This window comes from candidate division WOR-3 bacterium (genome assembly GCA_039802005.1).
GTDB lineage: Bacteria > Hydrothermota > Tepidihabitantia > SM23-42 > JAOAFX01 > JAOAFX01.
In genome coordinates this window covers 1-45,619 of the sequence record JBDRVV010000023.1, presented here as the reverse complement: position 1 = coordinate 45,619, position 45,619 = coordinate 1, and the positions used below count along the sequence as shown (strand labels likewise).

General features: G+C 37.9%; 39 protein-coding genes. 18 read left to right on the top strand and 21 right to left on the bottom strand.

Annotation, left to right across the window (positions count from 1 at the left end; genetic code table 11):
- The 6 genes from ABIL69_08345 to ABIL69_08320 form a co-directional block, all read right to left on the bottom strand.
- Positions 1 to 1,068: DUF401 family protein (locus tag ABIL69_08345; GenBank protein ID MEO0123993.1), on the bottom strand; the 1,068-nt coding region annotated here is incomplete at its 3' end.
- Positions 1,065 to 2,165, bottom strand: a complete 1,101-nt coding sequence (thrC, locus tag ABIL69_08340) for a threonine synthase (GenBank protein ID MEO0123992.1) — start codon at positions 2,163 to 2,165, stop codon at positions 1,065 to 1,067. The genes thrC and ABIL69_08345, both read right to left, overlap by 4 nt.
- Positions 2,166 to 2,263: 98 nt before the next feature.
- Complete coding sequence (locus ABIL69_08335; GenBank protein MEO0123991.1) at positions 2,264 to 3,511, bottom strand: MFS transporter; 1,248 nt, start codon at positions 3,509 to 3,511, stop codon at positions 2,264 to 2,266.
- Positions 3,508 to 4,380 carry a radical SAM protein gene (locus tag ABIL69_08330; GenBank protein MEO0123990.1) on the bottom strand — a complete coding sequence of 291 codons (873 nt, stop codon included), beginning with the start codon at positions 4,378 to 4,380 and terminating at the stop codon, positions 3,508 to 3,510. Before ABIL69_08330 ends, ABIL69_08335 begins: the two co-directional genes overlap by 4 nt.
- A 56-nt stretch (positions 4,381 to 4,436) precedes the next feature.
- Entirely contained in the window at positions 4,437 to 5,519 is a 1,083-nt protein-coding gene (gene hypD / locus ABIL69_08325; protein ID MEO0123989.1) for a hydrogenase formation protein HypD, read from the bottom strand.
- 33 nt (positions 5,520 to 5,552) lie between these two features.
- Positions 5,553 to 6,719 carry a sensor domain-containing diguanylate cyclase gene (locus ABIL69_08320; GenBank protein ID MEO0123988.1) on the bottom strand — a complete coding sequence of 389 codons (1,167 nt, stop codon included), beginning with the start codon at positions 6,717 to 6,719 and terminating at the stop codon, positions 5,553 to 5,555.
- Between the two features lie 121 nt (positions 6,720 to 6,840).
- On the opposite strand from ABIL69_08320, the gene ABIL69_08315 reads away from it, so the two are divergent.
- Genes ABIL69_08315 through ABIL69_08305 form a run of 3 tightly spaced genes read left to right on the top strand, consistent with a single transcriptional unit; the run spans position 6,841 to position 8,796 of the window.
- Positions 6,841 to 7,830 carry a radical SAM protein gene (locus ABIL69_08315; protein MEO0123987.1) on the top strand — a complete coding sequence of 330 codons (990 nt, stop codon included), beginning with the start codon at positions 6,841 to 6,843 and terminating at the stop codon, positions 7,828 to 7,830.
- A 9-nt stretch (positions 7,831 to 7,839) separates the two neighbouring features.
- Positions 7,840 to 8,316 (top strand): hypothetical protein, encoded by a 477-nt coding sequence (locus tag ABIL69_08310; protein MEO0123986.1) that lies wholly within the window; start codon positions 7,840 to 7,842, stop codon positions 8,314 to 8,316.
- A gap of 30 nt (positions 8,317 to 8,346) precedes the next feature.
- Entirely contained in the window at positions 8,347 to 8,796 is a 450-nt protein-coding gene (locus ABIL69_08305) for a 4Fe-4S dicluster domain-containing protein (protein MEO0123985.1), read from the top strand.
- On the opposite strand, the gene ltaE is transcribed toward ABIL69_08305, so the two are convergent.
- Genes ltaE through ABIL69_08275 form a run of 6 tightly spaced genes read right to left on the bottom strand, consistent with a single transcriptional unit; the run spans position 8,782 to position 14,589 of the window.
- Positions 8,782 to 9,834 carry a low-specificity L-threonine aldolase gene (ltaE, locus tag ABIL69_08300; protein ID MEO0123984.1) on the bottom strand — a complete coding sequence of 351 codons (1,053 nt, stop codon included), beginning with the start codon at positions 9,832 to 9,834 and terminating at the stop codon, positions 8,782 to 8,784. The genes ABIL69_08305 and ltaE overlap by 15 nt on opposite strands.
- Before the next feature lie 8 nt (positions 9,835 to 9,842).
- The gene (locus ABIL69_08295) at positions 9,843 to 11,249 is read right to left on the bottom strand and encodes an amidophosphoribosyltransferase (protein MEO0123983.1); all 1,407 of its coding nucleotides are present in this window, start codon (positions 11,247 to 11,249) and stop codon (positions 9,843 to 9,845) included.
- 44 nt (positions 11,250 to 11,293) lie between these two features.
- Positions 11,294 to 12,079, bottom strand: a complete 786-nt coding sequence (locus tag ABIL69_08290) for a nitrilase-related carbon-nitrogen hydrolase (protein MEO0123982.1) — start codon at positions 12,077 to 12,079, stop codon at positions 11,294 to 11,296.
- Positions 12,076 to 12,501, bottom strand: a complete 426-nt coding sequence (locus tag ABIL69_08285; GenBank protein MEO0123981.1) for a chemotaxis protein CheW — start codon at positions 12,499 to 12,501, stop codon at positions 12,076 to 12,078. The genes ABIL69_08290 and ABIL69_08285 overlap by 4 nt, the downstream gene beginning before the upstream one ends.
- Complete coding sequence (locus tag ABIL69_08280; protein ID MEO0123980.1) at positions 12,498 to 14,063, bottom strand: methyl-accepting chemotaxis protein; 1,566 nt, start codon at positions 14,061 to 14,063, stop codon at positions 12,498 to 12,500. The genes ABIL69_08285 and ABIL69_08280 overlap by 4 nt, the downstream gene beginning before the upstream one ends.
- Complete coding sequence (locus tag ABIL69_08275; GenBank protein ID MEO0123979.1) at positions 14,050 to 14,589, bottom strand: chemotaxis protein CheW; 540 nt, start codon at positions 14,587 to 14,589, stop codon at positions 14,050 to 14,052. Before ABIL69_08275 ends, ABIL69_08280 begins: the two co-directional genes overlap by 14 nt.
- Positions 14,590 to 14,749: 160 nt before the next feature.
- Here ABIL69_08275 and ABIL69_08270 point away from each other — a divergent pair, with 160 nt between their 5' ends.
- Both ABIL69_08270 and ABIL69_08265 read left to right on the top strand, forming a co-directional pair.
- The gene (locus ABIL69_08270; protein ID MEO0123978.1) at positions 14,750 to 16,765 is read left to right on the top strand and encodes an HD domain-containing phosphohydrolase; all 2,016 of its coding nucleotides are present in this window, start codon (positions 14,750 to 14,752) and stop codon (positions 16,763 to 16,765) included.
- A gap of 3 nt (positions 16,766 to 16,768) precedes the next feature.
- Positions 16,769 to 17,626 carry a hypothetical protein gene (locus ABIL69_08265; GenBank protein ID MEO0123977.1) on the top strand — a complete coding sequence of 286 codons (858 nt, stop codon included), beginning with the start codon at positions 16,769 to 16,771 and terminating at the stop codon, positions 17,624 to 17,626.
- On the opposite strand, the gene thpR is transcribed toward ABIL69_08265, so the two are convergent.
- Genes thpR through ABIL69_08250 form a run of 3 tightly spaced genes read right to left on the bottom strand, consistent with a single transcriptional unit; the run spans position 17,618 to position 20,103 of the window.
- On the bottom strand, positions 17,618 to 18,160 hold the full coding sequence (thpR, locus tag ABIL69_08260) for an RNA 2',3'-cyclic phosphodiesterase (GenBank protein MEO0123976.1): 543 nt from the start codon (positions 18,158 to 18,160) through the stop codon (positions 17,618 to 17,620). The two genes, ABIL69_08265 and thpR, sit on opposite strands and share 9 nt — an antisense overlap.
- The gene (locus ABIL69_08255) at positions 18,157 to 18,636 is read right to left on the bottom strand and encodes a CinA family protein (GenBank protein MEO0123975.1); all 480 of its coding nucleotides are present in this window, start codon (positions 18,634 to 18,636) and stop codon (positions 18,157 to 18,159) included. The genes thpR and ABIL69_08255 overlap by 4 nt, the downstream gene beginning before the upstream one ends.
- Before the next feature lie 27 nt (positions 18,637 to 18,663).
- Positions 18,664 to 20,103 (bottom strand): hypothetical protein, encoded by a 1,440-nt coding sequence (locus ABIL69_08250; GenBank protein MEO0123974.1) that lies wholly within the window; start codon positions 20,101 to 20,103, stop codon positions 18,664 to 18,666.
- Positions 20,104 to 20,554: 451 nt separating this feature from the next.
- On the opposite strand from ABIL69_08250, the gene ABIL69_08245 reads away from it, so the two are divergent.
- Positions 20,555 to 21,826, top strand: coding sequence for a hypothetical protein (locus tag ABIL69_08245; protein MEO0123973.1), 1,272 nt, complete (start codon positions 20,555 to 20,557; stop codon positions 21,824 to 21,826).
- Here the strand turns inward: ABIL69_08245 and ABIL69_08240 are convergent.
- Positions 21,810 to 22,193 (bottom strand): isocitrate/isopropylmalate family dehydrogenase, encoded by a 384-nt coding sequence (locus ABIL69_08240; protein ID MEO0123972.1) that lies wholly within the window; start codon positions 22,191 to 22,193, stop codon positions 21,810 to 21,812. The two genes, ABIL69_08245 and ABIL69_08240, sit on opposite strands and share 17 nt — an antisense overlap.
- 183 nt (positions 22,194 to 22,376) lie before the next feature.
- Positions 22,377 to 22,655, bottom strand: a complete 279-nt coding sequence (locus tag ABIL69_08235; protein MEO0123971.1) for a hypothetical protein — start codon at positions 22,653 to 22,655, stop codon at positions 22,377 to 22,379.
- 399 nt (positions 22,656 to 23,054) lie between these two features.
- Here ABIL69_08235 and ABIL69_08230 point away from each other — a divergent pair, with 399 nt between their 5' ends.
- The 7 genes from ABIL69_08230 (at position 23,055) to proC (ending at position 31,227) form a co-directional block, all read left to right on the top strand.
- A complete protein-coding gene (locus tag ABIL69_08230) occupies positions 23,055 to 24,305 on the top strand; it encodes an adenylosuccinate synthase (GenBank protein MEO0123970.1) in 1,251 nt (416 codons plus the stop codon).
- 75 nt (positions 24,306 to 24,380) lie between these two features.
- On the top strand, positions 24,381 to 24,824 hold the full coding sequence (locus ABIL69_08225; protein ID MEO0123969.1) for an Hsp20/alpha crystallin family protein: 444 nt from the start codon (positions 24,381 to 24,383) through the stop codon (positions 24,822 to 24,824).
- A gap of 93 nt (positions 24,825 to 24,917) precedes the next feature.
- Positions 24,918 to 25,400, top strand: a complete 483-nt coding sequence (gene argR / locus ABIL69_08220) for an arginine repressor (protein MEO0123968.1) — start codon at positions 24,918 to 24,920, stop codon at positions 25,398 to 25,400.
- A 490-nt stretch (positions 25,401 to 25,890) separates the two neighbouring features.
- Positions 25,891 to 27,129 (top strand): argininosuccinate synthase, encoded by a 1,239-nt coding sequence (locus tag ABIL69_08215; protein ID MEO0123967.1) that lies wholly within the window; start codon positions 25,891 to 25,893, stop codon positions 27,127 to 27,129.
- 9 nt (positions 27,130 to 27,138) lie between these two features.
- Positions 27,139 to 28,509, top strand: a complete 1,371-nt coding sequence (locus tag ABIL69_08210; protein ID MEO0123966.1) for an acetyl ornithine aminotransferase family protein — start codon at positions 27,139 to 27,141, stop codon at positions 28,507 to 28,509.
- On the top strand, positions 28,487 to 29,905 hold the full coding sequence (gene argH / locus ABIL69_08205) for an argininosuccinate lyase (GenBank protein ID MEO0123965.1): 1,419 nt from the start codon (positions 28,487 to 28,489) through the stop codon (positions 29,903 to 29,905). Before ABIL69_08210 ends, argH begins: the two co-directional genes overlap by 23 nt.
- Positions 29,906 to 30,414: 509 nt before the next feature.
- Positions 30,415 to 31,227, top strand: coding sequence for a pyrroline-5-carboxylate reductase (gene proC / locus ABIL69_08200; protein MEO0123964.1), 813 nt, complete (start codon positions 30,415 to 30,417; stop codon positions 31,225 to 31,227).
- Between the two features lies 1 nt (position 31,228).
- Here proC and ABIL69_08195 read toward each other — a convergent pair whose 3' ends face one another.
- Positions 31,229 to 32,467, bottom strand: a complete 1,239-nt coding sequence (locus tag ABIL69_08195) for a hypothetical protein (GenBank protein ID MEO0123963.1) — start codon at positions 32,465 to 32,467, stop codon at positions 31,229 to 31,231.
- Between the two features lie 259 nt (positions 32,468 to 32,726).
- On the opposite strand from ABIL69_08195, the gene ABIL69_08190 reads away from it, so the two are divergent.
- The 5 genes from ABIL69_08190 (at position 32,727) to ABIL69_08170 (ending at position 41,858) form a co-directional block, all read left to right on the top strand.
- Positions 32,727 to 35,156 carry a C25 family cysteine peptidase gene (locus ABIL69_08190; GenBank protein MEO0123962.1) on the top strand — a complete coding sequence of 810 codons (2,430 nt, stop codon included), beginning with the start codon at positions 32,727 to 32,729 and terminating at the stop codon, positions 35,154 to 35,156.
- Positions 35,157 to 35,200: 44 nt separating this feature from the next.
- The gene (locus ABIL69_08185) at positions 35,201 to 36,610 is read left to right on the top strand and encodes a T9SS type A sorting domain-containing protein (GenBank protein ID MEO0123961.1); all 1,410 of its coding nucleotides are present in this window, start codon (positions 35,201 to 35,203) and stop codon (positions 36,608 to 36,610) included.
- A gap of 199 nt (positions 36,611 to 36,809) precedes the next feature.
- Positions 36,810 to 37,979, top strand: coding sequence for a right-handed parallel beta-helix repeat-containing protein (locus ABIL69_08180; GenBank protein MEO0123960.1), 1,170 nt, complete (start codon positions 36,810 to 36,812; stop codon positions 37,977 to 37,979).
- A gap of 1 nt (position 37,980) precedes the next feature.
- Positions 37,981 to 39,792 (top strand): ABC transporter ATP-binding protein, encoded by a 1,812-nt coding sequence (locus tag ABIL69_08175; protein MEO0123959.1) that lies wholly within the window; start codon positions 37,981 to 37,983, stop codon positions 39,790 to 39,792.
- Entirely contained in the window at positions 39,789 to 41,858 is a 2,070-nt protein-coding gene (locus tag ABIL69_08170; GenBank protein MEO0123958.1) for an ABC transporter ATP-binding protein, read from the top strand. The genes ABIL69_08175 and ABIL69_08170 overlap by 4 nt, the downstream gene beginning before the upstream one ends.
- 231 nt (positions 41,859 to 42,089) lie before the next feature.
- On the opposite strand, the gene ABIL69_08165 is transcribed toward ABIL69_08170, so the two are convergent.
- The 3 genes from ABIL69_08165 to ABIL69_08155 form a co-directional block, all read right to left on the bottom strand.
- Positions 42,090 to 43,133 carry a hypothetical protein gene (locus ABIL69_08165; protein ID MEO0123957.1) on the bottom strand — a complete coding sequence of 348 codons (1,044 nt, stop codon included), beginning with the start codon at positions 43,131 to 43,133 and terminating at the stop codon, positions 42,090 to 42,092.
- 315 nt (positions 43,134 to 43,448) lie between these two features.
- Positions 43,449 to 45,239: an ABC transporter ATP-binding protein gene (locus ABIL69_08160; GenBank protein MEO0123956.1), complete on the bottom strand. Its 1,791-nt coding sequence runs from the start codon at positions 45,237 to 45,239 to the stop codon at positions 43,449 to 43,451.
- A partial coding sequence (locus tag ABIL69_08155; protein ID MEO0123955.1) for a hypothetical protein occupies positions 45,214 to 45,619 on the bottom strand: 406 nt, incomplete at its 5' end. The genes ABIL69_08160 and ABIL69_08155, both read right to left, overlap by 26 nt.

Genomic DNA, 45,619 nt, shown 5'->3' with positions numbered 1-45,619 from the left:
CAAACAGGGATGGACCGGAGATATGACATAGCCAAAAAATATACTGGTATAAATTAAAGCAAAGTTTAATAGGGTAATATGATTGGTGAGCAAGAATATCGGAAATACAATTGAAGAAGGCAAAAGGACCCTGCCCGTGGCAACACCTAAAATAAATCCTGCAATGATACATAATAAAAGCGGTGGGAATGGAATTCGGGCAATCACTTTGTCAATACCCGATACCTTAAAGACATTCAGGAAATAAAAAAGCCCCAGAATAATAAAAGAAAACCGGTATGGTTTCATTTTTAAAAATACCTGTTTCAAATCAACTTTTGTCGGACTGAAGAACATAGCGAGTCCGAATCCGGTCATCACACCAATCAATGTTCCAATTTCTTTCAAAGAAAAAATCTTGAAGCTCCGGAAGACAAAATCTAAAAGTGGCGCAACAAGGATTATGATCAAGGGTATTAAAAGATTTCTCAATGAGAATTCTTCGGTATAAGAGATTTCACCCTTGACTTTATTCAAAAAAAATATCTGTCCAAGTATTGTTGCAATGATCAGAGTGGGGAAGAGGTATAGAATTGCATTGTAGATATTTAATCCTGCGATCTTGGTTGTGGCAATCAAATCCGAACTCAAAGGATAGATCAAAATCAAAAGGTGCCGGTACCAGATATTTATCGCTACCTTCAAATCATCATTTACACCCTCGCCGCTCTTTTCCATTATTGGCGCAGAGAATAACGCACCACCGGGCATGGGCAATAATCCCATTATTGCTGGCGCAACCGCCATAATCCCTTTTTTACCAATTCTTAAATTTTTCACGATATTATCCATCTGTCCGGTCTCACGCATCAATCCGCCAATCATTGGTATAAAAAATACTACAAATGCTAAAAGGATTACTGGAATGTCCGAGACTGTATTTATAAATATTTTCACAATATTTATAAGCGGGATTGTGAATAATCCAAGAATAACCGTGCCGCAGAAAAGGGCTAATGGGAGATTTTTTTGTCCTATGATTACTATGAAAATAAAGGCAAGTATAAAACCAATGATAATTAGGGTCATAATTTATGGGATTTTAAGCCGGTGCCGGTGAAGGTTGATACAATCAATTCTTTTTTCTTTGCAATCTTCAAATATTTTTTTACTCCAGCAACTGTGGTTGCTGAGGTTGGCTCAATATAAATTCCACATTTATAGATCTCATTAATTGCCTGTTTGATTTCTTTCTCACTAACAGTAAGAATTATCCCTTTTGATTCTTTTATTGCGGAGATAATCTGTGCTGCCCGAGGCGGTCTCCCAACGCTTATCCCTTCAGCAATTGTAGGTTTGATTGTCAATTCGGGAATTCGGTTTGTTTTATTTTTGAACATCCAGTAGATTGGCGCACAATTCTGTGTCTGAATGCCAATGAGTCTGGGCATCTTTTTTATAATTTTTTGTTTACGTAGTTCTTTAAATCCGATATAGGCACCTAATAGGAGTGTGCCGTTACCAATGGGCAAGACGACCGCATCCGGCGCCTGCCAGTTTAATTGCTCCACAACCTCATAGGCAAAAGTCTTTGTACCATGGACAAAATATGGGTTATAATAATGGCTGGCATAATATATCTTCTCCGCAAGTTTCAGGGCAACCCGTGCGGTTTCATCTCTGTCGCCCTGGACAATATACAACTTCGCACCATACGCCTTTATCTGGTTTAATTTTTCTTCGCTTGTATTTTCGGGCACAAGAACCAGACATTCAATTCCGGCTTTTGCACAATATGCGCTTACCGCACTTCCGGCATTACCTGAAGAATCAATCAGGACTTTTTTTATACCCAATTCTTTGATTTTACTCACCAGGACTGATGCCCCGCGGTCCTTGAAAGAACCGGTTGGAAACAAGAAGTCCATCTTAAACAGGACTTCATTTTTTCCTATCGGGATTTCAATGAGCGGTGTAAATCCTTCATTAAAACTTATAATATTTTTATCTTCTTTTAATGGAATAATTTCACGATATCGCCATATACCTGGTGGTCTTTTTTTTAGTTTATTAAATGCTAATCGGGAATTTATTTTTATATCAATAATCCCACCACAAGTACATTGCCATAGTGGTTCGTTGTCAGGGAATTTTTTCCCGCAGGTCTGGCATAGCAAATAGATCATAAGTAGTATTATATTCGGAAAGAATGTAAAGTCAATTGCTGCTTAAATTTTTATAATATTATGATTTTTGTCTTTGATGAGATTATTTTAATATATCGCTATTTCAATTTCCATAGTGGACGACCGAAAGAGTAAATCAAAATTGCGTACACCATAGTAACTGTTGAAGCAATTAATATAGCAATCCTTTCGCCTGCTAATTGTGCTACGGTTCCAATCCAGAGTGCACCGAAAGGCATTAATCCAAAGAATACAAAGGTATAGATACCCATAACCCTTCCCCGCATTTCTTCATTAACCTGTAATTGGACGAGAGAGTTACATAGGTTCATTATCAAAATCTGTGACATACCTGCACCAAACAAAAATATTAGCGCCAGAGTAAAGTTATTCGTGGAAGAAAAAAGAATGATAAAAACCGGATAGAAAAAAGTGCCAATGGTTAAAAGTTTTCCCTTAAAATGAAAGATACCGAGTGAGGCGATGAATAGCGCAGAAGTCAATGCACCAATTCCGCGGGCTGTCTGAAGAAATCCATTTGTTCGGGCATCGCCATTCAGTATCTTTACTGCCCAGGCTGGAAGTAATGTAGTAAATGTTGCACCAAACAAGGCGATAATAGCAATAGTAAGAATTAAAAGCCTTATTCTCGGATGACTAAATGTATATTTTATTCCTTGCTTTAAGTCTAATAAAGGAGAATTAGTACTCCTTATTGGATTGTGGTCTTTTAGTTTCATTGATAAAAGTGCACCGATGACAGCAATGAATGTCAAACCATTTATTGTAAAACACCAAGCGGGTCCTAATGCTGCATATATTACACCACCAACTGCAGGACCAATCGCAATTGCAGTATTAAACATTGCCGAGTTCAACGCTATGGCGTTTGTCATTGCATCGGGTTCAACGAGTTCGCGTACAAATGCCTGACGCGCCGGTGCATCAAACGCATTGGCAGTTCCCATACCTAATGCCAGTAAAATGATATGCCAGGGCTGAACGATTTTCAAAAATGTCAGGGTTGCTAAGATAAATGCGAATGTCATCATTGTGCTTTGTGTAATGAGCATTATTTTTCTTCTTGGAATGCGGTCGGCAATTACGCCAGCATAGAGCATAAAAAGCCAGGTTGGCAAGCCAGCAGCAAATCCGATGTAGCCCAGGTATGCGGGGGAATGGGTTAGTTCGTAAATGAAAAATCCCTGGGCAGTTGTTTGCATCCAGGTTCCAAATAATGATACTAACTGCCCAAAGAACCAGAGTTTATAATTAGGATACTGAAGTGCCAGAAATGTCTTTTGCAAGAAAAAATTTTTCTCCGGGCTAGCACCAGAATTATTCATAAGTATATCTCTTTCCCTCTTTCAAAAGGGGAATCTTTAATTATCTCCATATACTCCTTTGGTGTTATTCTACGATTTAGTTCTAAATATTCATTGGCACGAAATGCTGGATAGTACTGATCCATAATATTAACGAAAGAGTTTTTTGATATTTCATTTGCTATGAACTCAAGACATTTCTTTGAATCGGCAATACCATTGGGTAGAACGAGATGTCTTATTAGAAGTCCCCTTTTTGCAATACCATTTTCAATGACTAAATCTCCTACCTGTCTGTGCATTTCTTTCAACGCTTTTCTTACTACATCCCAGTAATCAGGCACTTTTGAATATTTTTCACCTTTTTCGTTATCCCCATATTTTATATCAGGCATATAAATATCTATTATCCCTTCCAGCATTTTTAGTGTTTCAATAGACTCATAACCACCGCAATTGTAAACTATTGGAATTTTCAATTTATTTTGCTGGGCTAATGATAGTGCTTCTACAATTTGCGGCACCCAGGGTGTTGGTGTAACGAGATTTATATTATGACAACCAAGTGCCTGGAGTTCAATCATCATTTCAGCAAGCCTTTCAATGGAAATTTCCCTGCCTATCCCATGCTGACTTATATCATAATTCTGACAATATACACAATGAAGATTGCAATGGGCAAAAAATATCGTCCCTGAACCGAATCTGCCCACAAGACAATATTCTTCTCCAAAATGTTGATGATAGGAAGATACCTTCGGTTTAAAACCAGCCTTGCAATTACCCAGTTCGCCGGCAAGTCTATTCACCTTGCATTCCCTGGGACAGAGCCGGCAGGGATTTAACATTTTATAAAAGTCCTCAATTAATTCTTTTGTAATCGTCTTCATATAGATATTCAGGTATCATGATTTTTATCAGGACAAGTATTTGAACTTTTAGGTATTTAGGCATCCTGATCTTCATCAGGACAAGTTTTTGGATTTTTAGGTATTTGAAAATCTTTGTATTTGTAATATGCAGCACAAGAACCTTCTGAGGAAACCATACAGGCGCCGACCGGATTACCTGGTGTGCATTTTTTACCAAATAAGGGGCATTCTAAGGGTATCTTTACACCAAGCAAGATTTTACCACATATGCACCCTGCTGGTTCTTTTGACTTTGAAACTTTTATATCAAATCTTTTTGTTGCATCAAATCGCTCAAATTCCTTTTTTAATGTTAAACCTGATTTTGGAATTTTCCCAATACCGCGCCAGGTGGAATCAACCGGTCTAAAGACTTTTTCAAGTATTCGTAGAGCATTAGGATTTCCTTCAGGTTTCACAACTCTTTTGTACTCGATATCTATCCTTGCCTCTTTTTTCATTATCTGCTCAACAAGTTTTTTTATTCCTATTAAAATATCAATCGGCTCAAAGCCAGTTATACATCCTGGAATATGATATTTTTCTGCGATAAATTCATAGGGTCTTGAACCGATGATAGTTGACACATGCCCGGGTAATATAAAACCATTGACCTTTATTTGTGGTGAGCAAGCAATAAACTCAAGGGCAGGTGGGATTAACTTGAATGCAGGAATAATATAAAAATTTTTTATGTTTCTTTCATTGGCTTCGAGGATTGTTGCGGCAATAGTTGGAGATGTGGTCTCAAATCCGACACCAATGAATACAACATTCCTGTTGGGATTTTCTTGAGCAATGGTTAGTGAGTCCCTTGCTGAATAAACAATTATAGGATGATACATTTCAAGGCTTTGCTTTGTTCCAGGAACACGGACCATATCTCCAAAAGTAGTGATTATTATATCTTTTCTTTTTGCAAGTTCAATCGTCCAATCAATCACTTCCTGTGGTGTTACACAAACCGGACACCCTGGCCCAGATAGGAGTCTTAAATTTTCGGGCAACAATTTTTTTATACCTGCTTTTGCAATGGCCATTGTATGCGTGCCACAAACTTCCATAAGAGAAACTGGTGTGTTTAGTTTCTTTTTTATTTCCGTTACTATATCTTCCATAGATTTTTCACATAATTGGAATTGTTAATGGATTTAGATTTTTTCAACTTTGTGGTAGAACATCATAACCCGGCTGCGACCCGCACTCTTTGCTTCATAGAGCGCCTTGTCTGCATTCTTTATCAAATCAGACGGTGTCAAACCATCATCAGGATATGTTGCAATACCTGCGGAAAATGCAATTTTTTTCTCTCCCTGTGAAAAATCATACATTCGGAAATTACTTAATAGAGTAGCAACCATCTTTGCTGCTTCTTCTTTTTTTGTTTCAGGAAACATCACAATAAATTCGTCTCCACCATATCTTGCAACAAGGTCGGTATCGCGGAAATATTTGCTGAAGATATTAGCAAGGCGGATTAAAAGTTGATCTCCAGCCTGATGCCCGAATGTATCATTAAAATACTTAAAATTATCAAGGTCAATGATTGCAACTGAAAGATTGTGCTGGAATCTCTTTGCACGATTCAATTCCTCAGCAAGTTTATCTCTGAAAAATCCAATGTTATATAATTTTGTTAGTGGGTCGATTGATGCAAGGTCGCGCATAATTGCCATACTTAAGGTATTCTGGAGGGCAGTTGATGCAATTCTTACGACCACGCCGACCACATTCTTTTCTCTTTCATCAAGAGGCTGTTCGCGGTTGAATGCAATTACACCAAATAGTCTGTTTTGATAGACAAGTGGGTAGCATATATCGGGGACATAGAAAGGATAAGGTTCTTTAATCCTCAAAACTTCGGATTCATTTGGACTTAACGGTATTCTTTTTTCTGCAGTCACACCCACTCGGCCTTCACCAACATCATAGACGAGTTTGGGAATCCAATTCTCATGTAAACCATGATGGGCAACCGGGTTTAGCCTTTTTTCTTTTTCGTCAAGGAAAAATAGTGCAATCTTTGGGGCATTCAGGTAGTTGTTTAAAAAACCAACGGTTTCTCGTGCAATTTCAATGGGTTCTAATCTTGATGTCAGCCTTATAATTGAAGAGAAAAGAATATTATCCTGAGAAATAATTTCACGCAATTCATTTCTCAGTCCGATATTTTCTTGTTTCTGTCGGTCCAGTTCATCAGTGAGAATTGCAATCTGGGATAAAACTTCGTTTTTTTTCTGCATTCTCTGGAAAATAACTATAATGAATATGACCAAACCGGCAATCAACAGAACAGCACCAGTGATTATGTATTGCATGTCATTTGCCTCATATAATTATACTTAAGATTAAAAAAAAATCAATATAGAAATATAATTTATTTATGATATTACCGGGTTTATTTTATTGACTAAGTTATAATTTTAGATAAAATAGTAAATGCAAAATTTTGGGTTCCAATGGCATATAACTAACTATTGTAATCTTCGCTGTTATCATTGCTATCAGGACGACTTCTCGCGCGATGAAGACCTTAAAATTAATGAAAATAAGAAAATTCTATTAAAGATAACAGAAAGACTAAAAGGTGGGAAGATAACGATAAATATAACCGGTGGTGAGCCGCTTCTATATAAGGATATCTTTAAACTTCTTGATACGATTAATGAAATTGATAATATAAAGACCTTCAATATAATTACCAACGGGTTGTTATTGAATAAAGATAATATCGAAAGACTAAATTGTATGAAAAAATTAAGAGAGATAAAAATTTCGCTTGAAGGAGGCGACCCGGAATCCAATGATAAAATAAGGGGCAAAGGGGTATTTGACAGGGTTATTATGAATGTTGAAAGTCTCCATCGTATCTCAAACAAAGAAATCATTTTAATGTTTACCCTGGGAAGTTACAATTATCGGAATTTAAATAGAATGCTTCAACTCGCAAAGAGTTTAAAGGTTAATGGCGTAATTGTTGAAAGATTTGTTCCTTGGGGTAAAGGATTGCTATTAAAAGCTCAATATTTGAAAAGAGATGAATGGTTCGTTGTGATAGATGATATAATAAGATTTGTCAATCTTGACTACAGTCCAAAAGAACTAATTCAATACAAGGCGTTTCACATAATCCTAAAGAACCCCAGCGAATTAAAGGGTGCTTTGTGTAATCTTGGTGAAGAATCAATGGCATTGATGCCAAATGGAGATGTATTTCCCTGTAGAAGATTTCCCACAAAAATTGGTAATTTATTGCAGGATGATTTTGGCGAAATATTGTTGAGATTGAAAATTCTCAAGAATAACATTAGAGAGAATCTTAAAGGTAAATGTAGAGATTGTGTAATTGAAGGATGTTTTGGCTGTCGTGCACTGGCTTATGCATTAAATAATGATTTTTATACCGAAGACCCGCAATGTTTTTTATAAGGAGGTAATATGCATATCGGGATAATTTATTATTCAGTTACCGGAACGACTGAGGAGTTTGCCAGTCGTATAGCCAATGGTTTAATAAAAGAAAAACATCATGTTGAACTTATAAGTATTAAGACCGATGTTAAAGTAACTGGACCGGGACAGAGTTTTAAAATTTTAAATGAACCTGATTGTTCAAATTTTGATTTTATTCTGTTTGGTTGTCCGGTCTGGGCTTTTTCTGCCTGTCCGGTGCTTATTGAGGTAATAAAAAAATCAGAAGGGCTTTCTGGTAAAAAGGTTATTCCTTTTGTCACAATGGGATTTCCTTTTAGATTTCTCGGTGGCATTCAGGCAATACGGCAGATTGAGAAAACAGCAAGGGGCAGAGGTGCGGAGGTTCTATCAGGTATTGTGATACCAAGATTATTCCACGATTTCAAAGCACTTATGGACAAGGCAGTAATTGATATTATTGAAATTGTTAAAAAACCTTGACCCTAAAAAATTTTTATTTATAATAGGGTGATGAATAATCAAATTTCAATTGAGAGGAAAAAAAAGAGACCTTATGTGGTCATTGAATGTCCGGAAAAGATACCTTGCGACCCCTGTGTGGATGCCTGTCCACAAGGTGCTATCACAATAAAGGGTAGTATAATTGAGTTGCCCGAAGTGGATTATGAAAAATGCAATGGCTGTTTATTATGTATTCCAAAATGCCCTGGACTGGCGATTTTTGTAATTGATGAAAGACCCGAAGAATATTCAATTATATATATACCATATGAATTATTGCCGATACCTAAACAGGGTGATAAGGCAATAGGTCTTGATCGTGATGGTAAAGAAAAGTGCGAGGTGGAAATAGTGAAGGTTTTGCAATCACCAAAATTTAACCATTGCGCAATTATTGGCATTTCTGTGCCTAAGGGTCTGGAGCATGAAGTAAGATTTTTTGAATTAAGAAGAAAGTAATTTTTTTAGTGATTCAATAGTTAATTTTATATCCTCTTCAGTTATTCCGTAATGGGTGACCATTCGGAAGCGATTAGGACCGGTGCTTAAAAATTTTATACCCTGCTCTTCCATCTTTCCCAACAATTCCTGAGCACTAATTCTATTGCTGATAAGGTCAAAATAAATGATATTGGTTTGGACTTTTTTCAGGTCTATTGCCAGCCCGGGAATTTTTGATATACCTTCAGCAAGCACCCTGGCATTTCTATGGTCTTCATACAGTCTTTCAATCATATCTTCAAGAGCCACAATGCCTGCTGCAGCAATGATTCCTGCCTGGCGCATACCACCGCCTAACATCTTTCTGTATCTTCTTGCCTCTTTGATAAATTCACTTGTCCCACAGACGAGCGAACCTATTGGTGCAGATAGCCCTTTTGACAGACAGAAACTCAAAGAATCCACATTTTTGGTCAATTCTCTGACATCAACATTTAAAGCCACCGCGGCGTTGAATATCCTTGCACCGTCAAGATGAACTTTTAGACCGTGACCGTGGGCAAGATTGCATACAGCATTAGTGTATTCTACTGTCAAAGGGGCACCATAGCAACGATTATGCGTATTCTCTATACATATCAGACGGGTCCTTGGATAATGTATATTGTCTCCTCTTATTGCAGACTCAATATCTTTTAAATCCATTGTGCCGTCTTCTTGGTTTAATACAATATGAGGATGTATTCCTCCAAGTGCTGATATTCCACCGACTTCGTTCAGAAATGTATGGGATAGATTACCAAGAATTATCTCATCACCTCGGTTACAGTGAGCCAATATAGAGACAAGATTGCCCTGGGTTCCACTTGAAACAAGCAATGCTGATTCCTTTCCAACAATTGCCGCAGCAGTCTTTTCCAGTCTGTTGACCGTGGGGTCTTCTTCAAACACATCATCACCTAATTCGGCTTCGAATATTGCCTTTCGCATTTTCTCTGTCGGTAGTGTGACTGTATCACTTCTTAAATCAATTATTCTGAACTTTTTGTTTCCCATTTTTACTACTAAATGATTTCTTTACCAGTCCAACAATATGTGCAGAGTTGTTTCTTTGATAATCCGGTTGCCAAAATCATATCTTCTAATCTTTGATATCTCAGCGATGTTATATTCAGTTCTTTTTCCATCTGTTTGAGCATTTTTTTATATTCTTTTGAATCTGTGTCAAGGTAGGGTGTGATGTCCTTTGGATGGTGTCCAAACATTTGTTTTAAAACTCTTCGGGCAAAGAGTTCGTCAAGTGTTCTGGTTGAAAAGAGAAATTTGCAGGGGAACATCAAAGCGGGACAAGCCGGTCTTACATGTATCTCTTTTGCGCCGGCGTTCCATAACTTAACCAGCAGGTAATTTTTTAATTGTGTTCCTCTTACGATAGAGTCCTCGGTTATTGCGATTTTTTTATTTTTAATTAAGGATTCCACCGTGATTTGTTTCATAAGTGCCACCAAATTTCTTATTTCCTGAGAAGGTGGGACATAACTTCTTGCCCATCCCGGTGTGTATTTCAAAAGGGGGATTCTAACGGGCACTCCTGATTCGTAGGAATAACCATGGGCATAAGCAGTTCCTGAGTCAGCAATTCCGGCGACCATATCAACATTTACATTGTCCTTCCGCGCCATTAATCTGCCCGATTCCTCTCTGAATTCCTCAACATTTTTGTCTTCATATTCAGATGCCGGGAATCCTGTATAGACAAATAAGAATGTGCACAATCTCAAATCATTGGTGGGTTTTTTAATTTGTTTTATGTTAGTTTCGGTTAATAAAAGTATTTCACCCGGTCCTAAAAATTTTTCGGTCTTGAAACCTAAATTCTTATAAGAACAGGTTTCCGAAACTACAATTTTATCACTATTACGGGTTGCCAGAATTAAGGGAGTCCTTCCGTATTTATCGCGCACCGCATAGATTCCTTCTTTTCCTAAAAGTAAAAGGGACATTGAACCTTCAATTTGACTGAACATATACACAATACCATCAATCAGCTCTTTGCCTTTATTTATGAGATGGGCGACAAGTTCAATCTGATTTACCCGATCGTCATAAACTTCTGTTAAAACAATTCCTTCCTGAATTAACTTTCTGGCAATTTCATTTTGGTTATCAATGTAGCCGGTGCCACATATTGCATACTCACCAAATTTTAATCTCATAATCAATGGTTGTGTATCGCGATCGCTTATAACGCCCAAGCCCGCATTCCCATGCATTTGCATAAAGTCAATATCTTCATAAAATCTTGATTTGAATTGAGCCTTGGCAATGCTGTGAATTTTTTTCGTTATTTTTTTGCCATCATAAATTGCAATTCCACCATATTCGGTGCCAAGGTGCGAATGATAATCTGTTGCATAAAAGAGATTTTCTTTGCAATCTTTTCTTGAAATTAAACCAACAATACCACTCATACGCTATTATACTCAATTAAATATTTTTTGCAAGATAGATATTATCAAAGGAAATATAAGTCTTCACGCCGCTGCTTGAAAATATCATTATGCGGTGTTACTTTTTTATCGAGGGCAATTAGAGGATCAATCTCTACTACTTTCACACATTCTTCATCACCAACTCTTATTAAGATCTCACCGTTTGGCGCGACGATTTGACTCCTGCCAATAAATTTAAGTTTTTTTGTTCCACGGTCTTCAACCCCAGTTCTATCAGCAAGTATCGTGAAAATGCGGTTTTCTACTGATCTTGTGACCATGGCATCGGGGCAGAAATGTAAGACAAGATTTGCTGGAAGGACAACAATCTGGGCACCTTTCAATGCAAGGGTTCTCATTGCCTCAGGATAAATATAATCAAAGCAAATCAAAATTCCAATCTTTACTCCTTTGTATTCAAAGACCTGATAGGGAAGATTGCCAGGTGTAAATATGAACCATTCTTCAAAAAAGAGGTGGGTCTTACGATAATGTCCAATAATTCCTTCAGAAGAGAGTAGGATTGCCGAGTTATATATATTGTCATTATCCTTTTCCGCAAATCCGTAAGCGATTGCACAATTTTTCTTTTTACATAGATCCAAAATAAAATCATAGGTCTCAGCATCTTTTTTCGGCTCTGCCATTTCTACCAGTTCTTCTTTATTTAAGAAAAGATAGCCGGTATTAAATAACTCGGGCAAAACAATTAGGTCAGCAGTAACATTGCTTAAAAGATTATCTACCTTTTCAAAATTTTTTTCTTTGTTACCAAAGTCGGGGCTGAATTGAACAAAACCTATCTTCACAGATATTTTTGAATTGCTTTCAGGCGTGAGCCTGATATAATTTTTGAAAAAGATAGCAACTGGATAATCTCTTCATCTTTTTTTATTATTCCAATTAAATAATCCTTTGCTTGTGTGATTTCCGGATAAGGAAATATCTCGTTGGTGGTAACAATTCCGTATACTTTTTCAACCTTAAACCCTATGAGTGCATTATTGATTTCGGAGATAATGACTTCAAATTCTTTCCCTTGTTCAATATCCAAAAATATTGGTAGGTCAAAGATGTATAATCTTTTCCCGCGAAATTCACAAAATCCTGCAAGATTCTTCGGTAACTTCTCATCAAAATTGATTTTCTTCGGACGCAGGATTTCCTTCACCTCGCTAATATCGGTTGCCATTTTTATTTTACCTATCTGATAATAGAGATAATAGTTCACTTTTTCAATTGATTGATTATTTCATTCAATTTTGAGACAACCTGCGAAAGTATTTGGGCAGTAGAAGTAAACTGTTCCATTGAAGCGGTTTGTTGTTCTACTGCTGCCGAGACTTCTTCGGTTGCCGCAGCAGTATCAGCTGCAACCTGGGCAACCTGTTCTACTTTTTTAACCAATTCCTTCGTATGGGTTAACTGGTTTGCAGCTGCATCATTTATTCTACCTATCATATCGGTAACCAGATTTACTGCCTTAACAATGCCAGTAAATTCTTCTTCAGTTTGACTTGCAGATATGTTTGCTTCATCTATTTTTCCTCGCTCAAGGTTTAGAAGATTATTGAGTTCTTCGGTTGTTCTATTTATTTCATTAATTAGATTTTCTACCGTTGTTGAAGAACGTTGAGTTTCATTTGCAAGATTTCTGATTTCATCCGCAACAACTGCAAAACCCTTTCCCTGTTCGCCCACCCTGGCTGCTTCAATTGCTGCGTTCAAAGCAAGGAGGTCGGTTTGTTCTGTAATTCCTTGAATAATATCAACAATTTTTTTAATCTCTGTAGCCTGATCCCGCAGTTTTGCCATTTTTTCCTCAGTTAATTTTGTTTGTTCAAAGATATCTTTAAGAATTTTTGCCTGCTGGACTGTAAATTCCATTCCTTTTTTAGCTGATTCCGTTGTTCTTCTTGAAGACACATTTGCCATTTTTACCTGGGAAGAGATTGATGTCGTAAGATTATCAAGTTCTTCAATAGAGTGTGCGATTGATGTGATTGCCTCTGATTGGTCCTGGGCTCCTTTGGCAATATGCTGGACGGTGGAAGAAACTTCTTCAAGAGATGCGTTCATCTCTTCAGAAGCAGAAGAAAGGTCTTCAGCGGAACTCCTGATCTCTTTACTTAAACTTTCTATTTCTTCAAGTGAAGAGCCAGTTCTGGTGAAGAATTCATTGCAGGTGTAGTAAATTTGTTTTAGCAAGGGAATACAATTTAAGTGTTCTACATTATCCGATTTCTCAAAAATTTTTCTTTTGAATTGATTTAGAATGGTATTGAGTGAAATAGTGATAATGAACCCCACAAGAATTGAAACAATTAGTAAAATGGCAAATAATTGTATTGATTGGATAAGTGATAGGGGTGAAAACAGACTGAGCATATATGCAGACGGTGCAAAAAAGGAAAGGATTATTTCCAGACCAAAATGATAACTGCTTTCTTCTTTTTCAAACAGGAGCTTTTTGAGGTGGTACTGGATTATACCTGCAAATAAGGCTGCAATCAAACCATAAACAGAAAGCGACAGTAATGTATCAGAATAATGATGGTAAAGCAATCCCGAAATTATAAATCCCAAAAGTGTGGTAAAGAAAAAGAATTGAAAGATTCTTTTTGCGGAGTGTTTAAATCCGAAAAACAGATTGTAGAAAAGGTTTATGGCAATAATGATTAAATAAACGGTGTAGTTACCTTGAACTAACATTAATTTTCGGGCAACCGGTAAAAAAATAAAAGCCTGAATTAAAAAACCCAAAAAGGGAAACAAATTTTTATTTATTTTCATTTTTTAACCTCCATTCCGTGAGCGTTTTTAAGGCTTGGTTTAATTTTATGATTCCAATCAACCTTCCTTTATATTCAATTATTCCATCAAGAAATTTTTGTTCTTCTGCATTAAAACAATCAGGCAGGGCAAACGACTGGCATTCAGAAGATTTTATTATTTCTATGTCTGAATCTACCAGAAATCCTGTTTTTTCACCACCGGATGTGATAACTATGCACACCTGAAAATTGGTTATTGCTGAACTGATATTTAGGAGATTTTTTAAATTGACCACGGGAATTGATTCTCCCCTTAAATTTATAACTCCTTCAAAATATTTTGGTAGATGTGAGACCGGCACTATAGCAAAATCGTGCAAAATCTCAAATATGGTATCAAGGTCAATGCAATAAAATTCATTACCTACGGCGAACACTGCATAGCCTTTCTCTGTCTGCAGGTCGCTTATAACTGAGTTTAAAACTGAACTGGATTCTTTGTCTGTAGTTATTTTCTTATCATTTTTTTTCGGTTTTATAGCCACACACAGGCTCCTTTTAAAAAATTTTCAATATAGATTTTCAAATTCCCGGGATGGGAGCGTTCAATATGCATAACCATAGTTCAATTATCTATAAATTTTTGTCCTTGTCAAGCATAATTTTTCTGCTTGACATTTAAGTGTATTTAAATATAATAACCAAATGAATTTTCAGCGGGCATCATTGAGAGAGGTCCAGCGATATCTCAATGAAATTGCACGCTATTTTATTGAAAAATCAGGTGCAAAAAGCATCACTATATATACTTATGATCTAAAAACAAAATTATTGCACCGTTTAATTGCCGTTGGTAAAAATATAAATTTAAAAAATGCTGAAATATTAAAATTGGGCAGAGACATGCCTATTCCAAAATTTTCAAAAAAGTTTTTTTCTCTGAACAAAAAGAATGAATATAAACTATTTGATAATATTCCGGGCAGGATTCTGTTTTTCCCGGTCAAATTCAATGGAGATATTATTGGTTTATTGATCGTTCAATTCCCGAAGAAAAAATTAAATGCTAAACAGATAGCAAAAATAAACAAAGAATTGCGGATGCTTGGAATTTGTCTTCATAGTTATGCAGTTCTTAAAACCATGAGTGATGAGGTACATGGATTAAAAATGGTGGATGACATAAATCGGATTGTCGCCACAGAGTTAAATCCGGAAAGACTTTACAATAAAATGTACGAACAGGTAAAGCGAATTGTCAGGGTAAGAAATTTAAGGATTGATCTTTATGACCAGGAAAGGCATAGTTTGAACCCGGTGTTTTTTATTCACAATGGAAAACGTGTAGATAAACACCCAACAGTAAGTATTAATAATTCAATGATTCTTTCTGAAATTTATAGACAAAAGAAAGTTATGTTGACCGCAGAATATAAGAAATTATTAAAGAAGTTTAACAGAGCCAATTTGTCGTCGGATATGGAGGTCGATTCTTTTATCGCACTTCCCCTTATGATTAGAGATAATTTCCTTGGTATTATAATGTGCTGGGACAAATATAGAAAGAATATCTTTACGAACAGCGTGGTTAAGTTTTTAAAACTTATGGCAGGACAATCTGCAATTGCAATTTATAATGCACGTTTATTTGAACAATTGAATAAGGCGATTAATGATTTAACCTTGCTTTATCAAATTGAGTATCACATCAGCAGTATATTGAGTATTGAAGAACTATTGAAGACTGCAGTAAATTTGATTGATTCGGCTTTGGGAAACCTTATAACCACGATATTAATTCCGGATGAAAAAAATGAGAGACTTGAAATAAAGGCAATAACTCCCAATGTCAAGATAAAACCCGGATTTGAATACGTACCATTAAATCGTGGCATTGTTGGTGAAGCAATGAAGACAAAGCGATTGATATATGTGGCAGATGTAGAAAAAGATGATAGATATGTTTCAGCAATTGAAGGTGTAAGATCGGAAATAGCAATCCCGCTTATTTCAGGGGCAAAGATTCTGGGGGTGATAGATTTTCAGAGCAAGCTTAAAGATCGTTTTGATTTGATGACGATAGATCTGCTTGATGATATTGCCCACAGAATTGCGACATTTCTTGAGAATGCGATCCTTTACGAAGAAATAGAAAAAAGTTACGCGGAGACGATAAAGGCATTTGTTCTGGCGATGGAAGTGAAAGATTCGTATACCCGTGGACATTCCGAACGGGTGACCGAACTGGCAATGAAGTTGGCAGACAAAATTGAAATTGCTGATGGTAGAAAGAAATTACTTTACTGGGCTTGTCTACTGCATGATATAGGGAAAATTGGGATAAGTGAAGCGATATTGAATAAACCGGGTGCGCTTGATGAATTTGAATTTTCTGAAATCAAAAGGCATCCAGTTGAAGGAGCAAAGATGCTTGAACAGATTGAGGGTCTAAAAGGTGTTGTGCCGATAATAAGACATCACCACGAGAATTATGATGGTACAGGTTATCCAGATGGTTTGAAAGGGGATGAGATTCCTTTAGAATCAAGGATTCTTGCGGTCTGCGATGTTTATGATGCAATGACAACTATTCGTTCTTATCGCAAGCCGTTTTCTAATGAAGGGGCCATGGAAGCGATTAAATCCTTTAGTGGAACGAGACTTGATCCTGATATTGTTAGAAAATTTTTAAAAATGATGGAAGAAAAACACAGGAGGTAATAAATGACAAGGAGAAATTTTCTTAAATCACTTGGTTTTTTTATAAGCACTTTTTTATCTTTTAAAAGTTTACCTAAATTTTTATGGGCCGGTAAATGGGAACATTCAAAAAAGAACTTCTGGCAGAATGGTAAATTTGTTCAGAAGTCGGTGGACCTTTCTTTATATAATTCAGGGAAGATTAAAGCAAAGATTGATGGAAAATGGCAGGTATATAATCTTATTGAAGCGAATAAAGAATTCATAGAATGGAATCTGAAAAGAAGGCTTGAATTTATTGACAATATAAAGACTGGTAAAATGCCGGAACTGGGCGGTCCGCATTCGGGTGTCGTTGCGACTTATGGCCTTAAAAGATTTGATTCGCAGTTTTCTTTAAATAACGCAGTAAAAGGAACTGGTCTTGCACCAAAGGATGAAAAATTAGACGAAGCAATTGAACTTTTGAAAAGTACTTTTGATAAAAAAATGCCTGAGAAAATGGATGTGTTGAGATCGCTATATGAAAATGCTGATTTTTTTGATTGGCGAAAACAGACTTCGCTTGAATTATATACCACAGATGATTTTGAGACCCATACTTTTTTAAATATAATGGAGAATCCTGTTGCAACAATTGTATTTATGGATATACCAACCTATGAATTGAGGACGATTGCCCGTGTTATCCACCCTGACGACGATGCCGCACTACCTTCTGAAAAAAAATTATTGCAGTTTGTAAACCTTGCCCACGAGTATATGCATGGTAAATTTCCCAGAGTATTTCCTCTCCTGTTATTTTACATAGTTGAAGTGTTTGATAATACCCCTGGTTCAAAACGGGGTATAAAGGTAGTCCCTGAGTTACCTTCAGAGTAAAGGGAATTTCTTTAATTTTTCATAAATTGGTCCGGAGGGCTGAAGTGTTGATTTAAATAAGATAAATTCTTTTACATCAAATTCATCGATTTTAATCGGTTGACTTATAATATCTTCCACATTGCATGGTGTTTTTATCCTTCCGATTGTAAGATGAGGATGGAATTTCTTTTCTTCTTTTTTAATTCCGATTTTGTATAACTCATTTTCTATGTCTATAGCCAGTTTAATCAACTCATCGGACCCCTGAATCACGCCAACCCACAAAACTCTTGGATTTCTTATCCCGGGAAAACAGCCAATATTTTCCAGAGACATTTTGAATGATTTTGTTTTGCCACTGATCGTTGATAGCAATGGAATCATTCTTTCCAATTTTTTTTCATCAATTTCGCCCAGAAACTTCAAAGTGATATGAAGATTTTGAAATTCAACCCACTTTATCGGCAGGTTTTTCTTTTTCTGTTCGGTGATCAATGTCCAGATGGGTTTTCTTTCTTTTTCTGGTATCTCAACGGCAATAAATGTTCTCATTCTTCCTCCTCGAGCATTTGAATTAATAATCTCAATGCCTGCTCACAAGCCTTTTCCCTTATCTGCTGGCGGTTTCCAGAAAAAATATTTTTTTTTACTTTTATTTTTTTATTTAAAATAACTCCAATGTAAACAAGACCAACGGGTTTATTTTTTGTTCCACCACCCGGACCGGCAATGCCAGTTATTGCGATACCAGCATCAGTGCCCATAATCCTTTTTATGCCCATTGCCATCTCGCTTGCAGTTTGTTTACTCACCGCACCAAAATTTTTTAGTGTTCTTTTTTTAACACCGATAATTTTATTCTTGATTTCATTTGAGTATGCAATTATACCACCCTTAAAATAATTTGAACTTCCAGGGACGGTGGTGATGATACTGCCCAGCATGCCACCGGTACAGGATTCACAGACACTCAAAATAAGATTTTTCTTTGACAGCATTTCTCCTAATTTTTTTGCCAACTTATTCATAAATAACAAATTATGTCGGGTATCTTTCTACTTTAAAAAAATTTCTAAGTTTTTCACAAAAATTTTAAAATATTCAATATCAGGAAAAACACTTGAGAAGATTTTTACTGCTAACGGAATTGCTTCTTCAGCAGGGAGGCAATATTGCATACTTGCAAATTTGCCACGGAATTTTTTTACTTCTTCTTTGACATTTTTGTTCCTTATAATTACATCGGCAATCATTTCGGCAAGACTGCCAAAGTCTTTTTCTTTCATTCCAAACCTTGTCATCTCCTGAACACCCATTCTCACACCACTGGCATCAAGAAAACTTTCGTCATCAGGTAAAGCCTGATAATTTGTAATTATATTATTATTTTCCAACCTGCGTGCCAGTTCATTACCGCTACCATATTTCTTTACTCTTATCACGACCTGATGTGTCTCTGTGTACCCTTCTTTTTCGTCTCCTTCAACATCTATACCGCAATCCTTTAATGCACGGGCAAATGCCTTAGCATTTTTTATGACCTGGGTCTGGTATTCTTTTTTAAAGGCATTCATTTCATAGGTTGCCATAAGTAATGCGAGTAAGGTTCCTAAATGGTGATTGCTTGTTGAACCCGGGAATGCCCTGCTCTTTATTTCAATCCAGAGTTTTGAGAAAGGTGAATCCTTTGTAATTGTAGAGGCAATAACACCTCGCTGAGGTCCAAAAAAAGTTTTATGGGTACTGCCGGTGACGATATCGGCACCTTCTTTAAATGGCTCCTGGAATGCACCATATAATCCTAAAACATGTGCCATATCAAACATTAATACAGGTCTTGGAGCCCAGGTTTTTACAATATTGTATACAAACTCAACCGGCTCCCGATGTAAAAACATACTCTTTCCGAAGACAATTAACTCTGGTCTTTGTTTTTGCAGGATTTCGGCAATTTTATCCAGATCTGCTTTATGCATACAATCTTGCCTTACTGGAAAGTTTAATACATTTTCTTTACCGGTGGCGGGATCTTCTTCTACATAGTTGAATAATGCACCCATGGGTTGGGAACTGAGATGTCCGCCTTTATTTAAATCATTATTCATAACGAGTTTTAGTCTGCGCAATGGTTCACCTAATTTTCTATCACGATTTATAAACTTTACCATTGCCTTAAAAACCACCTCATTTGACATCTGCCCACTGATAGGTCTTAATTCAATGCTCGGACAGCCAAAATATTCTGCCATTTCCTTTCTCAATTCTTCTTCAACATCTCTGATAAAATCAGTTCCCTGATAAAAATAAATTTCTTCACCCTTCATCGTCCGGTGTTCTGCATACCTTCCCGAAGGGTCGGAGATTTCACACAGTTTGACTAATAAACTCGGCGTCGTTTCAGAGGGAATCAAATTTATACATTCTCTCTGGCGCCAGAGATTATTCTTTTCAACTCTTTCCACTAAATTTTTAATCTTTTCTGAAAGAACCGTCAATTTACCTCCTTGCTCTTTAAATTATATCCGTTTTTTTAATTCAGTCAATTATTTTAAAACCCGACTCCTCTCTACTTTCCTCACCCTTTCATGGGGGAAAAAAAAGAGCCTGCCCTGAATCCTGACCTGTCCCTGATTTACATCAGGGCGGGCTGTCAGGACAGGTTCATTTCAGGGTGAAAGGTGAGGAAAATCCCGAAATAATCACCCTACTCATTATCCCCTCCCATCAAGGGAGGGCAGATATTTATTATTGCGGTTATTTATAAGTTATTCAATTTAATTTTAGTGTAGAATATTGAAGCTCCACAATCCTTTCAAATATTGTGCATTTGAGTTTCAAAAATGTGGAGAGAATTTAGTGTTAACACTTGATTATAATATTTATTCGCCGAATGAGTATTTACCGTAGGCGCTTGACTTATGTTTTTTCTTTTGTAAAATTAAAGTTATGGAAACAAAAATGATAAAAAGATTTTTATTTATCACACTTTTGATATTATGGATAGTCCATTGCGCTGGGACAGGAAATAATCCACCCGATGCGCCTGTAAAACCTACTGGACTCAGTTATGGATATCCAGATTCTATATACAACTTTTCAAGTTTAGCCAATGATCCCGATGGGGATAATGTTGCGATTAGATTTTCCTGGGGAAATGGTGATACATCCTCCTGGAGTAATTATGTTGCCAGTAATTCTCCAGTATCGTTATCTTATTCCTTTGGCGATACAGGAAGATATAGCATTACTGCCCAGGCAAAGGATGAGGGTAATGCGTTTTCCAACTGGTCTGCAGCCCATACAATCAGGATTTTGCTCTACGGTGCTAATAACTACCCCGATGCCCCAGTAAAACCGTCAGGACCATCAACAGGCAAACCGGATAGTTTTTATTCATTTTCAACTTATGCCTATGACCCGGATGGTGATAGTATTTCAATCCGGTTTTCCTGGGGTGATGGTGATACATCTGCCTGGAGCAATTATGTGGCTAATAATGCTACAGTAATTGATTCACACGCATGGAGCACGCAGGGAAATTATTATATAAATGCACAGGCAAAGGATATCCATGGTGCGCTCTCACCATGGTCCGCAATAAAGAGTATTGCAATCGTAACCAATTATCCACCAAATACACCTTCAACGCCTACTGGACCATCAACTGGATTTGTAGATAGTTCATATTTGTTTTCATCAACAGCCACTGACCCCGAAGGGGATACAATCTCAATCCGGTTCTCCTGGGGTGATGGTGATACATCTGCCTGGAGTTATTATGTTTACGGTGGCAGCCCGGTCCATATGTATCATTCCTGGCAAAATCCCGGTACTTATTACATCAAAGCCCAGGCAAAGGATGGTAAAGGTGCTTTATCAAATTGGTCTGGCAGCAAACAGATTACAATTTCCTCAACAACAAACCACCCACCAAATAAGCCATCAACTCCAATAGGTCCTACAGTTGGTTATGTTGATTCTGTTTATTACTACACTTCATCCGCGGTTGACCCTGATGGTGATAGTATTGCGATAAGATTTGATTGGGGAGATGGAACGATTTCTGAATGGAGTAATTATTTTACGAGCGGTTCTTCAATTTCACTATCCCATTTCTGGACATATCCAGGCTTTTATTACATAAGTGCCCAGGCAAAGGATAAGAAAGGTGCCCTTTCAGGATGGTCTGATACTCTTGAAATCAGGATTTATTGGTAAGTATTTTCTTCAATTCATTGTTTATGTAATCTTCCATAGCGGATGTGCTCAATATTTTTGAACCTTTTTCCGCAAGGTCTTTAGTTCGGTAGCCTTTCTCAAGCACATTGCTGACTGCATTTTCAATTGCTTTGGCAATGTGAGTTTCATTTAAAGAATATCTGAATAAGAGGGCGAGGGAAAGGATTATTCCACAGGGATTAGCGATATTCCTGCCGGCAATACCCGGGGCACTTCCGTGCACTGGTTCAAATAGTCCTGAATTTTTCCCAACGCTTGCCGAAGGCAACATACCAATGGAAAATATTAACTTATTCAAGGTATCAACATTAGCCCTGGTACTTGCAACGACAATATCGGTATGCACACCCGACCGGTTACAGTCATCCCGTACGCTTTTAGATATACCGTTACCTTACCCATGCCATCGGTCTCTGACGTCTTCTTTCATTAACTACACCTCCTTTCTTATTCGGCTAATTACCGGGATGATTGTTCAAAAAAAAGACCCACCTTTTATGGTGGGTCTTTCGCTGAACTCTATACACGTTTAGAGCCATGAAAGACCCCCAAGTAGGATAAGTATAATAACGACGGATAATGATTGTGTTATCTCATTGGTAATTGTATTCTCCATTTTGGTGGTTGTTTTATTTAAAGGATGTTTGCTATTTTTAGTTCTCACACCTCTTTTCTTTGTTTTACTATTAGGGTATGTGTTCTGAGACGGCTGGTTAAAGATTCTGTTCATCTCAATACCCATAGGCGTGGTGACAGGTACCCCTTCGGGTGTGAACCTGTCTTCCATTTCTTTTTCTTCATTATTCATTGTAACCTCCTTTCATTCATTTTTATTTAAAAAAAAAGCCCACCGGTTCTGGTGGGCCTTATCGCTCCAATAAATAAATCAGGCTGACATAAGGCCCAGCCTCCTGATGGCTATAAGGATAACTAACAAACTATTTTTGCTGAAATTATTTGAAATATATTTTTTCATGGTAGCATTATATCCAAAATCTCTATTTTGTCAAGTATTATTTGCAATTTTATGCAGATGCTGATTTTACCTGCATTTGCGGGCTTATCTGGTTTTTAATTTTTGTAAAAAATTGTAGTATATTTTCAAAAATTATTAATAGTAGTAAGGGAATGTAGAAATTAACAAGGCTTAAGTGTAAGATATAAAACCTATTGACTTTTATCAGGTGATAGATAATATTATAAGCTTATGAATACGGCAGTGGTTGGTCTCCAATGGGGTGATGAAGGTAAGGGAAAGGTCGTTGACTATCTGGCAAAGGACTTTGATATAAATATTAGATTCCAGGGTGGACCCAATGCAGGGCATACGGTCTGGCGTGATAAAAACAAATATGTATTCCACCAAATTCCGAGTGGAATATTAAATAAAAATACAATTGCATTTATTGGTGCGGGATGTGTATTTGACCCGGCAATATTTTTTGAAGAACTCAATGAACTTAAAAAATTTGATTCGGAAATTGAAAAAAGAATAAAAATATCCCGTTTCTGCCATTTGATACTTCCTTATCATATACTCCTTGATAAGATAAAAGAAGAAACCACACACGGGATAGGGACGACCAAAAAGGGGATAGGTATTGCCTACGAAGATAAATATGCCAGAATAGGAATAAGATTGGGTGATTTGTATTATCCAGAAAACTTAGAAAAAAAATTGAGGTTGAATATATCAAGAAAGAATCTTATTTTAATGGAGATATACCATGCGGAACCACTCTCTGAGAATGAGGTTATTGATAAGTGTTTTGAATATGCGTACAAACTAAAATCATTTATCGTTGATGACGGTAATTTTATAAGACAGATCATATCCGAAGGTAAAAAGATTCTTTTTGAAGGGGCGCAGGGTGCACTTCTTGATGTAAATTTTGGAACCTATCCTTATGTCACTTCTTCGCATACAATAACCGGTGGTCTATTTGTTGGTGCTGGTGGTGTACCGTTGAATCTTGAACGCGTGATTGGTGTTTCCAAGGTATATACAACAAGGGTTGGTATGGGTCCATTCCCTACAGAAGATAAAGGCGAGTTTGGAGAGAATTTAAGAAAATATGGAAATGAATACGGGGCAACAACTGGAAGACCACGACGTTGCGGTCCATTTGACGCTTCCGTTGTAAAATATGCGGCGCGGTTAACCAATGCGAAAGAGTTATTCTTAACCAAACTTGATGTCTTATCTAATTTTGAAACATTGAAGATTGCGGTTGGTTATTCAAACGCAAAAGAATTTGATCCATTTATTGCAGATGAACTTTTACCCGTATATGAAGAAATACCTGGATTTAAAAAAGATATATCAGGGATTAGAACATATGAAGACTTGCCTTCCGAGGCAAAAGAGTATATAAAATTGATTGAACATTATACCGGGCTAAAGGTAACATACATATCAGTCGGTGCCTCCAATGAGGCCGTGATTAAGAAATTCTGATTATTAACCTCAAATTTAACCTTTAAACAATTTCGTTGTCTAAAAGGTGGAAATAAAAATGAGGAGGTGATTAATATGAAGAACACTCTAAAACTTTGGGAGCCTTTTCAGGATTTGGTAAGGTTTGATGATGAGTTTGACCGCTGGTATGATTCAATGGTCAGGAGATTTTTTGCCCCGGAAGTTAGAAACTGGATGCCGGCAATAGATATTGCCGAGAATAACGGCAATATTGAGGTGCGGGCTGAAATACCGGGCGTGAATAAGGACGACCTCAAGGTTACGGTGGAAGGCGATGTTCTATCAATAACTGGTGAGCGGAAACAGGAGTCTGAGACGAAAGATAAGAAATTCCACAGGATTGAACGCTACTATGGAAAATTCTCCCGCACGATTAACCTTCCATATGCAGTGGAGGCTGATAAGGTTAAGGCAACATATAAAGATGGTATTCTGACCGTAACCTTACCAAAGCCTGAATCGGCAAAGACAAAAGAGATTGAAGTGGAAGTGAAATAAACTTCCACAGGGGTCGGTTCTGCCGACCCCCTTTTATTTTAATGTGTCATTAATAAATACTTGACTTTTTATTTTTTATTTGTATAATTTATTATGCCACAATCAAAATATAAGGTAAAAAAAGTCAGGCAACAAAAGATCCGGGAGTTGATCCAGTCAAAAGAGATTTCAACTCAAGAGCAACTTGTTGCTGAACTTCAGAAGCATGATGTTCTGGTTACTCAGGCAACGCTTTCAAGAGATTTGCGCGAGATTGGAGTTATAAAAGTTTCCAAGGGGCTCGGTGATTATGTATATAAAATTGCTGACGAAGTTAGTTCTTCAGAGAAAGAATTGAAGAATAAATTTTTAAATTTTGTCAGGGATATAAAAGAAACAGGAAATTTGATTTTAATTAAAACACCACCCGGAGAGGCACAGGGCGTGGCACGGGTCATTGACCTTGCCGAGATGGAACATATCCTTGGTACCGTTGCCGGCGATGATACAATCCTGGTTGTTGTTGATTCAGCCGATAATACAAAAAAAGTAAAAAAGCGATTTCAAGATTTGTTGATTAAACCAAAGACCGAATAATATCTCTATCTTCTGTTCATCACCATTTTGGCATTTTCATCCCGACATTCACAGGGGTTGAATCGGCTTACGCTGACCACGTGGTGGCACCTTAACTGTTCTTCCTGTCCTTATGATAATTCGCCTTTAGAGGATTAGTATTATTCCGCAAGGCTAAAGCCTTGCCCTACATTAGAATTGTTTTTTAGCATGTAGGGCAAACCTTTAGAGGCTGTGTTGCAATTAGTATTTGTCATGCTGAACAATGTCATGCCGAATTTATTTCGGCATCTCATTCTATTTTCAAGATCCAGAAACAAGTTCGGGGCGGCGTCTGAAAAATCCACTCTTTGTCCTACAGTCTTTATTTTCAGTTAAAAGATTTCATCGGTAAATTTTTAGGCATTTAGGTATTTGAGATTTTTAGGCATTTATTTTTCCCCTTGACATTCTTTCAATTTTTAATATAATTATTCACTTTTTATGAATAATTATGCAAAAGGGAGGCATAATGAAAAAGGTCTTACTCGCCTATTCAGGCGGTCTTGATACGACGGTGGCAATCAAACTGATAGAAGAGAACTATCAGGCACAGGTTGCCACCCTGACTGTTGATGTGGGGCAGAATGAGGACATACAGGAGATAAGGGACAAAGCCCTGACGATTGGTGCGGTTCAGGCATTCATCTATGATGCCAAAGAAGAATTTGTCCGGGATTATATCATTCCGGCACTAAAGGCAAATGCCTTTTATGAAGGAGCCTATCCGCTTGCCACTGCACTTGCCCGACCATTGATTGTTAAACATCTTGTAAAGATTGCTGAAAGGATTGGTGCTGATTACATCGCCCATGGCTGCACCGGCAAAGGTAATGACCAGGTCCGTTTTGAATGCGGGGTTGCCGCATTGAATCCAGATTTGAAGGTAATTGCACCAATGCGCGAATTCAATCTCAAACGCGATTATGAGATGGAGTATGCAAAGAAGCATAATATTCCTGTTGAAGAGAAGAAATCGGTTTATTCAATAGATGAGAATCTCTGGGGAAGGAGTATTGAATGCGGACCGATTGAAGATGAAACACAGGAACCACCTGAAGATGCATTTTTGTGGACAAAATCCTCACAGGAAGCAACAAATGAGCCTGAATATATTGAGATAGAATTTAAACAGGGGGTGCCGGTTTCTTTAAATGGCGTCGCGATGAGCCTTCTTAATCTGATAATACAATTAAATGAAATTGGTGGGAAACACGGCATCGGCAGGATTGACCATATTGAATCGCGACTCGTTGGAATAAAATCCCGTGAGGTCTATGAGGCACCCGCCGCAGTCATTCTCATCAAGGCACACCAGGATTTGGAAAAACTGGTTCTGACCAGGGATGTTTTACATTTCAAGCCTGTGCTTGAGAATTTGTTTTCGGACTTGGTTTACAATGGCCTCTGGTTCAGTCCGTTGCGCCAGGCAATCTCGGCATTTATTGAAGAAACCCAGAAAAATGTCTCTGGGACAGTCAGGATGAAATTGTATAAAGGTTCGGCAACGGTTGTGGGTCGTTCATCAGAAAAAGGACTCTATTTAAAGAATCTTGCGACCTATGAAGGAATAGATGAATTTGACCAGACACATTCCAAGGGATTCATTGAGATATGGTCATTGCCGCTTAAAGTTTATGCAAAGGTCTCGGCGGAACAAAAAGTGTTTTCAGAGTCAGAAAAACCAGTTGTCCAGGTACCAACAATATAGGAGAAAAAAATGTCTGATGAAAAGAAAAAATCAAAAATCCCGTACATAAAGCAAAGGGTTCCGGGAAAGAACGGAAGTAAGATTATTGAAATGGAAGAGAAATATCTTGCTACCACGACCAAACATCTTCCCCTTGTCATAAAAAAAGGGAAAGGTTCAATCGTTGAGGACCTTGATGGAAATAAATTTATTGATTTTACGACCGGAGTGTGTGTGACAAATATTGGCATTGGACATCCGAAGGTCCTGAAGGCAATCAAAAATCAGGTTAAAGATTTTATTTATTTTGCGGGAACCGATTTTTCGTATGAGGTGCAGGCAAATCTTGCAAAGCATTTGACCGAAATCACACCGGGAAAATTCCCTAAAAAGGTCTTTTTTGCCAATTCCGGGGCAGAGGCGGTTGAGGCGGCAATAAAGATTAGTAAGTGGTCAACAAAACGGAACCAATTCATAGGATTTATCGGTGGATTCCATGGCAGGACCATGGGTGCCAATGCATTTATGGGCTGTAAGGTGGTCCAGCGTGAAAGGTATTTTCCAATGATGCCTGGGGTCTGGCAACTGCCTTATGCCTATTGCTATCGGTGTGCATACCATGAGGAGTATCCAAAGTGTGGTATCTGGTGTGCAAAGATAATTGAAGAGATATATTTTAAGCAACTTGTTTCACCAGAAGAGATTGCCGGAATACTTGTTGAACCGATACAGGGTGAGGGTGGATATGTTGTACCACCGGATGAGTTTATCCAGGAGTTGAGAAAGATAGCGACAAAATATGGTATCCTCTTGATTGATGATGAGGTACAGACCGGGTTGGGGAGGACCGGGAAATTCTTTGCAATAGAGTATACGGGTGTTATTCCGGATATTATCACGGTGGCAAAAGGGCTGGCATCAGGATTACCAATCGGCGCGGCGATCTACGATGCAAAATTTGATTTCAAGGTAAAAGGTGCCCATTCAAATACCTTCGGCGGCAATCCAGTATGTTGCGCTTCTGCGCTGGCAACACTGGAAGTGATAGAAGAAGAGCAACTGGTTGCTGCAGCAAATGAAAAAGGGAAATATATGAAAAAGCGGCTTGAGGAACTGAAGTCAAAATATGAATTCATCGGTGATGTGCGGGGGCGGGGAATGTTTATCGCCTGTGAATTTATTACCGACCCATTTACCAAGAAACCGAATGCAGAACTTGCTGAATATATCACCGAATACTGCTTCCAGAAAGGACTTATCCTTATGCCCTGCGGATTTTCTTCCATCCGATTTGTTCCTGCTTTAAATATTCCGATGAGCCTGCTTGAAAAAGGATTTGATATATTTGCAGCAGCCTGTGCTGAGGCCGCAAATAAATATGCGAAAATCAAGAGTGCATAAGAACGAAAAAAATCCCGTCTGGCAGAGAAGGGTCAAAAGAAGAGTATGTCGTCGGGTTCTGCTATTTACTGATTCAACTATAGATGACCAAAGTCTTGTTGAATACGATATAGCCTGTTCTTTGGTCCATGCCGTAATGTTGCGGAAGCAGCGGATTATCTCAGCATCTGAATCCTTAAAGATTAAGAACGGACTCAATAAAATATTGAATGACTTTAAAAGAGGGAAATTTAGATTAGCAACGGAACTTGAAGATGCCCATATGAATGTGGAGTTCCAGTTGAAGAAAGAAATCGGTTTGATTGCGGAAAAACTACATACCGCGCGGAGCAGAAATGATTTGATCGCAACCGAATTACGAATGTATTGTCGGGATGCAGTAAAAAAAATATTAAAAGTTATCCTGGAATTGCAAAAAGTGCTCTTAAATCAGTCAACAAAATACCAGGATGTAATTATACCGGGCTATACCCATCTCCAGCCGGCACAGCCCATACTCGTTCCTTTCTACCTTGCCAGTTACTTCTATAAATTCCAGCGTGATTTTGAACAATTGGCGCTGCTCAATAAATGGGTAAATGTATCACCATTGGGTAGTTGTGCATTTGCCGGGACATCAATTCCAATTGATAGAAGATTCCTTGCAAAGAGACTCGGCTTCAATAAAATTTGTGAGAATGCCCTTGATGGCGTGTCGGACCGTGATTTTCTGATAGATGTTTTATACTACATTACGCGGCTGATGCTCCATATCTCTATGCTAACTACCGATTTGATAATCTTCAGCACCAATGAATTTAAGATTGTGGAATTTGATGATGCGGTTGTCACCGGTTCAAGCATTATGCCTCAAAAAAAGAATCCGGATGTATGTGAATTATTGCGGGCAAAGTCCGCAAAGGCAATCGGAAATTTGACAGGTGGGCTGGTGATTATAAAAGGGATAACATCATCTTATAACCGTGATTTACAGGAATTGAAGCCGATACTCTTTAATCAAATTAAAGAATGCCTTGAATGTCTGAATATTCTAATGGTGGTTTTGCTTAATACGAAATTCAAATCCAATGAGGATTGGCAGAAAAAACCAGATTTCATTTGCGCCACCGACCTCGTTGAATTCTTTGTAAAAAATGGCTATCGGTTCCGCGACATATATAATCTTATTGCGGAATGTATAAGGGAATCTAATGGTGAGATTCACAATTTTATACATCTGCTAAGTTGTAAAACAAAGTTTCCGCACGAGATAATTACTGAGAAGATGAAACCTGAATTTTCGGTGCGGTTTAAAATTTCTGAAGGTAGCACCGGTTTTAAAAATGTTAGACAATCAATTAAAGAGATGAAGAGATACATGGTCAAGAATTTACAACGGATGAGGGATAAATTTTGATACATCAACTGCTTTTTCGCTCAGCCAAGGGACGTCTCGCCCCGAAATTACGAAAAAACATTGTCTGATAATAAAGATTTATTTGCAAGGCTTTAGCCTGCGGATAAAACTTTCTACATCTAAAGAGCTTTCGCACCCTAAAGGCTGCGGCTACATACTGCTGGATTGAATGCTTTTTCGCAGTAGGGCAAACCTTCAGAAGTTGTGTCATAACCTTAATTTGTCACCCTGTCCTGAACTTGATTCAGGACATTTCAGGGTCTCAAAAATGTTGGATTCTTCACACGCCGTCCCGAACTTATTTCGGGATGCTGAATATGGCATGAGATGCCGAAATAAATTCGGCATGACATTGTTCAGCATGACAAATACTAATTGCAACACAGCCTCTTCAGGCTTGCATTCATTTTTGTCCGGCAAATGATATTGGGTTTGAACAATACAGGTTAAGAATCAGGTGTCTTGAAATAGGAGTTATTGTAAATATAATTGTAAGAAAGGAGCGATTGATGAAAAATATAAATGTAGCAATCCTGGGTGGTGGAAATATTGGTTCGGCAATCGCTATTGGTCTTGTGAAGTCTAAAAAATATAAGCCAGAGCAGATTGTGATAACAAGACGTAGGATTGATGGTCTGAGTGATTTGAGAAAAAAAGGCTTTAATGTAACTACCGATAATCGAAATGCAGTTAAAAATGCTAAATATATTTTTCTCACGGTACGGCCTGATGAAATAATGCAACTGCTTAGCGAGATTAAAACTGTTCTTCATTCCGCACAACACATATTAATTTCGGTGGTGACCGGAGTCCCGATTAGTGCGATTGAGGAAAAAATTGGCAAGAAACTACCAATTATCAGGGCGATGCCTAATACTGCTATTGCCGTGCAAGAATCGATGACCTGCCTTGCCTTCAACAAAAAAGCCGAACCGCACATTAATTTTATAAAGGAACTATTTGATAACCTGGGTAAAGCGAAAATAATCCCCGAGGGGGATATGATTGCGGCGACCGCCCTGTGTGCCTGTGGTGTTGCATTCTTTTTGAGGGGGATAAGGGCAGCGGCACAGGGCGGGATTGAGATAGGCTTTCATCCTGAAGATGCAATATTTATGTCGGCACAAACCGCACTCGGTGCGGCAAAATTATTGCTTGAATTTAATTTTCACCCTGAACAGGAAGTAGATAAAGTGACTACACCCCGAGGTTGCACAATTGCCGGATTGAATGAGATGGAACACGAAGGATTCAGTTCGGCAATCATTCAGGGAATAAAGACCTCTGCGGAAAAGGCAGGGCAGTTGTTTAAAAAATCATAAATCAAAATCTGGGATTCACAATATTGCTGTATATTGAGCCGAATGTGTAAGAGAGACCAATTGATGCATAATAAGAATATTGGGTCGCAAGTAATCTTTTTTGCAGGATGATTTCTTCTTCAGTCAATTCTTTCTTAGGCAACGATAACTGGTCGTGAATCATTGAGACATAGGAATAGACCTTGAATGACAAACCTTTAACAATGGGAAGGGAGATATCGGTAAACAGTGTCAGGCGATTTTTTTTGAAATCGTGGAAATAATGGGAACCCTTGAGGCGGAGATTGATTGAGCCCCATTTTTGAATAATGTTGGTTTCTATTGACGCCGCTTCTTTGAATAACTTTTCTTGGAGTTTATTGAATATCGTTGTATCATAATATTCATAATAGACATATCCAATATCATAAAGGATTGTTAATTTTCGTGTTGAGGATTCTCGGTAAGGATAGATGTTATACTCAACCGCCGGTGCAACGCCACTGCTTATCAGAACATTTTCGTAGGTTGAAGAGTAGAAAGACAGATAATAACCTGCAGAAAAATGGTCACCCAGACTGATGACAAGGTTTGTTGAGCCATTATAACTTTTTGACTCATTGGTAATCGTTGTGGTATCGTTCAATTTGTAAATGTTTTTTGTGTAATAATAACTCAGGTAATTGAGAATTTTCCATTCTTCCAGCACTTTATTTGCCGAGAATGTGGAATATAGATTATTGAAATTGTATTTTTGCTGTCCGCTAAAATAACCGTTAAGACTGATACTGAATACCCAGTTGTGCCAGGGGTCTTTGGGTTTTAATGTAATCTTTTTTTCTGGAACTAATATCTGTAATTTCTCACCGATGGGTGTTCGGGCAAGATAACGGACAAGGCCTAATTTCAATCTTTTTGTAATTTCTCTTCGGATTGTATCATCCGAATCGGATATCAACGCAACATACTGCAGGGTATCAGCCATTCCGGAGTAATTCTGTTGACCCGTAAAATAGATGCTATATTCTGTTCCTTCCCCTGCGGTTGCCCTTTTTGTTATCAATATATAAATATCCGCATCTTTACGTTCAATCACATAATTCACATAGGGAATTTCTTGTTTGATGAAATCCATATCTATCCATTCACAATCAATAAAGACCCGAGGTGACTCTATTTCGGTCAAGCTATCAGCAACCTGGGCAAATAGGGGAAAGATTAATAAAATGGTAAGTGCCAGATACTCTAAATCTTTCAGCATTGTGCCTCCATTTTAATAAGGTATATTACACAAAATTAGTATAATGTCAATAAAATAATAATATTTGTTATTATGACAGTTCACTTAACGGCAATATTAAACTATTTGTGGGTGAAAAATGAAGCATTTTTCCATCTAAAGCAATTTTCAAAAATCAACTTTGTCTGCTCGGCAGAAAGAGTGTATTCTTGACATCTTGAAAATTTTTATTATAATTAGAATTAAAAGCGGCAAAGGCAAAGGATGTAAGGAGGTATAGATGAAAGTCTTAAAAATACTGTTACTAAGCAGTGCACCGGTCATTCTTGTATGGGGGGGGTATACGCTTGATTACTCTCCTGGTGAATTTTCTTTTTATAAAGAGAATGGGTTTGACCGGATAAGTGCACCTAAGTTCAGCCTTTGCTGTAAACCCGGGACACCTGAGTTACCCGCAGTCTATCTTAATTACATCATTCCACCCAATGCAAAGGCTGATTCTATAATTGTTTCCCAGTTCCAACTCGTTCAGATCCCTGGTGAGTACTATATTTATCCTACGCAATCGCCGCGGGCCATTGGTGAATCTGTACCCTGGGTTCCCCCTGATACTTTGATCTACAATTCTGATAGTCTCTTTCCTGGTAAATTTATTAGCATTATTGGCAGTGGAATTATGGATGGTGCGCGGATCATTACGGTGGAAGTAAAACCACTCCAATATCGTCCAAAGACAAAACGACTTTTTCTTGCAAGGCAAATCAGTTTTGAATTTTCTTTTGGTCCAAATGCGCTACCGGAATTAAGACCGCAAGTCAGGGGAAGGTATGAACAGTTGGTCTATGACCAAGCACTCGCAAAAGTTGTTGTAAATGATTACGAAATTTCTGCTTATTACATGAGACCAACATTGGTTGATGAGTCCGCATTAATGACGAGCAATTTCGCACCAGGAGTGATAATTACGCCCGAGTGGTTCAAACCTTATTTCCAACCTTATGCTGATTGGCTTGTTGACCAGGGATTGCCAACTGTAATGGTCACACCAGAATGGATATATGAGCATTTTTCAGGTTGCGATAATGCTGAAAGGATTCGCAATTACATAAAATACTGTTATATGGAATGGGGTGGAACTTATTTCATCCTCGGGGGAGATGCTGAATTTTTACCGGTGAGATATGCAACATCTACGGATAAAAATCCTGGCGAGCCTATCCCAGTGTCTGATTCTATTCCCTGTGATATGTACTATTCTGACCTTACCGGAAACTGGGATGTAGACGGTGATTATGTGTGGGGTGAATTGAGTCAGGATCAGGCTGATCGATTCCCTGAGGTCTTTGTCGGTAGAATTCCTGCGTGTTGTCCCAATGAGGTTACCAACTGGGTATGCAAGGCACTGAACTATGAGATTGCACCGGGTTTCCAACCAGATAATCTTATAACTGCCTTATGGATCTATAATCATGAAGTAGGTAAGGGTTTTGCTTATAATGAGTTTCCGTCCTATTTTTCCCATCGTAATTGTGAAGACCAATATGCCTCTGTAGTGATAAATGAATTCAATTCAGGATATGGTATTGTGACGATAGATTGCCATGGCGATGTGAATCTGTTTGCTTCCAGATGGCCTCAGCCTCGCTCCTATATCTATAGTTATCTCCAGACACCAAATGGCCATGCTGGTTTGAATGAATTGAATAATTACAATAAGTATTTTGTTTGTTATTCAATAAGTTGCTGGAATGGTGCTTATGACACACTTGCTCACGGGGATTTGCTGATTACTGACACCTGTATTGCGGATGGTTTTGTCGATACCTATGCAGACAAAGGGGCCTGTGCTTATCTTGGTAATACAAGGGATGGTCAGTTAGACTATGCTGATGTCGGACCATCTCATGCAATTCAGCATAGCTTTTATGATGTTTTGTTTACCCAGAACAATAGTCCATTTAATGATAATGCGTTTTCCAGATTAGGTATTGCAGAAGCGCTTTCAAAGAGTCTTTTGCCGGATACTAATTGGTTGTATCTATGGCGATACCGGTATGTCTGCTATTCCCATAACCTCTTTGGCTCACCGTATACAGAAGTCTGGACGAATACACCGCGCAATCTTATTGTTTTTCATCCCATCCAGATTCCAGTAGGACAACAAACACGATTTAGAGTTCGGGTTAGGGATGCTATAACAAACAGTCCTGTTCCTTTTGCCAAGGTTTGCTTGAATAAGCCTGGGGATATTTATCTGATTGGTTACACGGATCTTACCGGATTGGTTACCTTTAATATTACACCTCAGACAGTAGGGATACTAAAAGTAACGGTCACCCGCTCTCATAATCTTAGCGATGATTATATTCAGTATTTACCTTCCAGGACTACCTGCCAGGTTGGTTGGCCTGGTGGTGAACAGAGTTCGGATGCACAAGAGATTATTCCTGCGACCCTCGGTATTACCGAGTTACCAACCGTGATTAAGGATAATATAACAATAAAATACAGGGTTCCGATTCAAAATAATATTTCAATCTCAATTTATAACTCAATCGGTGCATGCGTGTGGGAATGCAATCAAAAGGTATCTTTCCCTGGTTATTACACACAGCGAATAGATTTAAAAAATTTGACAAGTGGCATTTACTTTCTTGTCCTTACACAGGGTAAAGAAAAAGTGAGCAGAAAAATTATTATTACAAAATAAATGAAAAACAAAATGCCATTGCCGCTCTTCATAAAGGAGTTAAGATGAAAAAATGTTTGATATTCTTTATCTTTGTATTGGGGTCTGGACAGGCTATGTGGGAAAGAGAAGTGATTGATACAGTGAGTTCGCCAAGTAACTTTGCTGTTTTTAACTCTCTGGCACTTGATACCAGTGGTATTCCTGGTGTTGTTTATTGCGACGATGCTATACACAAGATTTTTTATGCACGCCGGCTTGAAAATGAATGGCAAAAGGAAATTGCTGATAGCGGATTCTCTGTTAGTTTTGGATATTCACTCATCTACGATAACAATAACATTCCCCATATGAGTTATTACCGGGTAAATGACCAGAATTCCCAATATACCCTTTTGTGTTATGCATTTCGGGATTATAATGGCTGGCATATTTCGGTCATTGACACAATTTGGTATAGATTCCCGGGTTGGACTGATATTAAGAGTTCTATTGCCCTTGATACCCTGGGATTGCCGGGCATTGCCTATATTCAACATGATTCCATAGAGGCGCAGTATATCAAATATGCCCATTATAATGGCGTCATCTGGGAGATATCAACGGTAGAGTATAATGGACAGTCAGATTCCCGTGATTGGAGTCCGACATTAAAATTTGACAAACACAATATACCGCATATTGCATTCAGGGAGCAGATTGGTTATGGGGTTAACTCCTTAAAGATATACACTTATGATAGTCTTAATAACTGGGTAATGAAGTGGATAGAGTATATTGATTTAAGTGCGCGATCCTTGGATTTTGAACTTGATAAAGACCAATATCCCCATCTTGCATATGATGCAGGTGGTGACCTTGAGTATAGGTGGTGGGATGGTTCAACCTGGCATATAGATACACTTTTGACTATTGGCTGGGTAGGTGTGAGGATAGCGCTTGAACTGGATAATTATGATCGTCCCCATATTGCCGTTAAGCCAGCGATGCAGTCAAAAGCCATCTACTATTATAAAGATATCACATGGCATGTGAGTTTGCTTTGTGATTCATCAGACGGGGTATTTACTTGTGACCTCGGCTTGGAGATGGACAAATATAATACCATCCATGCGGTATATTCGTGTGATTCATTTATTACGGGATTTTTCAAGCACGCTTGGCGCGGGCTTGTAGGAATAGAAGAAGTGGGTACAAGATACACGATGCAGGATGCAGGGTTAAATATGAAGGTCTATCCGAGCGTTTCATACGGGTTGTTAAGCATTGAATACAATCTCAGAAATGGTTGTGATGCTGAACTTATAGTATATGATATAACAGGTGCAACGAGAAAATCAATAAAGATTGGCGAAAGTGAGTCAGGAAATTATCGGAAGATATTAAACTTAACTAACCTTTCTGGTGGTATCTATTTTCTTGTTATCAGACAGAATAATAAACAAGTTTCAAAAAAATTCATTCTTGTAAAATAATATACACCAATAGCGGAAAGCATGAGATTCGGATTTAATTGAAAGATAATCCATAATTACGATAATAACCGTCTATAAGGAAGCCTGTCCTAAGATTATTTTTTTATTCAAAAATGGACAAGTCGTGAGGTAGGATTAATTTTCTGACCCGTATTGCTTAAATTTAAAATCTGGATATAATTACCAGAAACTTAAAAATATGTTGATATTATTGATTTTAATAAGCGATTTTATTACGGTTATGCCTGATATGAATCTTGATTCGGTCTTTATGGGTGCAAAGACCAAAGATACAGTTTTTATTAAAAAAGGAGTTTTTAGTGCCCGGGCAGAACCATATATAGAAAAGATATGTGGGAATTGTGTCGAGCCTTTGACCGAAGTAAAAACCACGGCTGGATTTCATATTAAAAGTAAATCGCTGGTAATAATCGGTGAAAAACGGGATAGCACTGTCTTGGTCACAAATGCGGGTTATGGCTTACTTTTTGAAGACTGCGAAAGTGTCTATCTTTCAAATCTCACCATAACCGGTGGCAGAAGGAGCCCTGATGGCAATGCGACTGATGCCGGAATTGTTGTTAAAAATAGCAAAGTGACGATCGAGAATGTAGCAGTGATTGATAATACCCATAGAATTGATACGGTGGTCGTTGGGATTGGTGGCATATTCGGCAGGGAAGGGGCAGAGATTTATATCCGTAATTGTTATATCTATAACAACACCTGGGATGGAATTGCCCTTTATCGTGGGGCGAGTGCAGTAATAACTGATAATATTATTAAAAAAGGCAGGGGTGCAGGAATTGGTATAACCTGGGATGCGAATGCCTTAATTTATCGCAATTTCATATCTGAATACTGGAAAGGGATAGGTTGTTTTGGAAATTCAAGTGCGGTGGTGATGAATAATGCGGTATATGACAATTTAGGCTGGGGAATAATTGCCACCGGCAGTTCATATATGAAGGTTGTGAATAATGTGATTTATCATAATGGCAATTGTGGATTTGCGGTATGGGATTCAAATGCGACCGGTATTTTTGAAAACAATATCGTTGCTGAGAATGGTTGGAAAGAAGAATGGGTATGCCCCTGTGTCGGTGCCTGGATGAATGGGGTATCAGAAAAATTCCCCATCAGATTTAATAATTTCTGGAATAACAAAGCAGGGAATTATCAGGGAATGGATGACCAGACTGGTAGCAATGGGAATATCTCTGTTGACCCGAAATTTGATGGAATGACCTTTATCTTGAAGAAAGACTCGCCCTGTATTGATGCGGGTGATACATTGATTATTGATTTGGATGGTTCGCGTTCAGATATGGGAATATATGGTGGACCAAGGGCAAAGAAAATAGAATAATATGCGTGAATTGCTTGCTCTAAAAAAATACTTCAAAAAATACTTCTGGCAGATTCTAATCGGCGTTATTGCCCTTGTCATAATTGACCTTTTGCAGTTATTCGTTCCGAGGGTTTTAAAACTGGCGATAGATGCCCTTGCCCAGGGTAGGGCAACACCTAATTTGCTTGGTCATTATTTCTTTTTAATAATGGTGATAGCGATCGGCATTGCATTTGGTAGATTCTGGTGGCGCTATCTACTCATCGGCTCGGCACGAAGAATTGAAAAAGAACTACGAGAAGATTTTTATAACCATTTGACAACCCTTGATACAAGTTTCTTTGATACCCATAAGACCGGTGACTTAATGGCGCATGCGGTGAATGACATAAATGCAATAAGGATGTCCATCGGCTTTGGACTGGTTATTTTAGTTGATATATTTGCATTGGGTATTGCCTCATTGGTGATGATGATTCTGATCAGTCCACGCCTTACGCTATATTCACTTTTACCATTTCCATTTATTGCGTTTTTCTCTACTTATTTTGGCCGTTTCATCCATAGGCTGTTTGAAAAAGTGCAGGCGTCTTTTTCTGACCTCACCGAACGGGTGCGTGAGAACCTTTCTGGAATCAGGGTAGTAAAATTATTCGTCCAGGAAGATGCTGAAATAGAAAAATTTAAAAAAGTAAGCCAGGATTATGTGGATAAGAATATGAAGTTATGGAAGATACTTGCATTATTCTTTCCGATTATAATGGGGCTGGCAGGTATTGGTGAGGTGATTGTTCTGGGTCTGGGGGGCAGATATGTAATCATCGGTGCAATATCGGTTGGTTCTTTTGTTGCATTTATGGTCTATTTACAAATGCTGGTCTGGCCTATGATGGCGATCGGCAGGGCGATAAATATGTTCCAGCGTGGTGCTGCATCCCAGGGAAGGCTGAACCGGATATTCAGGACACAGCCAACGATAAAAAGTGGCTATCAATCAATAACTAATGCCGAAGCGAAGATCGAATTTAGAGATGTAACTTTTACCTATTCTGGTAAAGAAAAACCTGCATTGAGTAATATCAATCTTGTTATAGAACCGGGTTCATTCATCGGCATCACCGGTCCGATTGGTTCAGGAAAATCAAGTCTTGTCCATTTGTTGTTAAGACTTTATGAACCACAGCATGGTGTAATTCTGCTCAATGGCATTGATATAAAAGAATACAAAATTGATGAACTGCGTAAGAATATTGCCTTTGTTCCTCAGGATACATTTTTATTTTCTGAGTCAATAAAAGATAATATCCTGTTTGGTAACCAAAAGGCGAGTTTGCAGGAAGTTGAAAATGTGGCAAAGATTGCCGAAATTTATGATGAGATAATGGAATTTCCGGATAAGTTTGAGACGATTGTGGGGGAAAGGGGTATTACCTTGAGTGGTGGGCAGAAACAAAGGATTGCCCTGGCGCGGGCACTGATTCTTAAGCGACCGATTTTAATTCTTGATGATGCGTTTTCTGCGGTAGATGCAAATACCGAACAGAAGATTGTGAAAAATCTAAAATCAGAAGTGGCAAATCGCACGACAATAGTTATCTCCCATCGACTTTTTGCGATAAAAGAGGCAAAGTTGATTGTTGTGCTTGATGAAGGTAGGATTGTGGAAAGAGGAACCCATCAGGAATTGATCAAACAGCGTGGTCTGTACTATAGTATTTATAAAACACAGCAACTTGAGATGAAACTGGAGAAGATATCAGCCCCTCACCTGTCCTCTCCCTTGAAGGGAGAGGAAAAAGGTGAGGGTGGAAGTAGGACGGTGTCTAAATGATGCATGAATTCCATACTGAAGAAAAAGACCTGGGCAGGGTATTTGACCGAAGACTGATTGCACGATTACTGGGGTTACTCAAACCTTACCTCAAATATCTTATCATTTCTTTTGTCCTTCTAATCATTGCTGCCCTCGTTGAACTCGTCTTTCCCAATATTATGAGATTTACGATTGATAGATATATAACCAAGACCGGATACAAACTTTATGTTGAATACGATAAAAAATTGCCGAAACTTGGTGAGAATCTTTATTTCATAACCCAATCCCAACTCTCCAAAGTCTCACCCGACACCGTTCATAAATGGCAGAAAGAAAATTTCCTATCGAAAGAACGATATTATTACTTATATAAAAATGAGATTGATAAAGATGCCCAGTCATTGATAAGTAATAATCCCGAAGTCTTTGAGCAATATGAAAATTTGATAATTGCACCCTATGATAAATTAGCAAAGATAAATTCATTGGATTTGCTGAAAATTAGAAAGAATGATTTGAACGGCGTGTTTAGAATGGCACTTATCTTTCTTGCCATTATTTTCTTAGGCGTTATCGTTAATTTTATTCATCTCTATCTAATGCAATACACTGGCCAACTCTTTATGCATTCGTTGAGAATGAAGGTCTTTCAGAAACTCCAGGATTTAGACCTCGCATTTTTTGACCATAATCCTGTTGGTCGGCTCGTCACCCGTGCCACAAATGATGTGGAAGCAATAAATGAGGCACTGACGAGTGTCTTCGCAACACTCTCAAGGGATATATTACTATTAATTGGGATTGTTGTTATTCTACTTGCGATAAATATCAGGCTTGCCCTGATTACATTTATTGTCGTGCCCCTGGTTGTAGTATTGACTTCATACTTCAGGATTAGAGCCCGAGAGATTTATCGCCTTGTGCGCCGGAAACTTGCCCGGTTGAATGCGACATTACAGGAAAATATTTCAGGTATGCGGGTGATAAAGGTATTTGCAAATGAGAAAGAGAGTCAGCAAAAGTTTGATGTGATTAATCGGGAATATCTATCGGCAAATTTAAAAGAAGTTACACTTATGTCATTCTTCAGACCGCTGATTGAAGTTATAAGTTCGCTGGGGATAGGGCTTGTTCTGTATTATGGTGGAGGAAGGGTAATCACCGGCAATCTTTCGCTCGGTATTCTTGTGGCATTCTTGACCTATGTAGAGATGTTCTTTAGACCGATAAGGGAATTGACCGAATCTTATACAATACTACAATCCGCAATGGCATCGAGCGAAAGGATATTCCAGTTGCTGGATGAAGAAATAAAGATAACCTCTTTGCCTGGTGCTAAAGAACTGACTGAAGTCAAGGGTGAGATTGAATTTCAGAATGTCTGTTTTAGTTATGATGAGAAAGAATGGGTTTTAAAAAATGTGAGCTTCAAGATCAAACCCGGTGAGAAGGTAGCATTTGTGGGTCCAACAGGTGCAGGCAAGACTTCAATAATAAGTTTGCTCTCCAGGCTTTATGAGATACAAAAGGGGAGAATATTGATTGATGGTGTTGATATCAGGGATATAAAACTTGAATCACTACGTTCAAAGATTGGTGTGGTGATGCAGGATGTATTCTTGTTTTCCGGTGATATAAAATCAAACATCCGATTGAATCTACCGATTGAGGATGACCGGGTAAAGGAAATTGCCGCATATATCAATGCGGATAAATTCATTGACCGGTTTCCCCATAAGTATGACGAAATGGTGATGGAAAGGGGAGTGACACTCTCTACTGGCGAGCGCCAGTTGCTCTCATTTGCAAGGGTTTTAGCATTCAACCCGAAAATATTGATTCTGGATGAGGCAACAGCAAGCATTGATGCGGAGACCGAGCAGTATATTCAGGATGGATTGAAGAAATTGATTACGGGCAGGACTGCAATAATCATTGCCCACCGATTGAGCACAATAAAGGATGTTGATAGAATATATGTTTTGCATAAAGGCGAGATAAAAGAAATCGGAACCCATCAGGAACTGCTTGCAAAGAAGGGTGTGTATTATCATCTTTATCAATTGCAGGCAATGCAGTAAATAATCGCAGGAAATGCAGTATCGCCCCGACGGTGTCGGGTCTTGCAGTATCGTTCCACTTGCAGAAAACGCAAAAAAAGAATATGAGGATTAAAGTTAAAGTACTGTAGTGGCAGAGATTGCTCTGCAAAATGGAGTACATCAACTTGTGGATGAAGAGTAGAACTGGAGTGCACCAGCTTGCTGATGCGTTGTTTAGTCGTTTAATTAAATCGGCTTGCGTAATATAGTTTATTTTTCTTCTATTTTCGGTGGTGCCGGTGGATTAAGGTCAACGACAATCGGTTTTAATATAACCAGAAAATCCTTAGCGGTATCAACCTCATATGTGCGTGAGAATAGAAATGGCAATATTGTGCCGAGAATCGGAGTTTTTCTCTTTATTTTCACTTTTTCTGTTTTCTTAAAACTGCCCAGCAGGAATTCCTGACCATTCTTTACTATTACCGTGTTTTGAACTTGCTGTCCAAGTTCGCTCGGACTCCCACCAATAACCTCACCCAGGCTCGTGATTTTTGCTTTTACATCAAGTCTTAAGTAGTCATTATCACCTAAAGAAGGGGTTACTTCAAGATAAAGACCAGCATTCAATTCCGAAGTTTCATAGATATTAGCATAACTTGAATAGCGTGCTACATAGGTCACCCGTGAACCATCTAATAGAATACCGGTCTTGTTGTTGATCGTAACTATTTGTGGTGTATTCGTTATTTTGCCAATGTCATTTTCCTGAATAATTTTTAATAGGTCACCAATAGATATGGTATGCTGGATAAAGCCGTTTAACGCAGTATGAATGCTTTTTTCTTCTGCTTCGTTACCCTGATATTGCCTTTTCACTTGATATGCATCAACCGATAGTTGCTCGCCGATTCTAGTGTTATCCAAAAATTTCTGCCAATCAAAACCCAATTCCTTCATTCTTGAATTATTGAATTCTACTATTTTGGCTTCGACCACAATCTGCCTTGGTGCCACATCTAAAAATTCAATCATATTTTTTGCTTCATAAATCGAAATTGAGTCTCCGGTGAGCAATAATTGATTTGTTGAGTTGTTGACAAGAAGTTTGACATCACCCTGTTTTGTTTTAAGAATATAATTATCATCCAATTGTCTTTGTTTTAGAAGATTATCAACAAGTTCAGCCGGTGAAATAAATTTTAACGATAAAACAGCAGTATGTAAATCCTGCTTAACAGTTTGCATTTGGGCAGGTATAAAAGAAATTATGACGAATAGAAGAATGACGGATTTAAGATTGTTTGATTTCATTTTACCCCCTTCTTAGTAATTATATATAAATATTTTTTTGTGTCAATGATTTTTTTATCTAATCAAGTTGAATGTAAATTAACCTTTTTCAACTTATACTTCCTGTGTCAGAATGTTAAAAAGTGTCCGAATAGCACGACTTTTTTCAGGACCCTTCTCGCTGCTGTTTGGAAATGAATTTTTATTATTACAGGCTGACATGCCCAAAGACCAATAACCACGCCTGTCTAAACAACAGGATGGTGAGAAACTGCCCCTATTGAATTTATTGCAAGTCTTAAGAAATACATTAACTTTTAAATATATTTTACGTCATTAATCTTGTTTCAAAAATTGCTCATCATAAAGATGTCTATAAACCGCACAGGAACTATACAATTCTTCATGCCTTCCAATACTAGCAATCTTGCCTTCATCTAAAACCAAAATCTTATCCGCATTTCGAATTGTTGATAATCTATGGGTAATGATAAAAGTGGTGCGGTTTTCTAATAAGTTCTTTAATGCCTCTTGAATCGCCTTTTCTGATTCTGAATCCAATTGTGAAGTCGCCTCATCAAGAATTAAAATCTTGGGATTTTTTATTAAAGCCCGCGCTATTGCAATCCGCTGTCGCTCACCACCAGAAAGATTAACACCACGCTCACCTACCTTTGTTTCATACCCTTGTGGCAAGTTTTTAATGAATTCATCTGCGTAAGCCAACCTTGCCGCATTTTCTATCGTACCATCTTTTGCCTCGGGATTGCCAAATCTTATATTCTCTTTTATTGTATCAGAGAATAAAAATACATCCTGTGAGCATATGCCAATTTGACCCCTTAATGATTTTAATCTTACATCTTTTATATCCTCACCATCAATCAATATCCTCCCCCTTTCTGGCTCAAAGAATCTTGGAAGTAAAGAGACTAATGTTGTCTTACCGACACCGCTTCGACCCACAATCGCAACTATCTCACCAGGGTTTACCTCAAATGAAATATCTTTTAATACTTCCTCAGCCCCATTATAAGAAAAAGAGACATTTTCAAATATAACCCTGCCCTCTTTTATCTCAATCTCTTTTTTGCCGTCTTTTTCAGGTGCTAAATCGAGCATTTCAAAAATTCTTTCTACTGCCGTCAGTGAGCGTTGAACATTAAGATTTAAATTATACAAATTTCTCGTTGGTCCAAATAGATAGCCAATAAAAGAATTGAATGCAATCAAACTACCAACCGTTAAATTCCCCCTCATTATCTCTGCACAACCATACCAGATTAAGACAATCGGCCCTGCCGCAGAGATTAATGCCGAAGAGATAGAGGCAATCGTGGCAGTAATATCTAACCTGACCTCCTTACGGATTGCCTCACTTATCTTTTTAACCATCTTTATCGTTGCTCGCTTTTCTCCAGTAAATGCCTTAATCACCGAGACCCCGGATAATAATTCCTGTAGGTCTTTATTCAATAAGGCATACCTTTCCCTCACCTCATAACTCATATTTCTAATTCTCTTATTAAATACCATTAATGACAGTAGATAAAATGGCAGAATCAAAAAGCAGATTAAAGCAAGTTTGGGATGGATATATAGCGTGCAACCAACACCAGCGATAAAAGTCAAGATATTCTGTCCTGCGGAGACCAATGTATCCGCAAGCAATCCCTGAACTGCATTGACATCATCACTCAATCGGGACATTAGATAACCGGTCTCTTCTTTATGGAAGAATGTTAGTGATAATTTTTGTATGTGCTCAAATAATTTTAGTCTTATATCAAACAAGACTCGTCCACGGAAAGTAGTTAATAAGAAACTCTGTAAGAATGTTGAGACCGCATATATAAAAAGAACGCCAATCAAGACAAGCCCGATAATATTCAGTAATTGAAAACTTTTAAGAACGATTACCTTATCAATAAGAAACCTCGTCAAAAATGGCATTGGGAGTTGTAGTCCTACTGATAGAAGCATAAAAATAAAGGCAAAAAGCCCCTTACGCCAGTAGGGGACGAGAAATTTTATAAATCTCCAGAAAGGTATTCGTTGAAGCAAAAAGGTATCGGCATCAAAATGAAAAAGACTATTTCTGTCAGGAAAATTCGTATCTCTCAACATAATATATTGCCAATATGAATAATAAAAAAACATATATTGCCAAAGAAAAGACATCAAATATAGAAAGCGAATGTATAATAAGGCTATTCAATGGCGGCAATAAAAGTCCGATAATGATGTATACTTTTCTAAAATAACCATTGTAAGAAAACAGATTGGCTCTTAATAAAATAGCGACAACATTAAAGAATATAAAAGCAAATAAAGGGAGATATAATGTCCGGGAAAATGAGAATATCGTTATGATGTTCAAAAATATAATTAACTCAAGGAAAGTGTAAATAAAGGGTTCAATAAATATTCTTCTCATCCGAAATTGTGTGGTGATAAGAAACAATAATAAGAATAAACCGAAATAAAATAAAAGCGAAACCCACTTT

Bases quoted from the DNA above. Each gene is read 5' to 3' on its own strand.
- thrC (MEO0123992.1), bottom strand. From the start codon at position 2,165: ATGATCTATTTGCTATGCCAGACCTGCGGGAAAAAATTCCCTGACAAC.
- ABIL69_08335 (MEO0123991.1), bottom strand. From the start codon at position 3,511: ATGAATAATTCTGGTGCTAGCCCGGAGAAAAATTTTTTCTTGCAAAAG.
- ABIL69_08330 (MEO0123990.1), bottom strand. From the start codon at position 4,380: ATGAAGACGATTACAAAAGAATTAATTGAGGACTTTTATAAAATGTTA.
- hypD (MEO0123989.1), bottom strand. From the start codon at position 5,519: ATGGAAGATATAGTAACGGAAATAAAAAAGAAACTAAACACACCAGTT.
- ABIL69_08320 (MEO0123988.1), bottom strand. From the start codon at position 6,719: ATGCAATACATAATCACTGGTGCTGTTCTGTTGATTGCCGGTTTGGTC.
- ABIL69_08315 (MEO0123987.1), top strand. From the start codon at position 6,841: ATGCAAAATTTTGGGTTCCAATGGCATATAACTAACTATTGTAATCTT.
- ABIL69_08310 (MEO0123986.1), top strand. From the start codon at position 7,840: ATGCATATCGGGATAATTTATTATTCAGTTACCGGAACGACTGAGGAG.
- ABIL69_08305 (MEO0123985.1), top strand. From the start codon at position 8,347: ATGAATAATCAAATTTCAATTGAGAGGAAAAAAAAGAGACCTTATGTG.
- ltaE (MEO0123984.1), bottom strand. From the start codon at position 9,834: ATGGGAAACAAAAAGTTCAGAATAATTGATTTAAGAAGTGATACAGTC.
- ABIL69_08295 (MEO0123983.1), bottom strand. From the start codon at position 11,249: ATGAGTGGTATTGTTGGTTTAATTTCAAGAAAAGATTGCAAAGAAAAT.
- ABIL69_08280 (MEO0123980.1), bottom strand. From the start codon at position 14,063: ATGAAAATAAATAAAAATTTGTTTCCCTTTTTGGGTTTTTTAATTCAG.
- ABIL69_08270 (MEO0123978.1), top strand. From the start codon at position 14,750: ATGAATTTTCAGCGGGCATCATTGAGAGAGGTCCAGCGATATCTCAAT.
- ABIL69_08265 (MEO0123977.1), top strand. From the start codon at position 16,769: ATGACAAGGAGAAATTTTCTTAAATCACTTGGTTTTTTTATAAGCACT.
- thpR (MEO0123976.1), bottom strand. From the start codon at position 18,160: ATGAGAACATTTATTGCCGTTGAGATACCAGAAAAAGAAAGAAAACCC.
- ABIL69_08255 (MEO0123975.1), bottom strand. From the start codon at position 18,636: ATGAATAAGTTGGCAAAAAAATTAGGAGAAATGCTGTCAAAGAAAAAT.
- ABIL69_08245 (MEO0123973.1), top strand. From the start codon at position 20,555: ATGGAAACAAAAATGATAAAAAGATTTTTATTTATCACACTTTTGATA.
- ABIL69_08235 (MEO0123971.1), bottom strand. From the start codon at position 22,655: ATGAATAATGAAGAAAAAGAAATGGAAGACAGGTTCACACCCGAAGGG.
- ABIL69_08230 (MEO0123970.1), top strand. From the start codon at position 23,055: ATGAATACGGCAGTGGTTGGTCTCCAATGGGGTGATGAAGGTAAGGGA.
- ABIL69_08225 (MEO0123969.1), top strand. From the start codon at position 24,381: ATGAAGAACACTCTAAAACTTTGGGAGCCTTTTCAGGATTTGGTAAGG.
- argR (MEO0123968.1), top strand. From the start codon at position 24,918: ATGCCACAATCAAAATATAAGGTAAAAAAAGTCAGGCAACAAAAGATC.
- ABIL69_08215 (MEO0123967.1), top strand. From the start codon at position 25,891: ATGAAAAAGGTCTTACTCGCCTATTCAGGCGGTCTTGATACGACGGTG.
- ABIL69_08210 (MEO0123966.1), top strand. From the start codon at position 27,139: ATGTCTGATGAAAAGAAAAAATCAAAAATCCCGTACATAAAGCAAAGG.
- argH (MEO0123965.1), top strand. From the start codon at position 28,487: ATGCGAAAATCAAGAGTGCATAAGAACGAAAAAAATCCCGTCTGGCAG.
- proC (MEO0123964.1), top strand. From the start codon at position 30,415: ATGAAAAATATAAATGTAGCAATCCTGGGTGGTGGAAATATTGGTTCG.
- ABIL69_08195 (MEO0123963.1), bottom strand. From the start codon at position 32,467: ATGCTGAAAGATTTAGAGTATCTGGCACTTACCATTTTATTAATCTTT.
- ABIL69_08190 (MEO0123962.1), top strand. From the start codon at position 32,727: ATGAAAGTCTTAAAAATACTGTTACTAAGCAGTGCACCGGTCATTCTT.
- ABIL69_08185 (MEO0123961.1), top strand. From the start codon at position 35,201: ATGAAAAAATGTTTGATATTCTTTATCTTTGTATTGGGGTCTGGACAG.
- ABIL69_08180 (MEO0123960.1), top strand. From the start codon at position 36,810: ATGTTGATATTATTGATTTTAATAAGCGATTTTATTACGGTTATGCCT.
- ABIL69_08175 (MEO0123959.1), top strand. From the start codon at position 37,981: ATGCGTGAATTGCTTGCTCTAAAAAAATACTTCAAAAAATACTTCTGG.
- ABIL69_08170 (MEO0123958.1), top strand. From the start codon at position 39,789: ATGATGCATGAATTCCATACTGAAGAAAAAGACCTGGGCAGGGTATTT.
- ABIL69_08165 (MEO0123957.1), bottom strand. From the start codon at position 43,133: ATGAAATCAAACAATCTTAAATCCGTCATTCTTCTATTCGTCATAATT.
- ABIL69_08160 (MEO0123956.1), bottom strand. From the start codon at position 45,239: ATGTTGAGAGATACGAATTTTCCTGACAGAAATAGTCTTTTTCATTTT.